Origin of the sequence: Gorillibacterium timonense (genome assembly GCF_001457415.1) — a bacterium.
Classification (GTDB): domain Bacteria; phylum Bacillota; class Bacilli; order Paenibacillales; family NBRC-103111; genus Gorillibacterium; species Gorillibacterium timonense.
The window spans coordinates 1,670,339-1,728,009 of record NZ_LN881724.1 but is presented as its reverse complement, the minus strand read 5'-3'; the positions used below and the strand labels follow the sequence as shown (position 1 = coordinate 1,728,009).

60 protein-coding genes and 1 pseudogene (1 of these 61 cut by a window edge) are annotated in these 57,671 nt (G+C 52.4%); 5 read left to right on the top strand and 56 right to left on the bottom strand.

Going from position 1 to position 57,671, the window contains the following annotated elements; translation table 11 throughout:
* The 47 genes from tsf to sucC all read right to left on the bottom strand — a co-directional run.
* Positions 1–502 carry the 5' portion of a translation elongation factor Ts gene (gene tsf, locus BN2684_RS20535; RefSeq protein WP_058303961.1) on the bottom strand. Its footprint begins 149 nt before the window's first position, so 502 of the gene's 651 nt are visible here — the first part of the coding sequence; its start codon is at positions 500–502; its stop codon lies off the left edge, out of view.
* Positions 503–610: 108 nt separating this feature from the next.
* Positions 611–1,309 carry a 30S ribosomal protein S2 gene (gene rpsB / locus BN2684_RS20530; RefSeq protein WP_058303960.1) on the bottom strand — a complete coding sequence of 233 codons (699 nt, stop codon included), beginning with the start codon at positions 1,307–1,309 and terminating at the stop codon, positions 611–613.
* Between the two features lie 228 nt (positions 1,310–1,537).
* Complete coding sequence (locus BN2684_RS24770) at positions 1,538–2,068, bottom strand: hypothetical protein (protein WP_058303959.1); 531 nt, start codon at positions 2,066–2,068, stop codon at positions 1,538–1,540.
* Positions 2,061–2,642, bottom strand: a complete 582-nt coding sequence (locus tag BN2684_RS20520) for a hypothetical protein (protein ID WP_058303958.1) — start codon at positions 2,640–2,642, stop codon at positions 2,061–2,063. The genes BN2684_RS24770 and BN2684_RS20520 overlap by 8 nt, the downstream gene beginning before the upstream one ends.
* A 34-nt stretch (positions 2,643–2,676) precedes the next feature.
* A complete protein-coding gene (locus BN2684_RS20515; RefSeq protein WP_058303957.1) occupies positions 2,677–3,000 on the bottom strand; it encodes a hypothetical protein in 324 nt (107 codons plus the stop codon).
* Between the two features lie 56 nt (positions 3,001–3,056).
* Positions 3,057–4,466 (bottom strand): DUF342 domain-containing protein, encoded by a 1,410-nt coding sequence (locus BN2684_RS20510; RefSeq protein ID WP_058303956.1) that lies wholly within the window; start codon positions 4,464–4,466, stop codon positions 3,057–3,059.
* Positions 4,467–4,506: 40 nt separating this feature from the next.
* Positions 4,507–5,292 carry a FliA/WhiG family RNA polymerase sigma factor gene (locus tag BN2684_RS20505; RefSeq protein ID WP_058303955.1) on the bottom strand — a complete coding sequence of 262 codons (786 nt, stop codon included), beginning with the start codon at positions 5,290–5,292 and terminating at the stop codon, positions 4,507–4,509.
* Positions 5,293–5,310: 18 nt separating this feature from the next.
* Complete coding sequence (locus BN2684_RS20500; protein WP_058303954.1) at positions 5,311–5,724, bottom strand: hypothetical protein; 414 nt, start codon at positions 5,722–5,724, stop codon at positions 5,311–5,313.
* A 3-nt stretch (positions 5,725–5,727) separates the two neighbouring features.
* On the bottom strand, positions 5,728–6,222 hold the full coding sequence (locus BN2684_RS20495) for a chemotaxis protein CheD (RefSeq protein ID WP_058303953.1): 495 nt from the start codon (positions 6,220–6,222) through the stop codon (positions 5,728–5,730).
* A complete protein-coding gene (locus BN2684_RS20490) occupies positions 6,219–6,836 on the bottom strand; it encodes a chemotaxis protein CheC (protein WP_058303952.1) in 618 nt (205 codons plus the stop codon). Before BN2684_RS20490 ends, BN2684_RS20495 begins: the two co-directional genes overlap by 4 nt.
* A gap of 4 nt (positions 6,837–6,840) precedes the next feature.
* Entirely contained in the window at positions 6,841–7,302 is a 462-nt protein-coding gene (locus BN2684_RS20485; RefSeq protein ID WP_058303951.1) for a chemotaxis protein CheW, read from the bottom strand.
* A 43-nt stretch (positions 7,303–7,345) separates the two neighbouring features.
* Complete coding sequence (locus BN2684_RS20480) at positions 7,346–9,382, bottom strand: chemotaxis protein CheA (protein ID WP_058303950.1); 2,037 nt, start codon at positions 9,380–9,382, stop codon at positions 7,346–7,348.
* Positions 9,383–9,405: 23 nt separating this feature from the next.
* Positions 9,406–10,047, bottom strand: a complete 642-nt coding sequence (locus BN2684_RS20475; RefSeq protein ID WP_058303949.1) for a CheB methylesterase domain-containing protein — start codon at positions 10,045–10,047, stop codon at positions 9,406–9,408.
* 66 nt (positions 10,048–10,113) lie between these two features.
* Positions 10,114–11,016 carry a MinD/ParA family protein gene (locus BN2684_RS20470; RefSeq protein WP_058303948.1) on the bottom strand — a complete coding sequence of 301 codons (903 nt, stop codon included), beginning with the start codon at positions 11,014–11,016 and terminating at the stop codon, positions 10,114–10,116.
* Positions 11,013–12,338 (bottom strand): flagellar biosynthesis protein FlhF, encoded by a 1,326-nt coding sequence (flhF, locus tag BN2684_RS20465; protein ID WP_058303947.1) that lies wholly within the window; start codon positions 12,336–12,338, stop codon positions 11,013–11,015. The genes BN2684_RS20470 and flhF overlap by 4 nt, the downstream gene beginning before the upstream one ends.
* Complete coding sequence (flhA, locus tag BN2684_RS20460; RefSeq protein WP_058303946.1) at positions 12,335–14,365, bottom strand: flagellar biosynthesis protein FlhA; 2,031 nt, start codon at positions 14,363–14,365, stop codon at positions 12,335–12,337. Before flhA ends, flhF begins: the two co-directional genes overlap by 4 nt.
* 30 nt (positions 14,366–14,395) lie before the next feature.
* Positions 14,396–15,490, bottom strand: a complete 1,095-nt coding sequence (gene flhB / locus BN2684_RS20455; protein WP_058304658.1) for a flagellar biosynthesis protein FlhB — start codon at positions 15,488–15,490, stop codon at positions 14,396–14,398.
* Positions 15,491–15,518: 28 nt separating this feature from the next.
* On the bottom strand, positions 15,519–16,307 hold the full coding sequence (gene fliR, locus BN2684_RS20450; RefSeq protein ID WP_058303945.1) for a flagellar biosynthetic protein FliR: 789 nt from the start codon (positions 16,305–16,307) through the stop codon (positions 15,519–15,521).
* A gap of 11 nt (positions 16,308–16,318) precedes the next feature.
* Positions 16,319–16,588 carry a flagellar biosynthesis protein FliQ gene (gene fliQ / locus BN2684_RS20445; RefSeq protein WP_058303944.1) on the bottom strand — a complete coding sequence of 90 codons (270 nt, stop codon included), beginning with the start codon at positions 16,586–16,588 and terminating at the stop codon, positions 16,319–16,321.
* Between the two features lie 67 nt (positions 16,589–16,655).
* Positions 16,656–17,438, bottom strand: a complete 783-nt coding sequence (fliP, locus tag BN2684_RS20440) for a flagellar type III secretion system pore protein FliP (protein ID WP_058303943.1) — start codon at positions 17,436–17,438, stop codon at positions 16,656–16,658.
* Positions 17,431–17,925 carry a flagellar biosynthetic protein FliO gene (locus BN2684_RS20435; protein ID WP_058303942.1) on the bottom strand — a complete coding sequence of 165 codons (495 nt, stop codon included), beginning with the start codon at positions 17,923–17,925 and terminating at the stop codon, positions 17,431–17,433. Before BN2684_RS20435 ends, fliP begins: the two co-directional genes overlap by 8 nt.
* A 5-nt stretch (positions 17,926–17,930) precedes the next feature.
* Complete coding sequence (locus BN2684_RS20430; protein WP_058303941.1) at positions 17,931–18,293, bottom strand: response regulator; 363 nt, start codon at positions 18,291–18,293, stop codon at positions 17,931–17,933.
* Between the two features lie 20 nt (positions 18,294–18,313).
* The gene (fliY, locus tag BN2684_RS20425) at positions 18,314–19,630 is read right to left on the bottom strand and encodes a flagellar motor switch phosphatase FliY (RefSeq protein ID WP_058303940.1); all 1,317 of its coding nucleotides are present in this window, start codon (positions 19,628–19,630) and stop codon (positions 18,314–18,316) included.
* Positions 19,620–20,618, bottom strand: coding sequence for a flagellar motor switch protein FliM (gene fliM / locus BN2684_RS20420; RefSeq protein WP_058303939.1), 999 nt, complete (start codon positions 20,616–20,618; stop codon positions 19,620–19,622). The genes fliY and fliM overlap by 11 nt, the downstream gene beginning before the upstream one ends.
* Positions 20,619–20,654: 36 nt before the next feature.
* Positions 20,655–21,134 carry a flagellar basal body-associated FliL family protein gene (locus BN2684_RS20415; RefSeq protein WP_058303938.1) on the bottom strand — a complete coding sequence of 160 codons (480 nt, stop codon included), beginning with the start codon at positions 21,132–21,134 and terminating at the stop codon, positions 20,655–20,657.
* Entirely contained in the window at positions 21,131–21,355 is a 225-nt protein-coding gene (locus BN2684_RS20410) for a flagellar FlbD family protein (protein ID WP_058303937.1), read from the bottom strand. Before BN2684_RS20410 ends, BN2684_RS20415 begins: the two co-directional genes overlap by 4 nt.
* Positions 21,356–21,447: 92 nt before the next feature.
* Positions 21,448–22,269, bottom strand: coding sequence for a flagellar basal body rod protein FlgG (gene flgG / locus BN2684_RS20405; protein WP_058303936.1), 822 nt, complete (start codon positions 22,267–22,269; stop codon positions 21,448–21,450).
* A 96-nt stretch (positions 22,270–22,365) separates the two neighbouring features.
* The gene (locus tag BN2684_RS20400) at positions 22,366–22,743 is read right to left on the bottom strand and encodes a TIGR02530 family flagellar biosynthesis protein (RefSeq protein ID WP_058303935.1); all 378 of its coding nucleotides are present in this window, start codon (positions 22,741–22,743) and stop codon (positions 22,366–22,368) included.
* Positions 22,744–22,746: 3 nt separating this feature from the next.
* The gene (locus tag BN2684_RS20395; RefSeq protein ID WP_058303934.1) at positions 22,747–23,184 is read right to left on the bottom strand and encodes a flagellar hook capping FlgD N-terminal domain-containing protein; all 438 of its coding nucleotides are present in this window, start codon (positions 23,182–23,184) and stop codon (positions 22,747–22,749) included.
* Between the two features lie 30 nt (positions 23,185–23,214).
* Entirely contained in the window at positions 23,215–24,762 is a 1,548-nt protein-coding gene (locus tag BN2684_RS20390; RefSeq protein WP_058303933.1) for a flagellar hook-length control protein FliK, read from the bottom strand.
* Positions 24,763–24,805: 43 nt separating this feature from the next.
* Positions 24,806–25,711: a magnesium transporter MgtE N-terminal domain-containing protein gene (locus tag BN2684_RS20385; RefSeq protein ID WP_058303932.1), complete on the bottom strand. Its 906-nt coding sequence runs from the start codon at positions 25,709–25,711 to the stop codon at positions 24,806–24,808.
* Between the two features lie 53 nt (positions 25,712–25,764).
* Positions 25,765–26,205: a flagellar export protein FliJ gene (gene fliJ / locus BN2684_RS20380; RefSeq protein WP_058303931.1), complete on the bottom strand. Its 441-nt coding sequence runs from the start codon at positions 26,203–26,205 to the stop codon at positions 25,765–25,767.
* Between the two features lie 5 nt (positions 26,206–26,210).
* The gene (gene fliI, locus BN2684_RS20375) at positions 26,211–27,533 is read right to left on the bottom strand and encodes a flagellar protein export ATPase FliI (protein ID WP_058303930.1); all 1,323 of its coding nucleotides are present in this window, start codon (positions 27,531–27,533) and stop codon (positions 26,211–26,213) included.
* Complete coding sequence (locus BN2684_RS20370; RefSeq protein ID WP_316245525.1) at positions 27,530–28,387, bottom strand: FliH/SctL family protein; 858 nt, start codon at positions 28,385–28,387, stop codon at positions 27,530–27,532. Before BN2684_RS20370 ends, fliI begins: the two co-directional genes overlap by 4 nt.
* Positions 28,374–29,396: a flagellar motor switch protein FliG gene (fliG, locus tag BN2684_RS20365; protein ID WP_058303928.1), complete on the bottom strand. Its 1,023-nt coding sequence runs from the start codon at positions 29,394–29,396 to the stop codon at positions 28,374–28,376. Before fliG ends, BN2684_RS20370 begins: the two co-directional genes overlap by 14 nt.
* 12 nt (positions 29,397–29,408) lie before the next feature.
* Positions 29,409–30,989 (bottom strand): flagellar basal-body MS-ring/collar protein FliF, encoded by a 1,581-nt coding sequence (gene fliF, locus BN2684_RS20360; RefSeq protein ID WP_058303927.1) that lies wholly within the window; start codon positions 30,987–30,989, stop codon positions 29,409–29,411.
* Positions 30,990–31,026: 37 nt separating this feature from the next.
* A complete protein-coding gene (gene fliE / locus BN2684_RS20355; RefSeq protein ID WP_058303926.1) occupies positions 31,027–31,326 on the bottom strand; it encodes a flagellar hook-basal body complex protein FliE in 300 nt (99 codons plus the stop codon).
* Between the two features lie 58 nt (positions 31,327–31,384).
* Positions 31,385–31,831: a flagellar basal body rod protein FlgC gene (flgC, locus tag BN2684_RS20350; protein WP_058303925.1), complete on the bottom strand. Its 447-nt coding sequence runs from the start codon at positions 31,829–31,831 to the stop codon at positions 31,385–31,387.
* Between the two features lie 3 nt (positions 31,832–31,834).
* A complete protein-coding gene (gene flgB, locus BN2684_RS20345) occupies positions 31,835–32,245 on the bottom strand; it encodes a flagellar basal body rod protein FlgB (RefSeq protein ID WP_058303924.1) in 411 nt (136 codons plus the stop codon).
* A gap of 263 nt (positions 32,246–32,508) precedes the next feature.
* The gene (codY, locus tag BN2684_RS20340) at positions 32,509–33,264 is read right to left on the bottom strand and encodes a GTP-sensing pleiotropic transcriptional regulator CodY (protein ID WP_058303923.1); all 756 of its coding nucleotides are present in this window, start codon (positions 33,262–33,264) and stop codon (positions 32,509–32,511) included.
* A 79-nt stretch (positions 33,265–33,343) separates the two neighbouring features.
* Entirely contained in the window at positions 33,344–34,741 is a 1,398-nt protein-coding gene (gene hslU / locus BN2684_RS20335) for an ATP-dependent protease ATPase subunit HslU (protein WP_058303922.1), read from the bottom strand.
* A 39-nt stretch (positions 34,742–34,780) separates the two neighbouring features.
* Positions 34,781–35,320 (bottom strand): ATP-dependent protease subunit HslV, encoded by a 540-nt coding sequence (hslV, locus tag BN2684_RS20330; RefSeq protein WP_058303921.1) that lies wholly within the window; start codon positions 35,318–35,320, stop codon positions 34,781–34,783.
* Positions 35,321–35,572: 252 nt separating this feature from the next.
* On the bottom strand, positions 35,573–36,895 hold the full coding sequence (trmFO, locus tag BN2684_RS20325; RefSeq protein ID WP_058303920.1) for an FADH(2)-oxidizing methylenetetrahydrofolate--tRNA-(uracil(54)-C(5))-methyltransferase TrmFO: 1,323 nt from the start codon (positions 36,893–36,895) through the stop codon (positions 35,573–35,575).
* A gap of 123 nt (positions 36,896–37,018) precedes the next feature.
* Positions 37,019–39,121, bottom strand: coding sequence for a type I DNA topoisomerase (gene topA / locus BN2684_RS20320; protein ID WP_058303919.1), 2,103 nt, complete (start codon positions 39,119–39,121; stop codon positions 37,019–37,021).
* 23 nt (positions 39,122–39,144) lie between these two features.
* Complete coding sequence (dprA, locus tag BN2684_RS20315; RefSeq protein ID WP_058303918.1) at positions 39,145–40,248, bottom strand: DNA-processing protein DprA; 1,104 nt, start codon at positions 40,246–40,248, stop codon at positions 39,145–39,147.
* Positions 40,249–40,487: 239 nt separating this feature from the next.
* Positions 40,488–41,453: a succinate--CoA ligase subunit alpha gene (gene sucD, locus BN2684_RS20310; RefSeq protein WP_058304657.1), complete on the bottom strand. Its 966-nt coding sequence runs from the start codon at positions 41,451–41,453 to the stop codon at positions 40,488–40,490.
* A 140-nt stretch (positions 41,454–41,593) separates the two neighbouring features.
* On the bottom strand, positions 41,594–42,763 hold the full coding sequence (gene sucC / locus BN2684_RS20305; protein ID WP_058303917.1) for an ADP-forming succinate--CoA ligase subunit beta: 1,170 nt from the start codon (positions 42,761–42,763) through the stop codon (positions 41,594–41,596).
* A 271-nt stretch (positions 42,764–43,034) separates the two neighbouring features.
* On the opposite strand from sucC, the gene BN2684_RS20300 reads away from it, so the two are divergent.
* On the top strand, positions 43,035–44,120 hold the full coding sequence (locus tag BN2684_RS20300) for a branched-chain amino acid aminotransferase (RefSeq protein ID WP_058303916.1): 1,086 nt from the start codon (positions 43,035–43,037) through the stop codon (positions 44,118–44,120).
* Between the two features lie 118 nt (positions 44,121–44,238).
* Here BN2684_RS20300 and BN2684_RS20295 read toward each other — a convergent pair whose 3' ends face one another.
* Positions 44,239–44,499: a hypothetical protein gene (locus BN2684_RS20295; protein WP_058303915.1), complete on the bottom strand. Its 261-nt coding sequence runs from the start codon at positions 44,497–44,499 to the stop codon at positions 44,239–44,241.
* A gap of 941 nt (positions 44,500–45,440) precedes the next feature.
* On the opposite strand from BN2684_RS20295, the gene BN2684_RS20290 reads away from it, so the two are divergent.
* From BN2684_RS20290 to BN2684_RS20280, 3 genes are all read left to right on the top strand, one after another.
* Entirely contained in the window at positions 45,441–45,848 is a 408-nt protein-coding gene (locus BN2684_RS20290) for a ribonuclease FAU-1 family protein (protein WP_234340288.1), read from the top strand.
* Positions 45,849–46,151: 303 nt separating this feature from the next.
* Positions 46,152–47,771 (top strand): YifB family Mg chelatase-like AAA ATPase, encoded by a 1,620-nt coding sequence (locus tag BN2684_RS20285; RefSeq protein ID WP_058303913.1) that lies wholly within the window; start codon positions 46,152–46,154, stop codon positions 47,769–47,771.
* 481 nt (positions 47,772–48,252) lie between these two features.
* Positions 48,253–48,720 carry a hypothetical protein gene (locus BN2684_RS20280; protein WP_058303912.1) on the top strand — a complete coding sequence of 156 codons (468 nt, stop codon included), beginning with the start codon at positions 48,253–48,255 and terminating at the stop codon, positions 48,718–48,720.
* 252 nt (positions 48,721–48,972) lie between these two features.
* Here BN2684_RS20280 and BN2684_RS20275 read toward each other — a convergent pair.
* Positions 48,973–50,962, bottom strand: a pseudogene (locus BN2684_RS20275) (glycoside hydrolase family 127 protein).
* A gap of 133 nt (positions 50,963–51,095) precedes the next feature.
* Between BN2684_RS20275 and BN2684_RS20270 the strand changes: the two are divergent.
* Positions 51,096–51,965, top strand: a complete 870-nt coding sequence (locus BN2684_RS20270; RefSeq protein WP_058303911.1) for a helix-turn-helix transcriptional regulator — start codon at positions 51,096–51,098, stop codon at positions 51,963–51,965.
* Positions 51,966–51,995: 30 nt separating this feature from the next.
* Here the strand turns inward: BN2684_RS20270 and BN2684_RS20265 are convergent, their stop codons facing one another.
* The 7 genes from BN2684_RS20265 to rplS all read right to left on the bottom strand — a co-directional run bounded on the left by BN2684_RS20265 (position 51,996) and on the right by rplS (position 57,587).
* Positions 51,996–52,400 (bottom strand): YraN family protein, encoded by a 405-nt coding sequence (locus BN2684_RS20265; RefSeq protein ID WP_234340287.1) that lies wholly within the window; start codon positions 52,398–52,400, stop codon positions 51,996–51,998.
* Entirely contained in the window at positions 52,397–52,687 is a 291-nt protein-coding gene (locus BN2684_RS20260; RefSeq protein WP_058303910.1) for an EscU/YscU/HrcU family type III secretion system export apparatus switch protein, read from the bottom strand. Before BN2684_RS20260 ends, BN2684_RS20265 begins: the two co-directional genes overlap by 4 nt.
* Positions 52,684–54,573 carry a hypothetical protein gene (locus BN2684_RS20255; protein ID WP_058303909.1) on the bottom strand — a complete coding sequence of 630 codons (1,890 nt, stop codon included), beginning with the start codon at positions 54,571–54,573 and terminating at the stop codon, positions 52,684–52,686. The genes BN2684_RS20260 and BN2684_RS20255 overlap by 4 nt, the downstream gene beginning before the upstream one ends.
* A 63-nt stretch (positions 54,574–54,636) precedes the next feature.
* A complete protein-coding gene (locus BN2684_RS20250) occupies positions 54,637–55,299 on the bottom strand; it encodes a ribonuclease HII (RefSeq protein WP_082652095.1) in 663 nt (220 codons plus the stop codon).
* A 283-nt stretch (positions 55,300–55,582) separates the two neighbouring features.
* Entirely contained in the window at positions 55,583–56,461 is an 879-nt protein-coding gene (gene ylqF / locus BN2684_RS20245) for a ribosome biogenesis GTPase YlqF (protein WP_058303908.1), read from the bottom strand.
* A gap of 53 nt (positions 56,462–56,514) precedes the next feature.
* The gene (lepB, locus tag BN2684_RS20240; protein ID WP_058303907.1) at positions 56,515–57,105 is read right to left on the bottom strand and encodes a signal peptidase I; all 591 of its coding nucleotides are present in this window, start codon (positions 57,103–57,105) and stop codon (positions 56,515–56,517) included.
* A 110-nt stretch (positions 57,106–57,215) separates the two neighbouring features.
* Positions 57,216–57,587, bottom strand: a complete 372-nt coding sequence (gene rplS, locus BN2684_RS20235; protein WP_187385785.1) for a 50S ribosomal protein L19 — start codon at positions 57,585–57,587, stop codon at positions 57,216–57,218.
* Positions 57,588–57,671 lie beyond the last annotated feature (84 nt).

Below are 57,671 nucleotides of genomic sequence, written 5' to 3'. Positions count from 1 at the left end.
TGTCCGGATCCTTGATGAAATCTTGTTCCAGCAAGCAGAACTCTTCGTAGAATTTGCTGAGACGGCCTTCTACCATCTTGTCGACGATTTTCTCCGGCTTGCCTTCGTTCAAGGCTTGGGTGCGGAGAATTTCGCGTTCCTTCTCGATGTCCTCAGCCGGAACTTCTTCCCGACGAACGTAACGCGGGTTGGTTGCGGAGATTTGCATGGCGATGTCCTTAACCAGCGCTTGGAAAGCATCCGTCTTGGCAACGAAGTCCGTTTCGCAGTTAACTTCGACGAGAACGCCGATCCGTCCGCCAGCGTGGATGTAGGAACCTACAGCGCCTTCGGTTGCAATGCGGCCCGCTTTGTTAGCGGCAGCTGCGAGACCTTTTTCGCGAAGGATTTCAGAAGCCTTCGTGATATCTCCGTTTGCTTCGTCCAATGCTTTTTTGCAATCGAGCATGCCTGCTCCGGTTTTTTCGCGCAATTCTTTGACTTGGGCTGCTGTTACGGCCATGAGTGTTACCTCCTGTATATGTGGGGGAATTGGTTTTGGGTTCACGGATATAAAGAAGGGGTGGGTGTCGGTTCTTAGACCTTCAACCCACCCCCGCTATTTCATGATTTAAGCTGTTGTTTGTTCGCCTTGATGCGCTTCGACAACGGCGTCTGCCACCTTGGAGGTGAGCAGCTTGACGGCGCGAATAGCGTCGTCGTTACCCGGAATGACATAGTCGATTTCGTCCGGATCGCAGTTCGTATCGACGATGCCGACGATCGGGATACCGAGTTTGCGGGCTTCCGCTACGGCGATGCGTTCTTTGCGGGGGTCGATGATGAAGAGTGCGCTCGGCAGATTCTTCATGCCTTTGATGCCGCCCAGGAACTTGTCAAGGCGTTCTTGTTCTTTCTTAAGAAGGATAACTTCCTTCTTCGGAAGAAGTTCGAACGTGCCGTCTTCGGCCCATTTCTCGAGCTCGTGCAGACGAGAAATCCGTTTTTGAATCGTTTGGAAGTTGGTCAGCGTGCCGCCGAGCCAACGTTGGTTGATGTAGTACATTCCGCAGCGCTCAGCTTCTTCCTTAACGGAATCCTGAGCTTGCTTCTTGGTTCCGACGAAGAGGAACGTGCCCCCATCAGCCGCAACACTCTTAACAAAGTTGTAAGCTTCTTCTACTTTCTTGACCGTCTTTTGCAGGTCAATGATGTAGATTCCGTTTCTTTCGGTGAAGATGTATTTGTCCATTTTCGGGTTCCAACGACGGGTTTGGTGACCGAAGTGTACCCCAGCTTCCAGAAGCTGTTTCATGGAAATAACTGCCATCTCCACACACCTCCTCAATATGGTTTATTTTGTCCTCCGCCTTTCTCATTTTCGTCCGGGACTGCCTGTGCGGCAGCACCTCCGTACGAATTAAAAGGCGTGTGTGTTCTTGACACCGCTAATTACTATACCACAGAAGCTTTCACCAATGCAACCATTCTTCGACAGCATTTCACTCTTTCGCTTCATCCCAAACTGACCCAAAAAAAGAAGGCAGCGCCTCGCTAATTACGTTCCCGTTAGCTCAGCCACTACCTTGTCGATATCGGAGTTCAATTCGAAGACATGCATGCCTGTAACCAATTTGTGCTTCTGACGGGTATCCCTGAGCCGTTCGCCAAAAGCAACCCGATCCTGAACGACGCCTGCTTGAGAGAGATACTCCGTAATCGTGTTGGAGCTCATCCCATTATAGATGTATACGTAGCGTTTCGTTGATTCGGCCGCTTGCTCCGGAGATGAAGTCGGAGTTGATGTCGGGGTCGAAGTTGGGGATAAAGTCGGCGTCGACGTTGGAGTTGCCGTCGGCTTCTGCAGCTGCTCATAGTCCTCTTTGGTAAGGATGACCTTACCCTGCTCTTCTGCGGCTTTCTCCAGCTGCTCTCCAGTCCACGCCGTTGAAGTCGGAGATGGAACAGGCGATACGTCCGGCAAAGAGGACGGTACAGCGGTTGAACCGATAAAGCTTAGCTGGACCAAGATCGCCCCGATCATAATACCCGTTCCCAGACCGAACAAGAATTTTCGGCTTCTAAACATAATCCTCTTCCTCCTGCTTCGCAAGCTGCAGGATCAAAGTCGTTTCTCCCTTGCTGAGGCCGATTTTTCGGGCTATCTGCTCAATGGATTTGCCTTCGGCATGGAGTTGGAAGAGGTCCGGATAACGGCCGCGAATGCTTGAATCCTTGGCCTCCGGTCGACGATTCTCCTCTGTGGGATATTCTTCCTTCGCAACGGCGTGCGCCGATTCTCTTTGCCGGAAGACCTCCGGCATATAGACTGCCTGTCCCGCTATTCCGTGTGAGAATGAATGTTGGCTTTCTCGTTCGGTGAGACGCACCACTTGTGATCTCAGCTCTTGGATCTGCGAATCAAGAATAACGGTTTTCGCTTCCCACGCGTCAGCCCGTAGAGCGTATTCCTGTTTCATGCTGCTCATGGCTTCCAAAAGCTTGCGATTTTCTTCTTCCAGGCTAGCCGTAACCAAGTCCATGGCATTCTCGATGTCAGCCGTCACCGGATTCGACGGTTCTGGTTCTTTCCGAGTCCAGGAGAACAGAACGCATAAGATCCCGATGATCACCACCACTACCCATGGCTCCAAACCGCCCATTTTACTAGCCTCCTATCTGTGAAACCGACCCTCGTTACAATGTGATATCCAACCGATGGCCCTTGTAGGGATGCTGGGCTTCCATACCCTCCTGCTCCTCCGGAGGAAGAGTGGAGGAGTGCGGTTTGGCTTGCCCTCCGCCCTTCCCTTTCTTGCGCTCTTCCGAGCTGCGGATGGAGCCGCCTTCCGCTTTCGTTGTCTGCGGGCTTCGCTTCCGTTGGACCTCATCTTGCTTCATCTGGCTTGCTGCGGCCGCGGATTGATCCCAGGTGGGTTTCTCGGAGAGCTGTCTTTGAACGAGACCTGCATCATGATGTTTATGTACAGCGATCTGCATATCGATGGACTTAAAACTCATGGCACCTTCGCCTCCTGGCATATCGAATACTCTTTGCTCCGCAGACATGCAAGCCGTCAGTTTCCGGTCAGCAGGCCGATATCCCCATCGATGATACGGAACTTCACCCTGGATACCGGATCCTTGATAAAGCGAGTATACCGGCCCATCACGATCTTCGCTCCACCGTATATGACGGAGCCGACTTCAATGATAGCCGTATTTGTCTGTTCTTGAAGGCTTTCCAGCTCCAAGAGGCGCTCTTTCATCAAGTTGATTTCATCCACGGCTTTGCGCTTGGTGTGGTTCAGCTTTATCCGCATCGCCATCTTCTCCATGGAAAGCTGCCCGCTCGCCGCCAAGGGATCCAGCAGCGCCAGAGCTTGCTCCGTCTTGCGGAGAGCTTCGGTGTTTTCCTTGAGCTGAGTCCGTAAGGAAATCAATTCGTTGCGTCGTTCCGGAAGAACGCCAACCTCAATGTTCGTTACCGTAGACAGAGAATTCCCGATCGTCCGTGCTTCCACCCGTTCACCCGCTTGAATGGTCCCGCCGACAATCAAACCCTTGGCTCCGGTGCACAGAACTCCTCGGCCCGCACGGATCACCGAATGCATGATGCTCTGGGTGATGATGACATCCTCTCCGGCTTCAACACGGCCTTCTTGGATAAAGGAACTCTTGATATTTTTGCCCGCTTTGACAATCCCTTTGTTCTGACCGAGAATACCGCCACTGATTTCAATGGAGCCATCCGCGTAAAGCTCGGCCGCTTCGACTCCGCCAGTGATGCGAATGTCCCCGGAAGCTTTGACCCGGAAGCCGCTCCTCACATTTCCTCGGATGACCACCGATCCGACGAAGTCGATATTTCCGATGTTGTAATCCACATCGCCGTTCACTTCATAGATGGGAAATACGTTGATCTTGTCTCCATCCGTCCGGGTGATTACGCCGTTGATAGAAGAGAATAAGGCCGTCTGCTCCGAATCCGTCATGACGTTTTTGCCGACCTTGAGGCGAGCGTCCTTCCCTCTTTTGAACGGAATGGGATCGCCTTTTACGGTCATGCCCGGAACGCCATCCTCTGGAAGGATGCGTTCCGCGATTTTGTCTCCTTGATTCACGTTGAGAATCTGGGTCATTTCCCGGTAATCCACCGTTCCATCTTCCAGCATTCTCGGTTTGCGGACGTGCCCGTCCAAGTCAAAGAGAAAGCGAATAAAACCATCCTTACCATCCTGAGGAGCCGTTCCCGTTGCCGCCGTGATGAGTGTATTCAGATAAGATCCAGGTGAAGCCGCCAGTTTATCGATCGTTTGCTGCTGAATTCCATAGACGATGCCATTCCCCCGCAGAAACTCAATGACTTCATTCGAGGTGCAGCTGAAGCTCTCGTCCATTTGCTCCAAGATGAGCCAAACCGTGAGCTTGTCGTCTGAAACCTTAAGTTTAATATAGTGGTCGATCGGATATCGTCTCGATCCCACACGATTTCCCCCCTTACATGCACTAGTGTTAAGTCCGGGATCAATCGCTCAGCAACTGGCCTTTCAACCGGTTTAAGGACCCTCTTAGCCGAAGAATCGCCTTGGAGTGAAGCTGGGAGATTCGGGATGGCGATAGGCTCATCACTTCGGCAATTTCGCTTAAGGATAGCTCCTCGTAATAAAACAAGGAAACGACTGTCCTTTCCTTTTCCGTCAATCGGTCTATCGCTTTCGCCAATGTTTCTTTTTGAAAAAACTCGTTCACCCGATAATCGGGATTCCTTGCCTTTTCGTCGACCAGATAGGCGAGCCGGGATTCGTATTCATCGTCCTTCACCGGTTCGTCAATGGAAGAGATCGTGGAGACCGCAACCTCCTGCAGCATCTGTCGGAAATCGCTCTCGTTTACTCCAAGAAACTCGCTCATTTCCAGATCTGACACGCTTCTCATGTATTGCTGCTCTAGCTTTTGGTAGGCATCTTCAATCTTCTTGGCCTTTTCCCGAACGGATCTCGGAACCCAATCGTTCTGCCGGAGCCCGTCGATCATCGCTCCGCGAATCCGCCATGAGGCATACGTTTCGAACTGCAATCCGCGTTCGTAATCAAACTTCTCTATAGCGTCGATCAAACCGAGAATTCCGGTACTGATGAGGTCTTCTTTGGCGACGGATTTGGGCAACCCGATGGCGAGCCGTCCCGCAGCGTAATCCACCAGGGAAAGATAGGATTCGATCAGTTCCTTTTTGGCGTTCTCGTCTCCCTCTTCCTTCCATCGCTTCCACAAGGATACCCCGGATTTGAGAGATTTGCCGCTTTCTTTCACGGTCTTTTCTTCACCACCTTACTCCTCGGACATCGTCCTGAGCGCATCTGCGAGATGTTGTGCACTTTGCTCCGTCTTGGTTGTCAGCTTAGGAGGCTTAAGCGGTTCAAAGGAAGGCTCAGCCGGTTCTTGATGCATGATGAGGCGATTCAATTCATCATCCTCTGCCGGAGTCGTCAGATCCAGAGAACGGCCTACGTCATTCTGATCATCGGGCATGTCCCGAAGCGCGTCCGAAAGGTTGGGTGCCGGAGGTGCGGACAAGACGCCCAAGATCCATTTCACGGCAAGTCCTAGCAGAAACAGCAGTGCAGCACTGAGCAGCCCTCGAATCAAGGAAGTGCTCAAGATATTACGGGACAGGGATAAAAAGAAGGTAAACACAAAGCCGGCTAAAGCCACGCCAAGCGGCAAACGGATGGATTCCTTCATGGGCTACAATTCCTTACTTCCCTGCTGGACGCTGGAGATGAGCAGCATACCCGTAGCGGAATCAAATTCAACGGTTCTGCCATAGCTGCCTCCTGTATCTTCGCCCTTTAAGGGGATTCTGTATTGGTTCAGCATCATTTTGCAAGACTCCACATTTCTCGGGCCGATTCTCATCGTATCTTTGGCCGTACTGAAGGCAAACATCTGAGCCCCCCCCGCCATTTTCGATTCCATTCGACTGATGACTGCACCGAGCGCCACCATCCGTTGGATGAGCATGGGAATGGCGGTATCCGCATACTTCGCATGATTAAGCTGTCCTTCTTTGGCGATATCCGAGGAAGGCAGCATGACATGCGCCATTCCGGCAATCTTAACATGCGGATCATACAGCGTTAATCCGACGCAAGACCCGAGTCCCGTGGTTTTCAATATACCTGGGGAAGCCGTAACATTAAGGTCAGCCATCCCGATCTTAATCAAGGTCCGTTCTATCATTCGGCAGCGACTCCCAATGCAGCAAAAATCCGATCAAAGGATTCCGGATCAGGAATCAGGAAGAAATGCCCTTCCACCTCGTCGCCATTTTGCAGGAATTTGGTATCAATGAAAAGGGCATGGTCTCCCATTTCACCGAATTGCAGCAATCCATAGCTGAGAATGGCCCCCGCCATATCCACAGCAAGAGATGGAACGGTTGGAACCATGTTCAGCCGGGTGAAATCAGCCAGCGAGGTCAGATAAGACCCTGCAAGAATATTACCGATTTCATTCAAAGCGGAGAGCTCCATCTCGTCAAACTCTTCTTTCCCGCCGCATTCCAGCCCGGCGAGCCGCTTGAGCAGGTGTCTGGCGGATTCCATGGAGAGAATGAAGAACATGTTGCCCGGAGTCTCGCCCTCCACTCGAAGGAAGATCGCGATGACCACCTTTTCGGAGCCTCCGACGCTTTCCGAGATTTCTTCAAACGGAACAAGCTTGACTTGGGGAACTAGCATGTCTACTGGCTTGTCAAGCAAGGTAGACAGCGCCGTAGCGGCGTGGCCGGCGCCTATGTTGCCAACTTCTTTGAGTACATCTAGATGGAAATCGGCAAGGGAATGAAATGCCACGAGCCTATTCCTCCAACTCTTCTAACTGGACGAGTTCTCCCTTGTTGAGAACTTCCTTCAGATTGAGAAGAATCAGGAGACGTTCCTCTCCAACACGCGCCACGCCGCGCAGGTATTTCGCTTTGACTCCCCCGACAATTTCGGGAGGATCGGAAATGGTTTCGCTGTCCACATCGATGACATCGTCAGCGGAGTCGACGATCATGCCCACCTTCAAATCTTTGATGGAGATGATGATAATCCGGCTGCTGTCGGTATAGGCCGTCTCCTCAAGTCCGAAACGTCCGCGCAGATCGAGCACCGGAACTACGACGCCCCGCAAATTCATAACTCCCTTGATGAAAGGAGGTGTCTTCGGAACGCGGGTCAGATGCTGAATGCGTTCGATGGTCTCCACCTTTTCCACTTCAATCCCGTATTCCTCCGCTCCGAGCTTGAAGACGATCACTTTGATTTCTTCACCCATTAACTAACTACCTCCTTAGACGGTTCCCTGCAGGTCTGTCTTGCTATTTGATCAAGGCATTCGGATTAATGATGAGCGCGACTTGGCCGTCACCGAGAATGGTGGCTCCGGATACGGCGAAAACCTTGCTCAGGTACTTGCCGAGGTTCTTAAGAACGATTTCCTGCTGCCCGATAAAATCGCTGACGATGAGAGCGGCCAGCTTTTCTCGCTTGCGGATAATGACGAGATTCAACTCGCCGCTGTCCGCCGGTTGATAGCCGGGAACATCCAGAACCGTTCCGAGATCGATCACGGGAATGACGCTCCCTCGGTAATCCAGGTGATCGTTTCCGTGAATCCTGCGGATCTTATTCATATCGACAGCAGCCGTTTCGACAATCGAATTGAGCGGGATGGCGTATTTTTCGCTGCCTATCTCAATCAGCATAGCTCCAATGATCGAGAGAGTAAGCGGAAGATTAACCGAGAAGGTTGTGCCCACGCCTTCCTTCGAGGTGATGTGGATCTGTCCGCCAAGCGACTCGATCTTGGTCTTCACTACATCGAGACCGACACCCCGGCCGGAGAGATCAGATATTTTCTCCGCCGTGCTGAAGCCGCTCGCAAAGAGAAGGCGATAGACTTCTTCATCCGACATCCGTTCGGCTGCTTCTTCGGTGACGACCCCTTTTTTGATGGCGGCGGCCAGCGTTTTGGCGCGATTGATGCCGGCCCCGTCGTCGGAAACCTCGATGATCACGTGATTCCCGCTGTGATAGGCGCGAAGTTGAATCGTGCCCGTCTCGTCTTTGCCGGCTTTCTTGCGGTTTTCGATGGTTTCGATGCCGTGATCGGCAGAGTTGCGCAGCAGGTGAACAAGCGGGTCTCCAATCTCGTCGACAACTGTACGGTCAAGCTCGGTTTCCGCACCGCTGATGACGAGCTCAAGCTTTTTGCCGAGTGTCTTGGCGACGTCACGAATCATTCTCGGGAACCGATTGAATACCGTATCGATCGGAACCATGCGCAGGTTGAGCACGATGTTCTGCAGGTCACTGCTGACGCGAGACATATGCTCTACGGTTTCGGTCAAATCGCTGCGGCGAATTTCGGAGGCCAACTGCTCAAGCCGAACACGGTCGATCAGAAGTTCACTGAAGAGATTCATCAAGTGATCGAGGCGGTCCAGATCGACCCGAATCGTGCGGTTCGCCACGGCGTGGCCGGATGAAGCCGGAGCCGTCTTTGCCGCAGCGGCCGTTTCCTCCCGCTTGACGGGGGCAGCAGCCGTTGCTGCGGTCTCCGCTGCCGTAAGAATCGGCTGGGTGATCAGCCGGAGGCTGTCATGATCGAGTGGCGTTACCGTCGCAGAACGAATTTCGGAAATGTCCTCGATCAGATGAACAATCGCTTCCTGCGGAAGCTTGGACACATAATAGAGGGAAAAGGCACGGTCGAATTTGTCTTGCTCAATGTCTTCAACCGAAGGGAACGATTTGATGATCTCCCCGTTGTCTTCCAACTGACGGAATACCATATAAGCGCGGGCGGCTCTGAGTACGCATTCCTCCGTCAGCTCCGTGCGGATAAAATACACCTGGAATTCGGAATCAAGCGATTGCTCCAGAACGGACAGCTGGAACTGATCGAGAGCGACGGCATCTTCACCAGAAGCTCCTTCGCTAGCGGCTGCCGCTGCTCCGACGGCTTCCTTGTACTCTCCACTGACAATAGACTTCAACACGGCGACAATGCCGCTCACGTCAGCCTTCCCGGTTCCGCCGGCAATGATATCGGACAGCATGGCTTCCAGCGCGTCCGTACTCTTGAACAAGCCGTCAAAGATAAACGAGTCGACGGTCAGCTTGCCTCCTCTGACCAGATCCAAGACATTTTCCATCTGGTGGGTCAGTGACGCCAGGTCCTCAAACCCCATCGTGGCTGCCATTCCTTTGAGCGTATGGGCCGAGCGGAAAATCACATTGACGATGTCCAGGTTATCCGGGCTTTGTTCCAATTCCAGAAGCTTTTCATTAATCGATTGCAGATGTTCGGTGGATTCATCGATAAACATGGACAAATACTGATTCAGTTCCAAAGGCGTTGCACCTCCGAGTCATTCTAACCCTGTATCATTACCGACAATTTGCCGGGAATTTCGTGAAGCGGAAGGATATGGGTGACACATTCAAGTTGAACCGCTGCGCGGGGCATTCCATAAACCACGCAGGTTTCTTCTGATTCCGCTATCGTTGCAACCGATCCGGCTAACGCCAAGGCTTGCATCCCTTTTGCCCCATCGCTTCCCATGCCGGTCATCAGTACCACATACTTCTTGAGTTCCTGGAACGGCAGGAGCGACTGGAACAAGACGTTTACGGAAGGACGATGACCGGATACGGGATCGTCCAAGGTCAACTTGATTCGATAGACGCCTGCTTCATCGCGAACCATCATCATGTGGTAGCCTCCGGGTGCGATATAAGCGGTTCCCTTCTCCACGATCATTCCGTCTGCGCCTTCGACTACCGTGATCGCACTGCTCGCATTCAACCGTTCTGCCAATGATTTGGTAAATTTCGGCGGCATATGCTGAACGACGAGAACAGGAGCCGGCAAATCAGCCGGCAATGCGGTGAGTACGGCATGCAGCGCTCGCGGACCTCCCGTGGAAGTGCCGATGGCGATCAAGTGCTGAAAAGGCGGAGCTGACCATGATCTTCCGGTTTTGACCGGTGTCGGTTCGTCTCTTTGTATAGGCACCGGGTTACCTCCTTTGCGTTCTTGGTTGTCATCATCTCATTCATCCAAAGCTGGGGATGACTAAGGTTACGAATTGTTCAGCAAACGGAGCATTTTGGACAAGAATCCTTTGATGCCAGAGGAGGATTCCCGTTTCAATCGATTCATTCCCGCATACCGCTCAGCAATGCTCATGATCTCGCGAGCTGCATCGCTGTTCGGATAAGCGGCGGTAAACGGAATTTGTCTACGCACCGCCCGAGAAACATGACTATCGTCGGTGACATAGCCGAGAGTGGGGATGTCGATGTCGAGAAAACGTTTCGCCACTAGCGAGATTTTCTCGGCCGTCGCCTTTCCCTCCTGTTCGTCGGTCACCCGATTGATAACGAGTCGGAATTGAACCGCCTCCTCCTGTTGATGAACCATTTTGATGATAGCGTACCCGTCTGTTAACGAAGTGGGCTCCGGTGTTGTCACCACGAACGTCTCGTGGGCGGCCAGGATGAATTTCATCGTCTCTTTCGACAGCCCTGCTCCGGTATCAAACAGGATGTAATCAAAGTGCCCGTTCAGCAGACTCACTTGTTCGGCGAACTCGTTCAGCTCGCTTTCGCTTAGACGGAGCAAATCGGTGAAGCCGGAACCGCCTGCAATAAAACGAACACCGCCATACCCAATCTGCACGATGTCGAAAATGGATTTTTCCTTTTTCAATAGATGATAGAGACTGTAATTCGGGCTTAGCCCCATCAACACATCGATATTAGCGAGCCCGATATCGGCATCAAAGATGAGAACGCGATAACCGAGCTGCTGCAGCGCGATGGAGAAATTCAAGGTGAAGTTGGATTTGCCGACTCCTCCCTTGCCGCTGGTCACGGTGATGACACGAGTTTCTCTTTCGTTATCCGGCCGGAGCGGCATATCCGGAGCGCCTTGCATGCGAGATTCAACAAGATGCCGCAGCCGTTCTGCTTGATCGCTCATCCGGTCTTATCTCCCATGATCCAATCAACCAGCAGCTCTTCCGAGAGCAGTTGAATGTCCTCCGGGACGTTTTGCCCGTTGGTCACATAGGTGAGGTGAAGCGGAAATTCATACAACAAATTGATGATCGCCCCGTAAGAGCCTGTCTCATCCCATTTCGTGAAGAGCACCTTCTCGACGCCGTAATTCAAGAAATGGTCTGCGATGACCTTCATGTCGGAGTATTTATTGGTAAGGCTGAGCACCAGAATAGTCTCGCTGCCTCCACGGGCTTGCAATAACGTGTTCAATTCCGATACATAGCGTTCATTGCGGTAGTTCCGGCCGGCGGTATCCATGAAGATAACCTCGCACGTATCCAACCGGTCGAACGCCTTCTGCAGATCTGCCGGAGAAAACACCACTTCCATTGGGACATTGAGGATCGTGGCATAGGTTTTCAACTGCTCCACAGCGGCTATCCGATAAGTATCCGCCGTGATGAACCCGGTTTTGCGGTGAGAACGAAGAACTTGATCCGCAGCCAGCTTGGCGATGGTCGTGGTCTTCCCGACCCCCGTCGGGCCAACGAAATTCACAACCTTCATATCGGGTGCGATCGGGGTCCCTCCCCTGCCGGATATGATCCCGAGCAGCACGGATCGAATCTGTTCCTTTACGCTCTCTTCATTCAGAAAATCAGGATCGCTCTCCGCTCTCATCTCAACCGAGCCAAGGATGTCGTTCATCACGCTGCTGGACAAGTCTTGAGCTTCGAGACGCTCCGCCCACATCTGAATGATCGGATGCCGCTCGGGTCCAGATGGACCACGAGCGGCAAGATTTCGCATCATTTCTTTCATCTGCCGAATTTCATCCATCAGCTCCGAATCCTGCCTGGAAGCGGCGGACCTGATCGGCTTCGCTTCATTCGGCTGACCTGCAGTCGGGCGAACGGGAGCTGGAGCGGGTGTGGAAACGGGTGCGGCCGCCGCTGCAACTTCACGCTCGACAAGAACATCGGGTACGTGAGGCATCACGAGCGGCTCGCTCTTCGGCGATGTGGCTGTGCCGCCATATGCTCTTGCGGCAGACTGCTTGGGAACGCTAATCATCGGCTGCAAGGTCGACTGAGCGGGCTTCTGCTTTGCCGGACCCGCTTGCGCGGTTTCCGGGGTATCCGTGGCAGCGACCACTTCAATCCGCTTCTTGCCGAATAAGCCGAGAAACCCACCCGTCCGGATATCTTTCGTACTGAGGATAACTGCGTCGTTGCCGAGCTCGCTGCGAATCCTCTGCAGGGCTTCGGGCATGGTATCGACCACATATCGTTTCACCCTCATATATTCACAACTCCCAGACTTTGAATTTCAACGCTCGGTTCGAGCTCACTGTAAGACAAAACCGGGACATCCTGGAGGGTACGTTCCAAGAGCTGCTTCAAATACATCCGGATCGTCGGTGAGGTCAAGATAACCGGTTGCTGTCCGGATTGGACGGCTTTGGTGATCTGCTCGGATAGGCGGTGATGAATCATCTGTGATGAAGAAGGATCAAGAGCCAGATAGGAGCCCTGCTCCGTCTGCTGCACAGATTCGGCGATTTTGCGCTCCAGGTTCGGGCCCACGGTGATTACCTTAAGGGAATCACCTTCCGTTGCGTACTGCTGGGTGATTTGGCGCGAAAGCGCTTGGCGCACATATTCCGTCAAGATATCGGGATCTTTGGTGTAGGTACCGTAATCCGCCAAGGTTTCGAGAATGGTCACCATATCGCGAACGGAGATTTTCTCGCGGAGCATTTTGGCAAGCACCTTCTGAATATCGCCGATGGTAAGAATGCTCGGAACCAACTCCTCCACAAGAGCCGGAAAGGTCTCCTTGACATTGTCCACAAGTGCCCGGGTTTCCTGGCGCCCGATAAGCTCGTGAGCATGCCGCTTGATCACTTCGGTGAGATGGGTCGCCACAACGGATGGAGGATCGACGACTGTGTATCCCGACAATTCAGCTCGCTCCTTCGTGGCATCGTCGATCCAAATGGCCGGAAGCCCGAAAGCCGGTTCAATCGTCTCGATCCCCGATACGGCATCGTCCTCGAACCCAGGACTCATCGCGAGATAGTGATTAAGTAGTAATTCACCATGCGCTACGGAATTTCCTTTAATTTTTATGACATATTCGTTCGGTTTTAGTTGAATATTGTCGCGAATGCGGATAACGGGAACGACAATTCCGAGTTCAAGCGCGCATTGCCGACGGATGAGAATGATCCGGTCGAGCAAATCTCCTCCTTGCTGGGCATCGGCCAACGGAATGAGGCCATACCCAAACTCGAATTCGATCGGATCGACATGCAGGAGACTGATAACGCTCTCCGGGCTTCGGACCTCTTCGATCTGCTGCTCTTCCTCCAGCTGTTCGTCAATCGCTTGCTTTTTCCGCATGTTGCCCTGCATCTTGATGCCCGCATAAATCAGAAGTGCTGCAAGCGGATAGGTGGAGACGATGCCGATCGGAGTAAAGGTTCCCAAGAGGACGAGAGTTCCCGCCGCGATGAACATCAGTTTCGGATAAGCGAAGATCTGCGAAGTGAGGTCGCTGGCGAGATTTCCTTCCGAGGTTGCACGGGTGACGATGAGGCCGGATGCCGTCGAAATGAGGAGCGCCGGAAGCTGGCTAACGAGGCCGTCACCGATGGAGAGAATCGTATAATGGCTGGCGGAGTCCGAGAATTCCATGCCGTTCATCATTCCGATGATGAATCCGCCGACGAGGTTGACGATCAAGATGATGATACTCGCTATTGCGTCACCTTTGACAAACTTGCTGGCGCCGTCCATGGCGCCGTAGAAGTCCGCTTCCTTCTCAATTTTCGTACGCCGTTCGCGGGCTTGCTGCTCATTGATAAGTCCAGCATTCAAGTCCGCATCGATGCTCATCTGCTTGCCGGGCATCGCATCCAAGGTGAACCGGGCGGCGACTTCCGCTACCCGTTCCGAGCCCTTCGTGATGACAATGAACTGCACGATGACGAGAATCAAGAAGACAACGAAGCCGACGATCAGGTTTCCTCCGGCGACGAATGAACCGAAGGTATGAACGACATCGCCTGCCTTGCCCTTCGCCAGTATATTCCGGGTCGTCGATACGTTCAGAGCGAGACGAAACAAGGTCGTGATCAACAGCAGGGATGGAAAAATAGAAAACTGCAGCGCCTCTTGCGTATTCATCGCCACGAGCAGAATGAGGATCGCGAGCGTGATATTGATGACGAGCAACACATCGAGAAGACCGATGGGAATGGGAACGATCATCATGAGCACGATGCCGATGATGCCGATTAAGACGGTAAACTCTTTGGCCTTCACGATACGTTCCTCCTCTCAATAGAATCGACACTAGGCTTTCGCTTTGCCTTTAAGCTTGTACACATAAGCGAGCACCTCCGCAACCGCCTGGAACAGCTCGGCGGGAATGGCTTGTCCGATTTCGACCTGGCTGTAGAGAGCCCGGGCAAGCGGTTTGTTCTCCATCAAGACAATGCCATGCTCCTTGCCCTTTTCCTTGATTTTGAGCGCGACGTAATCCGCTCCTTTGGCAATGACCCGAGGTGCCGCCATTTCATTCGAATCGTATTTCAGCGCTACGGCAAAATGGGTAGGGTTGGTGATGATGACATCCGCATTCGGAATTTCCTGCATCATCCGCTGCATGGCCATCCTCCGCTGCTTCTCGCGGATCTTCCCCTTGATCAAGGGATCGCCTTCCGTTTTCTTATATTCATCCTTAATGTCCTGCTTCGACATCCGGAGATTTTTTTCGTATTCAAATTTCTGATAGAAATAATCGAGTGCTCCGAGTACGACCAGGATAAACCCGATCTTAATTCCCAAGCCAACCGTCAGGTCTGCCACATAACCGACGATCTCTCGCAAGGGAACATGCCCGAGCACCAGCATCTGGCCCCGTTCCGACCAGAAGGTTTGATAGACCACAATCCCGATAATGGTCATCTTCAAGATGGACTTCAAGAATTCGACCAGTGCCTTCATGCCGAACATCCGTTTAAAGCCTTCAATCGGATTGATCTTGCTGAACTTCATTTTGAGTGGGTCTCCCGTAAAAAGAACCCCAACCTGCATAAAGTTTGCGAGAAGCGCCACCAATACGCCGACCATAAAAACCGGAGTCAGAAGAAGCAGGCCTTCCTTTGCCAGATTGCCGAACAGAGATACCACATTCGGGATGGTGATATCTGTCAGCAAATAATCTTGAAAGGTAGACTGGAAGAGCTTGATGTACCTCTCCTTCATGAAGCCGCCAAAGAGGGAAAAGGAAGCGAAGCAGGCCAGAAGGACAAGGGCTCCAGGCAGCTCCTGGCTTTTGGCAACCTGGCCTTTCTCTCTCGCTTCCCGTCGTTTCTTCGGCGTAGCCGGTTCTGTCTTCTCACCGGCAAACAATTGCAGGTTTATCGGGTAACGAAAGGTAGACAATTGAATTTCCCCTTCGATCGGCTGAACACTATGATGCGGGACTCCCGCCAAGCAGGCGGAGCAAATTCTCCATGGAGTCAAACAGGGTGGAGAACAGTTCCCGGAACATGTTGGGAAATGCCGATACGAGCAAAATGAGCAGCAGGAGTCCGACAATCAGCTTGACGGGAATCCCAACGACAAAAATATTGAATTGCGGGGCGACTCGCGCCAGAATTCCCAATCCGATGTCCACGAGAAAGAGTGCGACTACGATCGGCGCGGACATCTGCAAGGCCAATCCGAATGCTTGGGATACCGACTTGACAAGAAATTCACTCACACCGCCATCACTCAGTCTGGCAAACACGTTGTTATCAAGCGGGACCCAGTTGTAGCTCTTGATGATTCCCTTGATCAGGGCGTGATGACCGTCAAAAGCCAAGAACAGCATCGTGCCGATCATGAACTTGAAATTACCGAGGATGGGACTGGGGGTACCGCTCATCGGGTCGATGATGTTCGCAAGGCTGAAGCCGATTTGCATGTCCATGAAGGAACCGGCAATCTGGACGACCGTAAAGAAGAGATACGCAACGAACCCCAACATCAGGCCGATCAGGGTTTCTCTGGCGATGGAGAGAATGAACAACCCGTCAATGGTGACATTAACTCCAGTCACGGACCCATAGGCGATCAGCGTGATGAAAAAAGAAAGACCGATCTTGAAGCGAGCCGGGATGTTTCGTGAAGAAAAGACCGGAACAGTGACAAAAAAACCGGTAATCCGACAAAAAATAAGCAAAAAAGAAGGCAGTGCGTTCACAATGGCGTCCATGGCTTCCGTTCCTATCCGCCGTATTGGTACAAATTGCTGAGCAGATTGTAAGTGAAATCCACCAGCGTCGCCAGGATCCACGGTCCGAAGATCAAGAGGCTGAGCAGCACGGCAAGAATCTTGGGCACGAAAGCCAGCGTCTGCTCTTGAATTTGGGTCGTCGCTTGAAAGACGCTGATGATGAGTCCAATGACGAGAGCGATGATCAGCATGGGCGCGCTCGCCTTAAGCACAGTGTAAACAGCTTGACCGGCGAGTTTGATAATAAACTCCGTACTCACGTTATCCTCCCTCCTGCGAAAAGCAGCCGAATCTTCCTTCCGTCCCGATTGAACGAAATGTCCGTCGTCAGTAGCTTCTGAGGAGCGATTGGACGACCAGATACCACCCATCGACTAACACAAACAGCAAGATCTTAAAGGGAAGCGAAATCATGACCGGAGGCAGCATCATCATCCCCATCGCCATGAGCGTACTTGATATGACCATATCGATCACAAGGAATGGGATGAAGATCATGAAGCCCATCATGAATGCCCTCTTCAACTCGCTTATGGCAAAAGCGGGAACCAATGTCGTCAGAGGGATGTCTGTGATGGTTTTCGGCTTGGGCGATTTCGAATATTCCTGAAAGAGCTGAAGATCCTTCGGCTGCGTATGGCTGGCCATAAATTCCTTAATCGGCACAGCCGCTTTTTCGAATGCCTGCTGCTGGTTGATCTCATGCTTCAAATAAGGCTGCAGCGCTGTTTCATTAATCGTCCCAAAGGTAGGAGCCATCACGAACATCGTCAGGAACAAGGCTAATCCAATCAAGACCTGATTAGGCGGCATCTGCTGGGTACCGAGCGAGGTCCGGACGAATCCGAGCACGACCACGATTCGGGTGAAGCAGGTCATCATAATCAAGATTGCCGGAGCCAAGCTGAGCACGGTCAGCAGCAAAATGATCGAGATGGTATCGGAGCCGTTGGCTCCATCCGTCCCCATCTGAATATTGATGTCGGGCAAAGTCAATCCGGGTGAGGGAGACGGGCTTGGACTGACCTCAGGGGCAGCCATTGCCGTCGTGATCCAGAGAAAGCCCACGATCACAACCAGCGGAATTAAAACCGCAAGCTTCCTATTCATCGATTGTATCCTTCCGTTGTTGACGAGATGAATCCTGTTCCAGAAGCTCGCTTACGCTCTTCCTGCCATCTTTCATGGCCATCATCCTGTCTTGAAAAATCTGTCCAAATTCGGACCATTCCTCCGCAGGCTGATTTCCTTTCCTGCGGTTTGTCCACCATTCCTTCAATGTCAGAAATGATCGGGGAGCTTGCTGGGTCCCGTCTACCGTCATGCGAAGCGCTTCGATCTCCTCCGGATTCTCCACCTTGGCGATCAATCGAATGTCCTCGCCAACGCCGAGAATGTAGAAAGCCCCTCCGACTTCAACAACCTGCACGGATTTGCCTGACCCAATCGCAGACCCGCCAAGCGTACGGACGACTCTCCCCGGGAGCGACAGCTTGTTTCTTCTCGCAATCAGTTTGATGATCAATAGAAACATCCCGATGATGAGCGCGAGATAAAAGATAACCAGCAGGATATACTCCGTTGTGCTGCCCGACATTACGGTTAACCCAAAGTCTTGCGAATCGCTTCAATCACGCGGTCGGATTGGAACGGCTTCACGATGAAGTCTTTGGCGCCTGCTTGAATGGCATCGATAACCATCGCCTGCTGTCCCATAGCGGAGCACATGATGACTTTTGCGTTCGGATCGAGCTTCTTGATTTCCTTGAGAGCGTTAATCCCGTCCATTTCGGGCATCGTAATGTCCATCGTAATCAAGTCGGGGCGGAATTCTTTAAATTTTTCGATGGCTTGTGCACCGTCATTGGCTTCACCGCATACCTCATACCCGTTCTTGGTAAGAATATCCCGGATCATCATTCTCATAAAGGCAGCGTCGTCCACGATTAAAATACGATTCGACATTAGTAAACAGTCCTCCTAGGTTATTGTATCTTCTGAATTCGTTCCCACTGGTTGATGATATCCGTTACACGGACCCCAAAGTTTTCATCGATGACCACGACTTCACCTTTGGCAATCAGCTTGTTGTTGACCAAAATATCAACCGGTTCCCCTGCCAGCTTGTCCAGTTCGATAATCGAACCTTGAGATAGCTGCAGAATGTCTTTGATCAGCATCTTCGACCGACCGAGCTCAACCGTCACTTTCAGCGGAATATCCATCAAGAGACCCAGGTTGCTCTCCTCGGCAGGAGGTATGAGCCCCGGTGTAAACCCGCTGAATTGAGCCGGTTGGACATTTACGTTGCGGTTAACGGGTGCGCCGTAGTTCTGCGGACCAGGGGCCGGCATTCCCATCGGCTGACCCGCATACGGCGGATACCCGTATGGAGAAGGCTGCGGAGGGTAATACGGGTTTTGCTGCGGATACGCTTGGCCTCCGGCCGTCGTTGCGTCATAAGACTGCGGAATCTGCTGTGGCGGGTTCTGTGCGGCAGCAGGTGCAGGATAAGCAGGCGGCGCATCTTGCTGCGGCGTAGCCGCAGGGGCTGACGGCGAATTCGCAGGCGCTGTGTATCCCGGTTCAGACTCCATGGCATCCGATCCCCCCATCAACGTGTTCACCATCTCTTTGGAAAAATCGACAGGAAGCAACTGCATGATATTTGAGTCGATCAAATCTCCGATTTTCAGACGGAACGATATTTTGACAAACACTTCTTCGGCAGGAAGAGTGTTTTTTCCTCCTTCTGAAGTAAGATCCATAATATCGATTCCTGGAGGAGAGATGTTAACCATACGATTGAAGATGGTGGACATCGATGTCGCGGAGGACCCCATCATTTGGTTCATCGCTTCTTGAACCGCGCTGATATGCAGCTCATTCAGCTCGGTATTCTCAAGCCCTTCGCCGTTGCCGCCCATCATGAGATCCGCAATGACTTGAGCATCCTGAACTTTGATGACCAGCAGATTGATACCGTGAAAGCCATCGACATAGTTAACGTGTACCGTTACATGCGGTTTGGGAAACTCACTGGGCAATTGGGATCTCAGTAAAATCGAGACCTTTGGAGTGGTGATGTCCACTTTCTTACCGAGCAAGGTCGATAACGCCGTTGCCGCACTGCCAAACGTAATATTTCCGATCTCACCTAGAGCGTCCTGTTCAATGCTGGACAGATACTGGGACAGGTCGGGGGAGGATTCGGCCGGATTTGCGTCTTCATCGTCATCCGATGTCTGCCGCAGTAAAGCATCGATCTCTTCCTGTGACAGATAGTCTCGGTTATTCGTCATTTTCTTCCACTCCCTCGCTAACGATCTGCGTGATTTGAAGAGCAACCTTGCCTTTTACGGTACCCGGACTTCCGATGTACTTGGTCAGATCGCCTACCTTAACCAAAAGTCCGTCATCCACCGGTTTGTTTAAGGTAATGACATCTCCGGGGGACAGACTGAGGAATTCCTGGACGGAGAGCCGGGATTCTCCAAGCTCTGCCACAATGTTCAAGTGAGCCTTATTGACTCGATCATGCAAGGCCTCATATTCTTCCGGAGTTTTGCTCTTCTTCTGGGTAACAAACATATGATGGACGGACAACCGCGGCATCATCGGCTCGATGACCACATGCGGGATACAAAGGTTGATCATCCCGGACGTTTCCCCGATCTTCGTGCTGAGCGAGATCAGGGCAATCGTATCGTTAGCGGATGCGATCTGCATGAACTGTGGATTGGTCTCCAAGGAATCGAGTCTCGGGCTGATGTCCGCAACCGTCTTCCAGGCCTCCTGCAGACTCTCAAGTGCGCGACCAAACATTCGCTCCATAATCATCGTCTCGATTTCCGTCAGGACCGTAGCTTTGCCGGTTGAGGTCCCCATCCCTCCAAGCATCCGATCCACCATCGCAAATGCGACGTTCGGATTGACCTCCAGCACCATCCGTCCTTCGAGCGGCTCGGCTTCAAAGATATTCAGAATGGTCATCTTGGGTATGGAACGGATGAATTCGTCATAAGGCAGCTGTTCCACCTGAACGACATTGATCTGGACGAAGGTCCTCAGCTGAGTGGAAAAATAGGTCGTTAAAAACCTCGCAAAGTTCTCATGTATCCGCGTCAAGCTTCGGAGATGGTCCTTGGAAAATCTCGTAGCTCTCTTGAAATTGTATCCGCGTATTTTTTTCTGGGTCTCTTCTTTTTTTAGCTCCTCCGCGTCCATTTCTCCCGAGGAGAGGGCAGCGAGAAGCGCATCAATCTCATTTTGCGAGAGTACGTCTACCAAATCAGTCACCTCCCCGTAGCGATGTTTTCGAAGTCATTATTGGACGATCAGTTCGGTGATGTTTACCCGGCTAACTTTGCCTTCGCTCAGGAAGCTATTGATCTTGTTCATCAGGAGCGATGCCAGATAATCCTGCCCTTTGCTTCCCGCCAACTGTTCATTGGTGAGGTCCGCGAGAGTCATATTGATCACGCTCTTCACTCGGGCATCGTAGTTTTCAAATTCTTTCATCCCTTTTTGTCCGCTCAGTTCGAAAGCGAAGCTTGCCTTCACCGCTTTGTTCGGTTCGCTCAGGTTGGTCACCACATTTTCAATCGAGACGGTAAGCTTCTTCACTTCGGCGGCCGATACCTTTTTTCCTTCTACCGATTCGACAGAATTCACAGCTTTTTGACTCGGATCGGCAATGCTGTTCTTCTCGTTCAAGGTGTTGAATACCCATACGGCAGCCAAGGCGATCAGGAAAATCACACAGAGCAGTGCTAAAACGAGCGGTACCATCTTTTTCTTGATCATTCGGACTCCTCCACTTTCATTCTCTTTACGCTGGCCTGCAGCAGACCAATCTGCCCGAGATAAAGGGCAATCTTGTCATTTACCTCTACCATCGGCTCCAGAACCATGAGCTTTTTCCCTGTTGTCAGGGTGATCATGGTATCCGGCGTTTCCTCTACGCTTTCGATGAGAAGGGCATTGATCGTTATGATCTTGCCGTTAAGCCGCGTAACCGAAATCACATAAGTTCCCTCCTTGCTTATACCTCGATTCGAATCTGCCGCTTGCTAATGGAGACCGGAGCGAGCGATTTCGCTCCGGTCCGCAATCAGCATTAGCGTTTCAGATTGACGATCTCTTGCAGCACTTCATCGGAAGTCGTGATGATGCGGGAGTTCGCTTGGAATCCGCGCTGTGCAACGATCATTTCGCTGAACTCACTCGTCAGGTCGACATTAGACATTTCAAGCTGTCCGGCGATGATGAGGCCGTTGCCTTCGGCTCCGGCCGTTCCCACGGTTACTTCCGTGATGCCTTCACCCATTGCTGTTGTCGTCGGACGGTACAGGTTGCCTCCCAGCTTCTCAAGTCCGCCCGGATTCGGCACCTTCACGACGCCGATCTTCACATCGAGCGGCGTGGCATTGCCTTCGGCGTCGATGGAGATGAGCGATCCGTCTTGCCCGATCGTAAAGGCGGTTACGGTGTCATCCAACTGGATGACGTCTCCGTCTTCAGCCGAGAGAACAAACATACCGTCTCCGTTGACAAGTCTGCGGTTAGAATCAAGCGTAAAGTTGCCTGCACGGGTCAAGTAGATGGAATCCGTGTCCGCGCTCGTCTTTACGGCGAAGAATCCGTCACCGTCAATCCGCAGGTCGGTGGGAACGTTTGTCGTCATGGCGCTTCCGGGTGTATGAACGGTATCAATGGTGCCGATCGACACCCCGAGACCAACCTGCTTGGGGTTCACGCCGCCGGTATTATCCGTCGGAGGCGTCGAGCCTGCCACCGTCTGGCTCAGAATGTCCTTGAACATTACCCGTCCGGCCTTAAAGCCGACCGTGTTAACGTTCGCGATGTTGTTACCGATGACGTCCAGCTTGGTTTGGAAGCCGCGCATGCCCGAAATGCCCGAATATAAGGATCTTAGCATAGGTTGATTACCCTCCTGAATGAGTTAGATGGATATTGAGATGGGCCGCTTCAGTCGATCCACGGTCCCTGGGCTTCCGTTTCGGGCCAGCCCTTGTTAAATCACAATCGCACTGTCAATTTGGGTAAACACATTGTCTTTCATCGAGGAACCATCCATAGCTGTGACGATCGTTTTACTCTTCACATTGACGATAAAGGCCATGTCTCTCATCAGAACCAAGGATTCCTTGGCTCCTTTGGCTTCGGCTTTATCCACAGCCGTTCGAATTTGCTCCATTTGCTCGGGTTTCAGGTTGATTCCCCGCTCCTGCAGCCGGTTCTGGGCATGCTTGCTGATCCTAACCTCCTGCTGCAGCATGTCCTGGAAGCGGACAGCCGGTTTCGCCGTTTCCACAGCAGCATTCGACCGTTTGGTCACCCCAGGCGGGACAGGGCTTGGATACAACCTCCCGACGGATACGGGTTCGTTCATCTTTTAACCCTCCGCTTTCTCGACTCGGGTCAAAAGCTCCGCCTTGATATCTTGGCCGTCGACCTGAACATATTGCACACCTTTTTTCATAGATAGGCTGGTGACGATACCGGACTTGCTCACGATCGCACCGGTCGAATCGGTTTCTTCCCAGGTCACCTTTTTATCGATGAGCTCTGGACTGAGGCCAACGGATTGGCGAAGCAGCTTCATCTCGTTTGCCATATTGGACAGCTGTTCAACCGAACTGAATTGAGCCATCTGGGCGATAAACTCCTGATCCTTCATCGGATTCATCGGATCCTGGTTTTTGAGCTGAGCGATGAGAATTTTGAGAAATTCATCTTTGCCGAGCGAATTGTCTGTCTTGGAAGCCGTGCTCGTATTTCCGCTAGAATAATAGGGCCAGACGTTTTTTGTGCTGATTGCGTTGTCAGCCATAAGTCACCTCCTCCATACGCTTACTAAAAGCTAGGCCGTATAGTCCACGGTTGCCCCCGCGACTGCCCGGCGAATCTGTTCGGTGTTCATCAGGCTGGCATCAAATTCTTCCTCTTGCTGTCCGGCGGCTCCCGACCGACTCTCCTGGCCGTTCCCGTTGGATTGGCGGAATTGTCTGCCTTGATCGCCATGGAACATTCCGGATTGCAGAGAGGGGCTGTGCGTGACTTCCAGCCGTTCAACCTGATAGCCTTGGTTCTGAAGGTTTACGCGCAGTTGAGCCATCTGATTCTCGAGTACGTCCTTGGCCAGCGATTGTTGGGCTGCGAAATGGGCGACAAGCTGTCCGTTTTGAAGAGTAATGCGGACATCAACCGCTCCCAGATGCTCCGGCCTCAGAAGAAGCCTTGCTTCGGTCAGCGTCCCCAGGTTGCCTAACTTGCTGTTCTTAAAGAGCAGACTCGATACTTCTTCAGCAAAATTCTTCACATTCACCGGAAATTCTGGCTTAGCTGATTTCACCGGATCGGATAACGTCTTCGAGATCTCGGTCACAACAGGCTGACTGCCGATTGGGGCCACGTCTTCAGCAGATTCACCGATGGTCTTGGTTGCGGCTTGCTGCGGAGCTGCGGTGGTCGTTGAGGCAGCTTCTTCGGTATGCCCGGAGAGTGCCGATACGAGCACAGAAGAAGATTTGCTGTCCTCATCGCCTTCTCTCATCGCTGCAGCCAATGCTTGCGCTTGTTCTGCACTCAACCCTTTGCGGAAGGTTAAAGCTTCCAGAGAAGCTGCAGAGTGGGTCGCCTTACCAGACTTGGCGATGATTTGAATATCGCTGCGGTTGACATTGCCCGATGGAGTGAGGAGGCTCTCGCTTACGGATGTATCCGAGACTGGCTTGCTTACAGTAGAGCTTCCTTCTGTCTTACTGCCTTCCGAAGCCAGCAGCCGCGCAAAGCTCTCTGCCATTTGGGCCGGCAGTGCACTCTCCGGCTCCTGGGTCATTGCGGTAAGCAGCCCTTTGAGGATCTCTTCCGGGTTTACAGCCTGGTTCGGCGGCGCAATCGATTGATCTGCTGTCAACAAAGCATCGGTGCCGGAATCTGTCTGATTACTAGCCGCTGGCAGATAGCCCATCGCTTGAAGAAGTACCTGAGCTTGACCGAGCCAGGCTTGACCGTCCTCCGTCTGCATCAACGTTGATATCTCTTCCGGCTGGTTAAGAACGGCTTCGATCAGCTTCTTGAGATCCTCTTGCGAAGGCGGCGATTGTTGAGTGGACGGGGCCAGCAGCAAAGCCATTAGCAACGGATCCAATAAGGCCTGAAGGGTTGTTCCTGCTGAATCCGTTGATTCCTGCACTTTATCCGATCCAGCCTCCTGATCCGACGTCGTTCCAACCGTGTTCACTTGATTCAAGACATCCTTGAATGCGGTCTTCCCGGAGGATTGACTTGCTTTCGAACCGTCGGTTGAAGAAGCTGTGGAAGCAGTGGCTGTTCCTTTTCCCGAATTCGCGACCTGCGCTGTTCCCGCGTTTGCGGCTGGTACCGGTGTAGATGATACGATTTCCATTTGTTTTCACCTCCCTTCATGGAGTAATCAGCTGTAGATAAGATCAAGGGGCAAGCTTCGTTGAGATTTCAGCCGCTTTCTTGGCGTCCGTCGTCGTCATCGCTCCGAGAATGGAGGAACGTGCGGTGGAATCCGCCGCTTTCATCACTCCGATGACCTTTGCCGGACTTGTTTTGTACATCTCGAGCAGCAAGGCCGAGGCTTGCTTGGCGTCCATGCCGGATACCGTCTTGCCAAGATCGCTAATGGTGAACGATGCGCTCTCCGTCGAGGAGCTCAACTTCTTCACCCGCTCCTGAAGAGCAAGAAGCTCACGGTCCCGTGCGGGAACTTGATCCTTCAGCAAGACCGAAACATCAGCCGCTTTCGCGGGCGTCATCTTCTCAAGAATGCGGGTCTGTTCATCCACCTTCATTCCGCTCAAGATCAGCACTTGCTCCGCCGTCGTCATCGCTTCGAGGATGGGAGCCGCTTTTGAAGGGCTCATCGCGGCATATATCTTACTCGTTTCGGATACGGCTTGATCATAAGCCTCATTGCTCGCTTCAATCTTCTTCACATCTTCTTGAAGCTTGTCGTATTTCGCTTGCAAATCCTTGAGCTCCTGATCCTTCTTGAGGTAGGAGGATTGAAATTGGTTCGTATCGGCCGTCTGCTCCTTGAGTTTGGTTTTAAGATCGGCGATTTCCTTTTCCTTCTCCTTCAACTCCGAGGTTGGAGTCTTCTCTTCCGGATCACCCGTTGGGTTTGCTTCAGTCGGTTTCTTGTTGTCCGGAACCCATTTCTCGATAATCGGAATCCGGTTGCCCAGATTTCGCGCTTCCTGCTTCATATCGACTCCGAAGAGAGTCATGAGCACCATGATGAGCACGATACCGAATACCACCGGGACCAAAAACCAGATCAAAAACCGTTCAAGAGCGTTCATTTCCGCTTTTTCCGTATCCATGTAACCGATTCACCTTCTCTCGCAGTAGCCTTGAAGTCTGTTCAAGCAGCGGACTAGGAAGGGCGCTTGTAGCGAGTTAACGCCAGCTCGTCCAACGTTTCCTGCTCCTTCTTGAGCGATTCTGCCATGAAGACGTCGCGCGCCTTGTCTCGTGCTCGAAACCAAACCTTCTCCTCCACCGCTTTCTCCGAAAGATTGCTGCGAGTCTCGGAGACCTGCTGTTCAGCGGTTCGAACATCGCACAGCTTCTCGTCAATGCGGCGATCCATATGAGTCAAATAATTTTGAAAGAGAAGGAGATCCGACACCGTCGTACTGCTCGCGGATGCATCCATCAACATGTTCTCGATACCCTGTCGTTCGATGCGAAGCTCGGTTAGGGATGATTCCTCTACTCGAAGCTGAGTTACCGCGGAGGAGAGCAGCCACTCCGCCTGAGTTTTTTCATTCGATTTCAAGTCGACGATCTTTTGAAAGGCGTAACGGAATTTCACTGCGATCAACCTCCTGAAAATTCGGCAATCAGCCGTTCCTGAGCTTCCTCGAAGGTAACCTTTTCGTGCGTTTTCTGCCGGGTGAATTGATTGATAGCCCCGATATATTGGAGAGACAAATCAATTTCAGGATTTGATCCTTGCTGGTAAGCCCCGATATTGATCAAGTCTTCCGAATCTTTATAAGTAGAGAGCAATTTCTTAAGGGATTCCGCGGCGTCTTGATGCTCTTCGGGAACAATCTCCTTCATGACGCGGCTGATGCTAGCGAGGACATCGATGGCCGGATAATGCCCTTTGTTGGCGATTCCCCGGTTTAGCACGATATGACCGTCCAAGATCCCCCGGACCGCATCCGCGATCGGCTCATTCATGTCATCCCCGTCGACCAGCACCGTGTAAAAGGCGGTGATCGATCCTTTGGGCCCTGTCCCGGAGCGTTCGAGCAGCTTGGGCAGCATCGCAAAGACGGACGGCGTATAGCCGCGGGTGGCAGGAGGCTCGCCAACGGCCAATCCCACTTCCCGCTGCGCCATGGCGAACCGGGTAACCGAGTCCATCATGAACATGACGTTCAAGCCCCGGTCGCGGAAATATTCGGCGATGCTGGTGGCGATAAGCGCGCCTTTGATACGGATGAGCGCCGGTTGATCCGAAGTGGCCACAATGACGACGGAACGTGCCAATCCTTCGGGGCCGAGATCACGCTCGATAAAGTCGAGCACCTCGCGGCCGCGTTCTCCAATCAACGCGATGACGTTGACGTCCGCTGAGGTGTTCCGAGCCACCATGCCAAGCAGGGTGCTCTTGCCGACGCCGGACCCGGCGAAAATCCCAACGCGCTGACCTTTGCCGATAGTGAGCAACCCGTCGATGCAGCGAATGCCTACACTGATCGGAGTTAGCACCCGCGGGCGCTTCAGCGGGTTGCCCGGCTGATTGTTCGTAGAATAATGGGCCATTCGAGATGGGAGCTTCGAACCATCAAGCGGTTGTCCGAGCCCATCCAGAACTTTACCCAGAAGCTCGTGCCCCACTTGAACCGTCAAAGGCTTGCCGGTGCTGACCACCTCGCAGCCCGGTCCGATCGAGCTCAACTCACCGAGTGGCATGAGAATGACCTTGTTGTCCCGGAATCCGACAACTTCCGCCTGCAGCGGTTTGCCTGATTTATACGGATAGATCAAGCACACATCGCCTACGCTGGCATCGGGACCTTCCGACTCGACCGTCAGGCCTATGACTTGGGTTACCCGGCCCCCGACGATGACCGGATCGATTTGCTTCAAGTGGTCGAGGTAACGGGAAGAATCCAAGCGGCTGCTCATTCGGCATCCCCCGCTTCCGACTCATCTCCCATGGCCGCGAGTGAAGCCAACGCCTGCTTAATTTCCTTCAACTGGGTATCGATTCGGGCATCGACGCTGCCGAAGTCGGTGCGCACGACACAGCCGTTATCAGACACCGTTGCATCCGGCAAGATCACAAGCTCAGCCTGGGAATCAACCGCGAGCAGCAGCTCTTCTCTAGCATCGTGAAAATACGAGAAATGCTGCGGAGCAACACACAAGGTGATGACTCCCGTTTCCCGTTTACGGGAAAGAACGGATTTCGCCATCTCCCGAATCCATTCGGGCTCAAGGGTCAATTGGCGTCCGATGATTTTCTCCGCGATGGCTGTGGACAAGTCGATGAGAAAAGGCTCCGCTTCCTGGATGATTTGATTCTTCAGCCGATAAGATTGCTCCAGTACATCGGAAGCTTCTTGGGTCATCTGAGAATATTCCTGACGAACCTCTTCATCGGCCTTCAGAATCCCTTCCCGGTAGCCCATCTGGTAGCCTTGCTCCCGTGCGACCTCTTCCGCTTCGACGTCATGGGTGCGCCGTTCTTCCCACCAAGCCGCGATCTCCGCTTCGGCATCAGCACGGAGCTGAGACACTTCTTCTTGCGCCTGTTGGATTTGTTCTTCCGCGATCTTCTCTGCGTCTCGGATGATTTCGTCTTTCCTGGCTTGGAGCTCGGCAAGCTCCTGTTCCGACTGGAGGCTCTCCTCATCGGCCAGACTCTGTTTCATGCTCTCGGCGCGACGCTCCAATAACCAGTTCTCCAAATGATGCACGAGCTTCGCTTGCTCCAGGGCAATATAGCCGTCCGGCTTGATGAGATTAGACAATGACATCGTCCCCCCCGCCACGGGCGATAATAATTTCTCCGGCCTCTTCCAGGCGGCGGATTGTCGATACGATCCGGGTTTGAGCTTCTTCTACATCGCGCAGCCGCACCGGACCCATGTATTCCATTTCCTCGCGGAACGTTTCGACCATCCGCTTGGACATATTCCGGAAAATAACTTCCCGAACTTCTTCGCTCGCCACCTTAAGGGCAAGCTGCAAATCGGCATTCTCGATATCGCGAATAATTCGCTGAATCGAGCGGTTGTCGATATTGACGATATCCTCGAAGACGAACATCCGCTTCTTGATTTCTTCGGCAAGCTCGGGATCTTGAATTTCAAGCGAATCCAGAATCGTCCGCTCTGTCCCGCGGTCTACTCCATTCAAGATCTGTACGATCGACTCAATACCGCCAGCCGAGGTGTAATCTTGAGTGACCGTTGCGGACAGCTTCTGTTCGAGAACCCGCTCGACTTGGCTGATGATCTCGGGAGAGGTGCTGTCCATCAGAGCGATCCGCTTCGCGACATCCGCTTGCTTCTCTTGTGGAAGCGAGGAAAGAATCATCGAGGCTTGATCGGCTTGCAGATAGGATAAAACCAGGGCGATGGTCTGCGAATTTTCGTTCTGAATAAAGTTCAAAATCTGAGTCGGATCAGCCTTTCGGGCAAAATCAAACGGACGCACCTGCAGGGTGGCGGTAAGGCGATTGATAATATCGATCGCTTTCTGCGCGCCGAGAGCCTTCTCCAGGATCTCCTTGGCATACGAGATCCCGCCCTGCGAGATAAATTCCTGGGCCATGCAGATTTGGTGAAATTCCGCCAAGATCATTTCCTTCTCCGAAGAGTCAACCTTGCGGACGTTTGCGATTTCAAGCGTCAGCTGCTCGATCTCCTCATCGCGCAAATGCTTGAAGATTTGAGCGGATACTTCCGGGCCGAGACTGATAAGAAGGATGGCCGCCTTCTGTCTGCCCGACAGTCCTTGTTGTTGAGCGAAACCTTTAGCCAAGAATCGACACCCCTATTCGTCTACCAGCCAAGTCCGGAGCAGGTTGACAAATTCGTCCGGCTTTTTCTTGGCCAGCATTTCCAGCTGCTTGCGCATTTGAGCTTCTCCGGTCTCTGTATCCAGATCGATCGTCGGATACTCCACCCGGGTGGGCGCCGGTTCCATTTCTTCGGCAGCGGCCTCCGCTTTTTTCTTGCGACGCGATAGCGCGTAGCCGCCAAACCCGGCGAGAGCGAGTGCTGCGGCACCGATTCCTCCAACCAAGTACCAGTTGATGCCGTTTCCGGCGGGAGCGTTGGATGCGGCAATCGAATTATTCTCAAAAACCGTAACCTTTGCGGTCAGTTCATCGTCTGTTAGAGCAGTAGCGTTCTCGCGGTTGGCAAGAGATGCGCTGACGATGCTCTTGAGCAGCTTCTGAATGTTCGTCTTGAGATCATCGGACAATTGTTGACCGCCAGGTGTTTCAATGCCTACGGAAATGGATAAATCATTAATATAATACGGGCTCTTCTCAATGACGTTATGAATGCGGTTCACTTCGTTGTTGATCGTCTTCTGAACCTTCTCGGAAGTGGTCTTGCCGCTGTTCGTTCCGGACGGATACGTGGGAACATCGGTTTCGCCCGTCCCCGCAACCCCGCCGGCAGTCGAACCGTCGCTGGAATAGTTCTCTTGAATCTCTTGAACGCTGATCGCAATTCCTTCATTGTCCACGACAGGCGTAACGAGATTCTCTTCGCTGGTCTTCTTATCAAAATTGAGACTGGCGACGACGATCGGAACGACCTTACCTTCCGCACCAATCACTTCGCTTAAAATCTTCGTAACATTGGCTTGAATATCCCGTTCGAATTGCTTCTTGATCTGAAATTGCAAGGAAGCAGCCGTGGTGACAGAGGCATTGGCTTCATCCGACTTGGAAAAAGGGAGCAAATCCCCATTGGCCTCGGAGATGGTTACATTGCTTACGGGCAAATTCTTTACGCTGTGAGAAACCAGCTGATACATCGTGTCGACCTTTTGCTGATCGAGGATATAACCGGGCTTGAGGGTAAGAATAACGGCCGCCGTCGAGGCTTCTTTCTCAGCATCGGTGAGAAAGACCGATTCCTTCGGAACATTGATCATGACGTTCGAGTGGGATACCGCGTCGAACGTATTGAGCATTTTCTCCACTTCGCCTTGCAGCATGGACAGCTGCTTGACATCGAACTCGCGATCGGTCGTTCCGAAGGCGCTGTCCTTCAAGGATTCGTAGCCGATGGCTCCGTTCTGGTTCAGTCCTTGCTGTACGACATCGATCTTCACTTCGGCGACTTTGCTGCGCGGTACCGAAATATTCTTGCCGTCATCGCTCAGTTGATAAGGAATCGAGCTCGATTCCAGGTAGTTCTTGATTGCTGCCGCATCATTCGGTTGCAGTTCGGTAAAAGCCAAGGAGTACTCAGTCCGGGAAAAATACATAATCAGCATCGGGACCGAAATCGCAGTTACCAGCAAAATGGCGACAAAGGCTATTTTTTGATTTTTTCCGAAACGGGCCCAGCGGTCTTTGGCCCCGCCCCAGTATCGTTGAATCGTTTCGTTCACCGTGTCACCCCATCTAAACAGGCAATAAATGATTTAATTACATTTGCATCCTCATGATCTCTTGGTAAGCCTCTATCATTTTATTGCGTGCCTGGACGGTGAGCTCAAGTCCGAGTGACACCTTCTCTTGTGCGATCATCAAAGAGTGAATATCTGTCGTCTCTCCTTGAATAAACGAAGTTGTCAAGTTCGCCGAGTCCTGTTCGGCCTGATTCAGCTTCGTGAGCGCTCCATTGAGAAAATCGCTGAATTGCCCTGCCAGCTCAGTACCAGTTACGGACCCTGCCGTATTAGCTTTCGCTGCTTGAAGCGATTGAATCGATATCGGGTTGATCATGTACGGATTCCTCCATCTGTCCGGCTAGGTATGCTTTTAACGTCCTTATCTGCCGACTTTATCTGCCGATTTCTAGTGCTTTCGTTACCATGGCTTTCGACGCATTGAGCGCTGTTACATTGGCTTCATAAGAACGCGTCGCCGCGATCATGTCCACCATTTCTTTCAGGATGTCGACATTTGGCATGAGCACATTCCCGTTCTCGTCCGCATCCGGATGGGTGGGGTTATAAACGATTTTATAAGGAGCTTTGTCCTCCGTGATCTGGGTTGCCTTCACGCCGTCGCCAGCCCCTTTATTCATCTCCGTTTGGAGATAGGAGTTGAACGATCTTGAATTGGGCTCCATCACGACCATCTTGCGGGTATAGGGAACCCATTTCCCATCTACCAGTTTGCCGCGAGTCGTATTCGCGTTCGAAATATTTGAAGATACCACATCCATCCGGAGTCTTTCAGCGGTGAGTGCCGATGCGCTAATGTCAAAACCGGTGCTGAGTCTCATCTGTTACCCTCTCCCTCCGATGGCTGTCCGCAAATGCTTGATATCATAGTTGGCTTGCATGATTAACGTGTAGTAGCTGAGCTGGTTCTCCGCCACCTTAGACATCTCCGAGTCGACGTCAACATTGTTCTTGTTGTTGTTCATAACGGAAGTCTCGTCGGTGACAATTCTCGGATCGTTCTCAGCACCTAAACTGCTGAAAGAAATGTGGCGGACATCTGTGCGCTTCGCTTCGATGGAGAACGTTTGATCCAATTCCTTCTTCAAGACTTGATCGAAGTCCACATCCGAGCGTTTAAAGTTCGGAGTTTCCATATTCGCCAAATTGTTCGCCAGAACGCGCTGTCTCAGCGAGGAGGCGTCCAGTGTGTTTTCAAGCAGTCGAAAAGTCGAATTTGTTAGCAAGGTCGTCATTAACCCCCTTTTGATTTTTCTTCCAGACTACTTTGTAGTCTGTCTTCCGTCACTGCTTAGGAGTGTAATTCGTCGGATTGGTCACTATTCCCTTCTTGTTTCGACAATGATTTTTAAAATTGCAACTTTTGTCGCATAACTACGAATACTGCATGTTCTGATTATTCCTTTTTTCACCATTTCATTCAATATGAAAAAAGCACTATCTTCGAATGAGATAGTGCTTAATTTAGGTCCGTAGATATTAATTTAATTGTTAAAAATTATTGAACTTTCGCTTTGTCGAGTCCGGTCAGCAGTTGATCGTTGAGAATCCGGATGTACGTCCCCTTCATCCCAAGCGAACGGGTCTCGATCACTCCCGCACTTTCCAGCTTGCGCAAAGCATTGACGATAACCGAGCGGGTGATCCCGACGCGATCTGCAACCTTGCTGGCGACGAGCAAGCCTTCCTTCCCGTTCAATTCCTCGAAAATATGTTCCACCGCTTCGAGCTCGCTGTAGGACAAGGAATTAACGGCAACCTGCACCACTGTGCGACTGCGGATTTCTTGGCCGTATTCCTCCGCTTTTTCACGCAAAATCTCCATCCCGACAATGGTTGAGCCATATTCAGCCAAGATCAAATCATCGTCCGTAAAGGGATCATCCGGACGCGAGAGGACGAGCGTACCTACACGTTCACCTGCGCCGATAATCGGCACGACCGTCAGAATGCCCGGAGCAAATAAGGAATGCAGCGGGTCCACCGTATTGGATAACGTCTCATCGATCTTCAGCAAATGGTGATTGTAATCGGAGGGAATTCGTCTCTCTTGGCTGATTTGCCGCTCCGCTTCCTCAGTCCCAAATGGACCGGAAACCGCGAACCCAAGAATTTTTCCGCGCCGACTGATCACATATACGCTTGCGCCGAGAATATCCCGGAGAACCTCCGCCATTTCCCTAAAATTAACTGCTTTCCCAGCGGCTTTCTGCAAAAGCCGGTTAAGCGTCCGTGTCTTTCCAAGTAAGCTCATCTCTCTACCCCCATAAAATCCCATCCACGATATGCGTTTCCGATATAGGTCTAAAGACCCATTAACAAAATCTGCTCTTTTACAAGATGTATTGACTCAGATCCCGATTCTTTGCAATTTCGATGAGTTTATCCCGAACATATTCAGGAGTGATGATGAAGCTCTCCAGTTGAAGATCGGGTGCTTCGAAGGAAAGATCCTCCAGCAGCTTCTCCAGAATCGTGTGCAGACGTCTTGCACCAATATTTTCCGTATTGCGGTTGACCTCGGCCGCAATTTTGGCGATTTCCCGGATGGCTTCCTCCGAGAATTCAATTTGAATCCCTTCTGTCTCAAGCAAAGCGGTATATTGCTTGGTTAGAGCATTTCTTGGCTCCGTCAAAATACGGATAAAATCGCTCTCACTTAAATTAGACAGTTCGACTCGGATCGGGAAGCGTCCCTGAAGCTCCGGAATCAGGTCCGAGGGCTTAGAGGTATGGAAAGCTCCTGCCGCGATAAACAGCACGTAATCGGTATGAATCGCACCGTATTTCGTCGAGATGGTTGAACCCTCCACAATGGGCAGGATGTCGCGTTGAACCCCTTCTCGGGACACATCCGGGCCATTGCCGCGACCGCTGCTTGCCACCTTGTCGATTTCATCGATGAAGATGATCCCCGATTGTTCGGCTCTCCTGAGCGCTTTCTGAATGACCTCATCCATATCCATCAGCTTCTGAGCTTCTTCCTGGATGAGCACCTGCCTGGCTTCCGAAACCCGCAGACGGCGCTTCTTGCGGCGTTTCGGCATCATCGATCCGAGCATTTCCTGAATATTCATGCCAAATTGCTCATTTCCCTGTCCGGCGAGCATATCTAGCATATTCGGGGAATTGTCATCCACTTCGATTTCCACTGATTCGTTCTCAAGCTCCCTAGCTCGGAGTCGTTTCAAGATTTCTTGGCGTTTCGAGTCGATTGCCGGATCAGCCGCCGGCTGCTCGGGTGCTGATGAATTCTGCCCCCCGAAGAGCATCTCAAAGGGATTTTTCGAGGATTTGACTGCTTCCGGATGAGGAACGAGAATGGCGGCAAGCCGCTCTTCCGCCAATTCTTCAGCTCGGTCCTTCAGTTCTTCCGCCTTCTCCGCCTTGACCATGCGGATTGCGGTTTCGACGAGATCGCGAACCATCGACTCGACGTCGCGTCCGACATATCCGACCTCGGTAAACTTGGTCGCTTCCACCTTCACAAAAGGGGCTCCAACCAGCTTGGCGAGCCTGCGTGCAATTTCCGTTTTTCCGACGCCGGTCGGGCCGATCATGAGAATGTTTTTGGGCACTACTTCATCGCGCAACGCTTCATCCAGCTTGCTGCGCCGGTAACGATTACGCAGCGCTACCGCTACGGACCGCTTGGCCTTGGCTTGGCCGACTATGTATTTATCCAGCTCCGTCACGATTTCGCGCGGGGTTAGAGCCGTCTCCTTTTTCATAAGACCGCCTCCTTCTGGTTGATGCGCGGAACGCGCAGGTCAGATTTCCTCCACAATGATGTTGTGGTTGGTGTAAACACAAATCTCAGCAGCCATTTCAAGGGCGGCCTTGGCGATATCCTTGGCTTCCATCTCGGGCGAATACCGATGAAGCGCGCGGCCAGCGGCGAGCGCGAAATTGCCCCCCGATCCGATGGCGAGTATACCGTCGTCCGGTTCGATGATTTCACCGTTGCCAGAGATGAGCAGAAGCGATTCCTTATCCATGACGATCAGCATCGCTTCAAGCCTTCGCAGGACGCGATCAGACCGCCATTCCTTCGCAAGCTCAACCGCAGAGCGCTGAAGATTTCCGTGATGCTCCTCCAGCTTGCCCTCAAACTTCTCAAACAGCGTAATCGCGTCGGCTACCGAACCGGCAAAACCCGCCACGACATTGCCCCGGAATAACCGCCGCACTTTTTTGGCCGTACCCTTCATAATCACGCTGTTGCCGAAGGTCACTTGACCATCTCCCGCGATTGCCCCTTTGCCATTATGACGGATGGCAAATATGGTCGTGGCATGAAAGTCACCCATGCATGCTCCTCCCTTCGTTCTCAGATGTATTGACTGAATATTCAGAACGGCAAGAACAAGCACCGTTCGGGTAACGTCGGCTTGTGACAAACAAATCTATCGTATCACAACGATGCCTGGCCATACAAGCTGAATCCTCACAGCGCAAAAGCCTGATCGACGATCGATTTCAGGACGGCAAACTGACATTGCCGTCCCTTCTAAACCGTATGTTTCATGCGTATGGGATCGTGCAATCTTTTGATGCAATCCTTATTGCAGATTGGGCAAAAATGCCCGGACGGCGTCAAGGGCCCGTTCCGCCAGCTTTTCATTTTTTTGCTGCTTATTGCGTATCTTCTCCGGGAGCGGCGGGAACAATCCAAAGTTGGCGTTCATCGGCTGGAAGGCCGTCGGATCGGCGTTCGTGACGTAATGAGCCATTCCTCCCAGCGTGGATTCAAGCGGGAGAACGAGCGGGTCTAACCCTCGGGCTAACCGGCCTGCATTGATGCCTGCAAGGAGACCGGAGGCGGCGGATTCCACATAGCCTTCCACGCCTGTCATCTGCCCGGCGAAGAACAGATCGTCACGAGAGTGGTATTGATACGTCGATTTAAGCAGCTTCGGTGAGTTTAGGAAGGTATTCCGATGCATGACGCCATATCGGACAAACTCGGCCTTCTCAAGGCCAGGAATGAGCGAGAAGACCCGCTTCTGCTCTCCCCACTTGAGATGGGTCTGAAACCCGACAAGATTATATAGCGTCCCTGCCGCATTATCCTGCCTGAGCTGAAGCACGGCATGAGGCAGTTTGCCGGTACGGGGATCCGGGAGGCCGACCGGTTTCATCGGTCCAAACAGCAGGGTCTGCCTTCCGCGCCCCGCCATGATCTCCACGGGCATGCAGCCCTCGAAATAGATCTCCTTCTCGAATTCCTTCACGGGGACCGTCTCCGCCGTCGTGAGAGCGTCATAGAAGGCATTAAATTCATCTTCCGACATCGGACAGTTGATGTACGCCGCTTCTCCCTTATCATAGCGGGAGGCGATGAACACCTTGTCCAAATCGATGGAATCCTTCTCCACAATGGGGGCGGCTGCGTCATAGAAATAGAGATACTCTTCGCCGATCAAGCCGCGAAGCTTCTCGGATAGCGCAGGCGATGTCAGCGGACCAGAAGCGACCACCGTAATCCCTTCGGGCAGCTCGGTCAGCTCCTCATTGACAACTTCCACGAGCGGATGATTCCGCAGAGCTTCAGTTACCTCGCCCGAGAAGCCGTCGCGGTCCACGGCAAGCGCTCCACCTGCGGGTACGGCATGCTTGTCCGCACTCTTCATGATCAGCGAATCCAGCATTCGCATTTCTTCCTTGAGAACGCCTACTGCATTGGTCAAGCCGTTCGCGCGCAGCGAATTGCTGCAGACGAGCTCGGCGAATTTATCCGAGATATGAGCGGGAGTTTTCCGCGCGGGACGCATTTCATAGAGCGTCACGGGGACTCCTTGCCGAACGATTTGCCAAGCCGCTTCACTGCCGGCTAGCCCGGCTCCGATGACGGTTACCCGGTTCGTATTTGCTGATGAACTCACGATCTGTATGCTCCTCTCCTGCTTTCGAAAACTGGGTTGAAAAGACAAGAAGAAACGGTCTCGCCGCCTCTAGTTGCTTAGATGGCGGCGCCCGTTTCCCGTAACCTCACCGACGAATCGGGATTATTCCAAGTCGTCGCCGCCGTCTTCCTCTTGCGGCTCCTCCTTATAATCGCATTTCGTGCATTGAATGATCGGTCCGTTCTTCGTGTTCTTCACGATCATAAGCCCGCCACATTCCGGGCAGGGCTTGCCGGCCGGACGATCCCACGATACGAAATCACAATCCGGATACCGGTCGCAGCCGAAGAAGATTCTTCCTTTTTTGCTGCGGCGTTCGATGACCTTACCTTGGAGACACTGAGGGCAGGTAACGCCTGTATCCTTGACGATCGGCTTCGTGTTGCGGCAATCCGGGAATCCCGAGCAAGCGAGGAATTTGCCGAAGCGTCCCATCTTGTAGACCATCGGTTTCCCGCACTTCTCGCAGAGGACATCGGAGACTTCATCCTGAATCTCAATCTCCTTCATTTCCTCTTCCGCGTATTCCAGCCGCTTCGCAAAGGTGACATAGAAGGAGTCAAGCACCTTCACCCAGTCTTCCTTCCCCTCTTCCACATGGTCAAGGTTCTCTTCCATATGGGCGGTGAAATCGATGTCGAGGATTTCCGGGAAGAACTCCTCCATCTGGGCCGTGATGAGCTCTCCAAGCTCGGTGGGCATGAATTTCTTCTCCTCCAGCGCCACGTACCCGCGCTTTTGGATTGTCTCCAGAGTAGGAGCGTAGGTACTCGGCCGACCGATTCCCATCTCTTCGAGCGCCCGGACAAGCCTTGCTTCCGTATATCGCGGAGGCGGCTGGGTGAAATGCTGCTTAGGCTCGATTCCTTGGACCTCGGGTCGGTCGTCGGCAACGAGCGGCGGCAGAAGCCCTTCCTCCTCGGTGACCCCATCGTCGCTTCCTTCAATATAAACCTTCATAAAACCTGGGAATTTCACCTGCGACCCGGCAGCGCGGAATTGATGGCGGCCAGCTGCAAGCTCGGCCGTAACCGTATCCATGACCGCCGATGCCATCTGACTCGATACAAAGCGCTCCCAGATGAGCTTATAGAGGCGGTATTGGTCGCGGCTCAGAAATTCCTTGATAAGCTCCGGTTCACGGAGAACCGAGCTCGGTCGAATGGCTTCATGAGCATCCTGGGTCGTCGCATTCTTCTTCGTGTATACGCGGGGCGTCTCTGGAACGTACGCTTCCCCGTATTTGCCTGCGATGAATTCCTTCGCCTCTTCCTGGGCGACTGGAGAGATCCGCGTCGAATCCGTACGCATGTACGTGATGAGACCGACGGTTCCTTCCTTGCCCAGGTCGATGCCTTCGTACAATTGCTGAGCGACGGACATCGTTTTGGCAGCCCGGAAATTCAACTTGCGCGCCGCTTCCTGCTGAACCGTACTCGTGATGAACGGAGCGGACGGATTCCGCAGCCTTTCCTTCTCCCGTACTTCGATGACGACGAAGTCGGCATTCTTCAGGTCAGCGAGGATCTCCTGCACATCGGCTTCGGAAGCCAGCTCCCGTTTCTCGCCGTCCGATCCGTAATATTTCGCGTCGAACGCAGCTTGCTTTTGATGCAGCTTTGCGGTAATCGACCAGTACTCCTCCGGGATAAAATCACGGATTTCGTTTTCCCGGTCGATGATCATCTTGACGGACACGGATTGAACACGTCCCGCGGACAATCCTTTTTTGACCTTCTTCCACAAGAGCGGACTGATCTTGTAACCGACAAGACGATCCAGAATCCGTCTCGCCTGTTGGGCATTGACGAGATCCATATTGATCGGCCGCGGTGTCTTGAAGGCATCCTTGACGGCTTGCTTGGTAATTTCATTGAAGACGACCCGACACGTCTTGCTTTCATCAACATCCAAGTAATGAGCCAAGTGCCATGCGATCGCTTCCCCTTCGCGGTCAGGGTCAGCTGCGAGATAGATGTTTTTAACTTTGCGGCTTGCGTCCTTCAGTTCCTTCAGAACGGAGCCTTTCCCGCGGATCGTAATATACTTCGGCTCAAACCCGTTTTCCACTTCAACGCCGATTTGGCTCTTGGGCAGATCGCGGATGTGCCCCATCGAGGCTTTGACGATATATTTACTTCCCAAATATTTGCCGATCGTCTTCGCTTTGGCGGGTGATTCTACGATCACCAGAGAGTCTGCCATGCGTCCGACCTCCCTTACTGTGTTCAATCTTCTATTTTGGCATAGGCCGCACCTGGCAGCGCTTTGATCCTTTTGGTCAAAACTAAATTTAGCAGAAGTTCATGCAAATGTCCAAAATTTGTTTGAGTGCCCTCGAGCAGGGTATCGATCGTGACGGGGCCATCGGGAAAACGAGCGAGGAGCTCCGCCTCCTCCTTCGTCAGCTCCGGCAGCTTCACGCGGGAGCTGGACGCGGCCAAAGCTAATTCCGACGACGCAAAAGAGGACGCATATTCACGAATGATGTCGGCGGGCTCCGTAACGATCCGCGCGCCTTGTCGAATCAGCTCGTTCGTACCGCGGCTCTTCGGTGAGCTGATCGGACCGGGAACAGCGAAGACATCGCGCGATTCATCAAGCGCTTGATCTGCTGTGATCAGCGAACCGCTGCGCAATGCCGCCTCCACGACCACCGTCGCGAGCGATAAGCCAGCGATGATTCGATTGCGAAGCGGAAACAGCCCTGGAGCGATCCGCGTTCCGGGAGGGAACTCGGAGAGGATGAGACCGCGCTTGGCCAATTCCGCATACAGCTGCTTGTGCTCGGGTGGGTAGATGACATCAGGTCCGCCTCCGACTACGGCAAGGGTTGATCCGTTTCCCTCCAACGCGCCTCGGTGAACGGCTCCGTCAATCCCTCGCGCAAGTCCACTGACAGCGACGGCTCCCGCCTGGTCCAGGATGCGTCCGAGTTCCTCGGCCGTACGAACCCCGTAAGCCGTCGGTGTGCGGGTACCGACCACCGCGATGCATGGATGTTGAAGAAGCTCGATACGCCCGATAGTATATAAGACCCATGGAGGCTGCGAGGTCTCCTTTAACAGTGCGGGATATTCCTCATCATAGAGGGTGACCGCCCTGATGCTCTTATCCGCATATCTCTCCTCCAATCTTGTCCAATCCGTTCCATTCAAGGCGGTCAAGAGTCCGGTTGCTTTCGATTCCGGAATCCCGAGACTCATCAACTCCCCCGTATTCATGTCAAATAGACGGTTGAGGTCCTCCAGCTCCGACACGAACCGGAGAATCGTTTTCCAGCCGACTCCCTTGATCTCCTGCAAAGCAAGGAGAACCGTGCGCTGCTCCAATCCTATTCACTCCTTTACGATAGAAGGGCTCCGCCGGTTTCACCGGCTAGGCAAACATATTTCTCCGGCGTCCATTCGAATCAGCGGCTGTCCGAACGGATCACGGACAATAAAAAAACCTTTCCCGCCCGCGAAGGGTCTAGGGAAAGGTTGCTTACCGTTCCGATTGCTTATGGCAATAAGGCAGCCGCAAGGACTGCCCCTTTAGAATAGTACGTTCTGACGCAAAAACGCAAGCCTTATTTGGCCGCTGCGGTTGACGAGCTTACTGATGTCTTACCCGTCACACATTCGTCCAAAATACCTACTTCCTTCAGCAGGCTGACGAGCGTCTCTCCCATTTGCGATGGAGTCGGCGCAACTCGGATGCCGGCCGCCTCCAAAGCGGCGACCTTCTCGGCAGCAGTACCTTTGCCTCCGGAAATAATCGCGCCTGCATGCCCCATGCGCTTGCCGGGAGGGGCGGTTTGCCCGCCGATGAAGCCGGCAACCGGTTTCTTCATGTTGGCGCGGATCCATTCCGCCGCTTCTTCCTCCGCGCTGCCTCCAATCTCGCCGATCAGGATGACCGCATACGTCCGAGAATCTTCATTAAACAAGCGCAGAATGTCGATGAACTCCGAGCCCTTGACAGGATCTCCGCCGATGCCCACCGCCGTTGATTGTCCGATGCCGCGCACGCTCAACTGATGCACCGCTTCATAGGTGAGCGTGCCGCTGCGGGATACGACCCCAACATGACCGGGAGTATGGATATAACCGGGCATGATGCCGATTTTGCATTCGCCCGGGGTAATCACACCGGGGCAGTTCGGTCCGATCAGAACCGTTCGTTTTCCCTCCATGTATCGTTTCACTTTGACCATGTCCTGCACGGGAATACCCTCCGTGATGCAGATGACAACATCCAGATCCGCATCGACCGCTTCCAGGATGGAATCGGCGGCAAACGAGGGTGGGACATAGATGACCGACGCTGTAGCTCCCGTCGCTTTCTTGGCTTCCGCAACCGTATGAAAGATCGGCAGCCGCACCGTTTGCCCGCTGTCCAAGGTAATATCGAGCTCCGTTCCCCCTTTGCCAGGAGTTACTCCCCCCACCATCTTGGTGCCATATTCGAGAGCGCCCTTCGTATGAAAAAGTCCTGTCGAGCCCGTGATCCCTTGGGTAATCACCAAGGTATCCTTGTTTACCAAGATGCTCATGTCCCGATTCACACCCTTCCCCTGATCTCCCGTTTTTATCGACCGATTTGCAACCCATTTTTCCGGATTTGTTCTCCCGTCTCCGAGAGTCCTCCATTTGCCTCTCGATTGCGTCTCTTGTGACGCGCTCCTTACCTCTCCTATGACGCGCGCTTGACCTCTCCGACGATCTTCTGAGCGCCGTCCGCCATCGAATCCGCCGTGATGATGGGCAGACCCGAATCGTGAAGCAGCTTCTTGCCGAGCTCCACATTGGTGCCTTCCAAACGGACGACAAGCGGCCGGTCCAGCCCCACATCTCTCGCCGCCTGCACGATCCCGTCCGCAATGACATCACAGCGCATAATTCCGCCGAAAATGTTAACAAAAATCCCTTTCACCTGATCATCGGACAAAATGATCTTGAAAGCCTCGGTCACCTTCTCCGCTGTTGCTCCGCCGCCAACGTCAAGGAAATTGGCAGGCTCTCCGCCATAATAATGGATGATATCCATCGTCGCCATCGCGAGCCCGGCGCCGTTCACCATGCAGCCGATGTTTCCGTCCAGAGCGATGTAGGACAATTCGTATTTGGACGCTTGAATCTCCTTCTCGTCCTCTTCATCTAAATCGCGCAGCAGTTGAATGTCCTTATGACGAAAGAGAGCATTGTCGTCGAAATTGAGCTTGGCATCAAGCGCCATCACCTCTCCGTCTCCGGTGACGACAAGCGGATTGATCTCGGCGATGGAGCAATCCTTGGAAATGAAAGCGTTGTACAAACCAGTCATAAAGCGAACCGCCTTATTCACCAGCTCGGGCGGAATTCCGATGGCATAGGCCAAGCGGCGAGCCTGAAACACTTGAAGACCGAGAGCGGGATCGATGATTTCCTTGATAATCTTCTCAGGAGTACGTGCAGCCACCTCTTCAATCTCTGTACCGCCCTCCTCGGAACCCATGAGGACGACCCGTCCTGTCGTCCGGTCGACAACGAGTCCGATGTAATATTCCTTGCGGATATCGCAGCCTTCCTCGATCAAAAGCCTCTTCACTTCTTTACCCACCGGACCCGTTTGATGCGTAATCAGCACCTTACCCAGAAGCTCTTGGGCATAAACGCGAACATCCTCGAGGGATCTGGCAATCTTCACCCCGCCTGCCTTGCCGCGTCCGCCTGCGTGAATTTGCGCTTTAACCACTGTGATCGGCGTCCCCAGCTCTTCTGCCACTTGCACCGCCTCTTCCACCGAATATGCAACCTTTCCCCGGGGAACGACCACACCAAATTGCCTCAGTACTTCCTTACCTTGGTATTCATGGATGTTCATCAACCGTTCCTCCTATCAGATTAATGCGAAAATCGTAACAAATTTGCAATATATCTGGATGAAAAGCAGCTGTATCTATACTCTATTTTATTGACAAAATGGAAAATAGCAAATAAATCATGCCAAATGATGGATCAAAATCGAGTAAAATTTTCATCCCTTTTGATTTGACGATTAACCGATTTGCTCGCAGGATTGTACATTGCCCTGATTTTCTTTTATAGTTAGAAGAAAGAAAACAAAGGCATTCATTCGGAAAGGAAGATGAACCATGGCCTCACCTGCACAATCCACCGCTATTCGGATCGTACGCTCGGAATCCTTGAAGCCGAAACCGGATCCGACTCAACTTGGCTTTGGCCGTATTTTTACGGATCACATGCTGCTTGTCGACTACACCGAAGGGAAAGGCTGGCATGATGCGCGCATCGTTCCGTACGGCCCCTTCTCCCTCGATCCTTCCGCCATGGTGTTTCATTACGGGCAGACCGTATTCGAAGGAATGAAAGCTTTCAAAGCTGAAGACGGCCGCATCCTCCTGTTCCGTCCAGACCGCAACGCCGCCCGCTTTAACGTTTCCTGCGAGCGGTTGAACATCCCGGCATTTGACGAAGCCTTCTTCGTGGAGTCCATCCGCACGTTGATTGAGGTGGAACAAGACTGGGTCCCGAATGCCGAAGGCTCTTCTCTCTACATTCGTCCTTTTGTCATTGCGACAGAAGCCGGCCTCGGAGTTCGCCCGTCCAACCGTTATTTGTTCTCGGTCATCTTGTCTCCGAGCGGCGCTTATTATAGCAAAGGCCTTTCGCCCGTCCACATCCGCGTAGAAGACGAATATGTCCGCTCCGTACGCGGTGGCACCGGCTTCGCCAAAACTGCAGGCAACTATGCTGCCAGCCTCAAGGCTCAAGTCATCGCCAAGGAGAAGGATCACTGTGATCAGGTCCTCTGGCTCGACGGTATCGAGCAGCGTTATATTGAGGAAGTCGGCAGCATGAACGTGTTCTTTAAGGTTGGCGGCGAAGTGATCACCCCTGCCCTGAACGGAAGCATCCTCGACGGAATCACCCGACAATCCGTCATTGGCCTCCTGAAAGAATGGGGCATCCCGGTGACCGAACGCAAGATTTCCATCGAGGAATTGGCCGAGGCCTATAAGAAAGGTGAACTCGAGGAAGCCTTTGGAACCGGAACGGCGGCGGTTATCTCTCCGGTCGGACGCCTCAGCTGGAAAAAGGAAGACATGCGCATCGGCGACGGAACCATCGGTGAATTGTCCCATAGATTGTATGACGCGATCACCGGTATTCAGACCGGTAAAATGGAAGACACGTTCGGCTGGAACGTACAAGTGTAACTGTTAATCGCGAATGTGAAAAGCCCGCTTACCGGTGAAGGTGCACTTCACGGTCTGAGCGGGCTTTTCTTCTCTGATTACTTTTCCCTGCACGAGTTGCTTTTCTTATACGAGCTCCTTACGTGTACATAGTTGGAACCGTCGTCTGGGTGCGCGGTTCCCGTTCTGCTTGCTTGATAAAGCGCATCTCGTTGCCGGTAAACTGGCATACCTGGCATTGAATGATATCCTCGACATCCGGGACAATGACCGGCTCATCCTTTTCAAGAAGCACGCCTGTAATCGCATCTTTTCGAAAAGGCGTGGAGAACGTCGTGATGCGGCTAAACTTGTAGCGGTTAGAGCGGCAGTTCGGACAGAAATAGGGTTTGTCTTCCATACCATCACCTCGCGTACAGGGTACCCAATGGCGCAGTTTGATATTCGCATCTAGGAAAAGTGACGATTAATAATTCCCCCAGCCTATCCTTTTGACCCTCATAATAAGACGCACTTCAACAGCGCAGCCGGTTGAACATCCGAATGCCCTCGCGTGGATTAGTATGTCACGAACCCCTATTCGATCACGAATGATCAAGTCATAATCTAAACGATTCGCGATTTCAAACCAAGTAAATACTGCATACTTTAGTATAATATGCCATAATGAACGAAGACTCTCACCTGGGCTCGATTCACCTTTGCCAAGCATCCCCAGTATCCAATGGTTAGGAGGTGGTCTCTATAAAGAAGCTCCTCTCCTTTGTCTTCATTATTTTCATCATCGGTTGTTCCAGAAGTGTTGCAGGACTATCGAATGAAGATCAGACGTATATGGAGAACTATGGCTGGCACGCTAAGCAATTCCTAAGCGATGTCGTTTATGAGAACGGCGTTCCGAAAGAAGTCATCGAAGAAACAATGACTCGAGGAAGCATTGATTTGAGTCCCTATTCCACTTCTTAAGTAATTGTTTCAACATTTCTGGTTAAGGAACAGATAGGTGGATTCAACCACATTGAAATCACGTTGTTCAAAAAGGATAATCAGTTCATTGGCTCCTACCTGGGGTTCCATACCGAGCGATTGACCCCCAGTCAACAATATGAATGGATTCAAGGCGAATACTCTCTGATGAAAAGCTACGAGGATTCGATCAAATCGCTAACTCGTTCCGGAAGCCAAGAATGGAGATGAAGAATCCTGAAAAGAAAATATGGAGACCGTTCGGGTTGGAAGCGGGTACTCGACAAACGATACGCTCAGACTTATCTCGACACAGAAACCTTCACGGGGTACGTATCCCTTCTTGAAATCGGCGACGTCTCGGAGCCGTTGCATATGACTTATACCGACCAAAGATTCTGCATTGCGGATCAAGGCTATTATTGGCTTCAGCACTTCCCAACAAACCTACATCATTCCATGACAACGATGTTCGATGATGAAGGGCAAATCGTACAGCACTATATCGATATCTGTTACAGGAATGGGGTAAGCACAGAGAACATACCTTGGATGGATGATTTATACTTGGATATTATCGTTCTGCCCTCAGGAACCGTAATTCAGAAGGACGCAGAAGAACTAGAGCAGGCTTTACTGGACGGTTCGATCGACAAAGGATTGTACCATCTTGCAAAAGACGAAGCCGAAAAGCTATTTATCCAAATCGAACAAGGGAACTTTCCCTTATTGAAGCTTGCGGAAGAGCATAAAGATTTACTAATGCAAGATCTGAAAAGGTAAATGCTGTTGGTGAATGGCTCTGAAGGACAGCTGGCTCAAGCATCTTCTGGCAGCGGTGGATTGCCTCGCTTCTCTGCGTAGATCTGAGCTCATCGGGTTGCTTCTACCGAAATGGAGAGACTACAAGGTTTTGAGTCCTTAAGGAGCTTGTTTCCATGAAAAAATCAAACCCTTAAGCAGGAATTGGCTTGGTGATGGAGAAATAGGAATCATTGACAACGCGCAGCGAATTAGGAAGCACCTATTCCGATTGCCGCAATGAACCCGTAAAGGTTTGTTGCCTATGGAGGAGGGGCTTTTTTGATGTTTGCAAAAGTAACGACCGCTTGTGTCGTCGGGATGGACGGCCAGTTGATCGAAGTAGAAGTGGATCTCTCAAATGGCTTACCCCAAGTGAACTTGGTCGGTCTTCCCGATTCCGCTGTTCGGGAATCCGTTGAACGGGTCCGCTCCGCGATCCGCAATTGCGGATTTGTCTTCCCACAAGAGCGGGTGACGGTAAACCTCGCACCTGCCGACGTCCGAAAAGAAGGCACGTCCTATGATCTCGCCATCGCACTCGGAATGCTCCTAGCGAGCGGCCAACTGCCATCCCATAGTTTGTCGGATACTCTTCTTATTGGGGAACTCGCCTTAAATGGAGATCTCCGTCCTGTTCCAGGCGTTCTCGCAATGGTCCATCATGCAAGGATTCAGGGACTGAAGCGTGTCATTCTTCCAGCCGCCAACCTGAATGAGGCTCTTTTGACAGATGATTTGCTTGCGCTCCCGCTTGCGAATCTCAAGGACATCCGCAATCTTGAACAAAACGAAACGAACTGGTATCGCTCCGGTGATAAACCCCTTGCCTGTGAAAGGCTCCAAGAGATTATCGAACACGATGGGGATGTATTGGCGGATCGCCCGCCTGAACTGGAAAATAGGCACAAGGAATCATCGGATCCCCTGTCTCCGACCGGACTGGACTATGCCGATATTTGCGGGCAGCTCCACGCAAAGCGGGCGCTGATGATTGCGGCAGCGGGCTTTCACAACCTGCTCCTGATCGGACCGCCGGGAACCGGCAAAACCATGCTCGCCCGCCGCCTGCCTACCATCCTCCCCGAGATGGACGACGCGGAAGCGATGGAAACGACCAAGATTTACAGCATCGCTGGCAAGCTGTCGAGACGTTCGGAGCTCATGCGGACCCGCCCTTTTCGTTCTCCTCACCATACCGTTTCATCAGCCGGGCTCATCGGCGGAGGAGCCATTCCCCGCCCAGGTGAGGTCAGCCTCGCTCACCACGGAGTGCTGTTTCTCGATGAACTCCCTGAGTTCTCCCGCATGACGCTCGAGGTATTGCGTCAACCCTTGGAGGACCGGACGGTGACCATTGGTCGTGCTAAGGCTGTTTTTACCTACCCCGCAGGCTTCATGCTCGTTTGTTCGATGAATCCATGTCCGTGCGGATATCACGGAGCGGATTCGTTGAGCAATCCTTGCACCTGCTCGCCTGCGAAATTGCTCCAATACCGTTCCCGGATCTCCGGTCCCTTGCTTGATCGGATCGATCTACATGTGGAGGTGCCACGAGTCGATTTCAACGAGTTGACCCGTTCAGCCCCTAATTTGTCTTCGAAGGACATGAAAGAGCAAGTGCTAGCTGCACGCGAGATTCAACATAATCGCTTCAAAGGAGTTGGCATAGGCAGTAACAGCGAGCTGTCCGGGAGGCTTCTTCGCATGCATTGCCGTCTTCAGCCGGAAGCTGAAGAACGCCTCCGGCGCACCTTTGAAATGTTAGGCCTCAGTATACGAGCCCATGATCGTATTCTGAAGATTGCGCGCACCATAGCCGATCTGGAGCATGAACCACAAATCGCCGTCCGCCATCTCGCCGAAGCCGTTCAATATCGCAATTTGGACAAGAAGACCGTATGAACATCTTGAAAGACCAGCCTGCTATTTTGCAAATGAGATCGCCACACAGAAGATAGCATTACAAGGTCTATAGTAGTAAAGTACTTAAAAACGCTTTTGATTACCAAAGTTAGAGGTGATTACTATGGAGGTGGTCATATCCCCCCATATTGCGGATTGTTGAGGAATCAATCCCACACTAACACATCAATTTCGAGAGATTTTGAGAAAGCGAAGCATAGAAAAAAAGGTATTTGAGGAAATAATTAGACTCACCCGAGGGCAAATCCCCATCATTTTGTATACATGATAATCATCAGTATGATTCTATCTTTATGCATGATTTGGTTAAATACAATTGAGGCGTTAAGAAAACTAATAGTTGGATTATTAATGGTGTAAAAAATGAGTATTTATTCTTGATACTTTATATTTATGTGTGGTGATACAATTGATATTGTGTGCATTCCAGTGAGATGACATATGAACTAGGAGAGTTAATATGAATTTATTCCTTTTGGAGCCTGAGGTTAGTGGAGGGCATGGAGAATTTACTATCTATAGAACAGATTATGGAGTAAAGCAAGTGGACAAAGTTCAATTTCTCGATTATGAGTTTGATGGCTGGTTAGGGGATCATTTAATTACATCAACTCCGTGTTTTATCATCACAAAAGAATTAGATGAGATCTTTAAGCAATTGAACATAGGGGATTATTCAGTTGAGGAATGTTTGGTATCGGAATCAAGCATATTCGAGGAACTATACGAAGACAAATTGTTGCCAGAATTCTTAAGAATGCTGCCTAATGGGAAAATTTCAATTAAGGATAATACGTATGGTAATTGGTCAGGGCATCATTTTTGTTTAACTGAAAAAGCTTATTTAGTCGTTACCGCTGAGGTTGTTACTGTGTTAGAAAAGTATGCGAGACACTGCAGAATTACAACTCTTGATGCAAATTCATAACCTAAGCTCAGGTCAAACTGAATGATATCAAAACACCGTACAAGTCTAAACCAGTCGTCGGAAATCAACTGTCTCGAACGTTCAGATTTTAGTAGGGAAGGGTCCTTTTTCTTTACGGCCGCCTGATTCCATTTTCTCAACCAATTAAGAGGCTCTCCTCTTCCACTTCGCGGAGAGAGAGCCTCTTATGTTGAATACGAACTTCCTTAATTCTTCGCATAATTAAGCTAGCCTTATCGCTTAACTAAACCTTCACACCTGTTCCTTCACCCAGACCGTCATTTCACCTTTGCCGCGATTGGCCCATGCGTAATAGGGGATAAATATAGCCTTCATGGGTTCGTACGACGGTGTGTAATCGGACCGATACAGCTCTTCTCCCCATGATTCCTCGGTTAAGCGAAGCGCTTCCGTCTCCAGAAGTTTCATGCCGCCGAGCAGGTTCTCCTTCCAGGTGACCTTTACCGGTTCCGAAGAACCATGCGCACCTCGGGGAAGCAGCAATCCGCTGAGATTGGCTCCGTTGTCTGCCTCTTCCAAGCAGTAGACCAAGGGCCCGCGCTGAAGGGCAACCTTGCCGGAGTCCGCTCTTACGAGCGGATGACTGTGCATATGCAGAACGGGCATCTCTAACGTCAGCTCGATTGTGTCGCCGTCAGTCCATTCCTTCTCGATGCGCATATAGCCGTCTTTAACCTTGCCAGCTATCGACCGTTCTTTGCCATTCACCTTAAGCTTGGCGTTCGGGCTCCAGCTCGGCAGCCGCATAGCAAGGGTGAAGGTCGTCGATTCTTGAAGCTGGACTTGAACGCGAACCTCTCCTTCCCAAGGAAGAGCGGATTGCTGAGAAAGCGTGACAGTGTGATCTCCGATGGTAAAGTCCGTTTGTCCGCCTACATACAAATGCGTGAAGATAGTCGAATCGTTCACCGTATAAACATAATCCCCCAGTGAAGCGATCAGACGAGCAACATTAGGCGGGCAGCAAGCGCAGCCAAACCACTCTTGGCGAACGGGCTTAACATGATCGAAGACATGGTTGCCTCCATTGCAAACATGAGGATGAACTTCTAGAGGATTGACATAGAAGAAGCTGCGTCCGTCCTTCGCCATACCCGCCAATACCGAATTGTAGAGAGCCCGTTCCATCACGTCTGCGTATTTGGAATGAGGATTCAACTGCAGCATCCTCTGGGCAAAGAAGATCAGGCCGATCGAGGCGCAGGTCTCGGAATAAGCTGAGTCGTTTGGCAGATCGTAATTCACGGAGAACGCTTCTCCGATCGCCATTGAGCCAATACCTCCCGTTACGTACATCTGCCGGTTCGTAATCGCCGCCCATAATCGTTCGCACGCATCATACAACCTGCGATCTCCGCTCTCACGCGCCACATCCGCCATCCCCGCGCACATATAGACCATACGCACGGCGTGACCGACTGCCGTATCCATTTCCCAAACCGGCTTATGCGCTTGAAAATAAGCGGGGTCGATTTCGATTTTGCCGGAATGCCAGTAGCTCGTCCATCCCCGTTTCTCCGATTCTGCTATCAGAAAGTTAGGCTCTTGCCCACGCTTCTCCACAAAATAGCGGCTGAGATCTAAATAACGCTTTTCTCCCGTTGTCCTGTACAGCTTGACAAGCGCGAGCTCGATCTCTTGATGGCCGTCATAGCCCGCGATTTGCCCCGGCTCATCCCCGAATACCTCTGCGATATGATCCGCCATCCGGCATTACGATATCCAGGATGGGCCGCTTTCCCGTAGCTTCGTAATAAGCGACTGCCGCTTCGATCATATGACCGGCCACATAAAGCTCATGGCATTCGGTTAAGTTTGTCCACCGCTTACCAGGTTCTTTGAGAGTATAATACGTATTCAGATACCCGTCTGCCTGCTGAGCTTTCCCGATGGTCGCGATGAGATCATCTGCGATCGCTTCAAGCTCCGGGTCTCTTTTTGATCGCAGGAGATACCCGACCGCTTCGAGCCATTTCGCCACATCGCTGTCTTGAAACACCATTCCCCCGAATTGGCCTTCTCCCTCGCCAGCAGCGATCTTGAAATTGTTCACGGCATAGCTTTTCTCCGCGCCTTCCACCCGATCGTTAAGGGCCTCCCATTGATACGGAACGACAACTTCTCGCACAAGGTTCACATATTCATCCCAGAATGAGTCTTGAATATGCGTACGAACCTTCGAATTCCGTTCCAAAGCTAGCCTGTTCAATGCGCGTTCCATTGCAGTTGCCTCCTCTTGCTTCTGTTATTTCCTCCTGCTACTATTGATTGTAGTCTATACGAATTCATCTTTATATGATGAATCCAAACCGATTTCTTATAGAATTTCACACAATGGTTTCGGGAGGAGTACCATGGAGACATCTTCGATTCTCAACTTGACTGCCCCACCATTGCCCTATTGTCTGGATAGCGGAAAAACCGTCTATGAGCCGGGAGACCAGCATCCGAATCGCCAATCGATCGGGGTGTTTGACCTGATTGTTGTGGAGCAAGGGACGCTTCATCTTGGGGAAGAAAGTCAAGCCTGGAGCTTGACCGCAGGGCATAGCGTGATCCTGCTGCCGGATCGATATCACTACTCGGTCAAACCGACGGAAGAGACAACCGTGTTTCAATGGGTCCATTTCCACACGATCGGACAATGGGATTGCTCCTTTCAGGAGCAACCCGTCCCGGATCACGACGACTATTCCCGTCAGTATCTCACCGATCCGTATTTCATTCAGATTAAGCAGGCCTGGAGGCTTCCGTATCCGGAGCAGGTATACCAACTGCTCGGCAAGCTGAACCAGTCGGGGAAGGAGCGGCATTCCAGCGCATTCTGGACAAGACAACAGACGTTCGAGGAGCTACTCCGACTCATGGACCTGCGGCAAAATGAAGGACATGCCGGTCCCGTCGTTGAACTCGCAGAGAAGGCCGAAGCTTATTTGAAAGCCCATTATCAATCATCGATCACGAGCTGGATGATGGTCGAAGCGCTCAATTTCCATTACAACTACATCACTCGCTGCATGAAACAGGTATTTGGGTTAGCTCCGATGGAATACCTCATGAAATACCGGCTGGAACAAGCCAAGCTTCTTCTGCTCAAGACCGAATGGCCGATCGGCGAGATCGCCCTCCATGTCGGCTTCGAGAATATCCCCTATTTTACGGGCTGCTTTACGAAGAGAATCGGAATGTCCCCATCCAAATACAGAAGCCGCTACATCAAGTAGCGGCTTCTCGCAATTAGGAGAGCACTATCATTAGAAAGCATGCCGGAGATGCTCAAGCGCTTGCATCGATCCGTCCGCATTCAAGCGAATCGAGATGAGATCGAAGCGGATACGGCATTCGGTAAGGCGGTGCTGATAAAGATAAACCTCCGCTGTTCTCCTGACCTGCAGCTGCTTGCGCGCATCGACCGATTCCTGCGGCGTCCCGAACCGGACGGACGGCTTGCGGGTGCGCACCTCCACGATGACCAGGCATCCCTCTTCTTCCGCAACGATATCCAGCTCCCCGGAGCGGCAGCGCCAGTTTCGCTCGCGGATGAGGTGGCCTTGCTCCAGCAAGTACTGCGCTGCGGCTTCCTCTCCCGCCTTGCCAGTGAGTCTTCTACCGTCGATTCGCAGCGTCTGCGGCTTCTCGCTTGACCTATCTTGCTTCAAGGCTTTATGCCCCCTCTGGCCCGACCGTCCGTCCGATATACAAAGCTGAGAATTTCCGCCACCAGCTGGTATAGCTCTGCCGGAATCTCTTGATTGAGCTCGAGCTGCCCGAGAACCTCGACTAAGGAAGCATCCTCCTGGATGGGAACGCCATGCTCCTTAGCCTTTTGCAGAATCTCATCGGCGACCATGCCCTTTCCCTTCGCCACGACAGAAGGAGCCTGCATGTCCATCGGACTGTATTTTAGAGCAACGGCTTGTTTCGTTGTCGGTTTTCCCTTTTTCATACGCGCACATCCATGCTTTTGTAGGGTTTCCGATGAAAATCCAGTTGATCACGAATTGCGGAATCGGTTTGTGATTCCCCGACCTCCGTGCTTGCTTGGCTCACATTTGGATAATCAGAGGAATGAAGATAAGACAAGCGATAGCCCGACTCTTCCATCGTCGATACAAGCTCTTCTCTGCCTGCATCTAGAAGCCCCTTGAGCTGGCCATGATCATTGAGGATTCGAATCCCTACCGCGCGGTCAGCAACCTGAACATCAATCAGAAGCGGACCAAGCGTCCGCATCGACAAATCGAACAACAGGCGGCAATTGTCTGCATCAAGCTCGCCCCGATTGTTACGCCTGGACTCCACATGAACGGCAGCCGTCTGGCGGCCCTGTTCGTTGTAAAAGGGGATCATCACCGTCAGATGCGCAAGCTGCTGCGTCCGGTCTCCTGAGAGCAGCAGCTGTTGACCGGTGACCTGCTGCAGCGCCTGCGCCGCCGCCTCCTTCAGCGGAAGCGGCAAATCGTCCTGCTTCCCGACTTGAAGAAGCAGCTCCTTCAAGGTTTGCCGAGAAGCGTCTCCGCTGTGCTCCATCGAACCTCGTCCAATATCGGTTCCTACCGGAAGATTGGCAAGCTTCTGCTCATGCTCGACTCCAAGATCAGAGAGCATCCGACTGAGCCAGCTTCCTCTCTCCGCTCGTTCACTCGTCCGACTTGACTGAGCGGACGAGTCCGCATTCGACCCTTCGGAGGGATTCACGCCTTTTGAAGTCATCTCTGCCTTATCCGTTGGGTCCATCGACGCATCCTTCGCCAACCCAAGTCCCGCCTGATTCGACTCCGTCGAGTTCATATTCAGGTTGCTTGCATTTCCGACGCTTCCCGAATTTCCATTATTTCCCGGGGCTATGGAATTTGCAGAATGGTTGGAATTTCCGGCATTGGCGAGATTGCCGATTCCCCCCGATGGGCCTGCGCCGCCTGCACTTCCCGCATTTTTGAAAGCCCCAGTTTCGCCTTCTGCCGCGCCACCGCTGCCATTTGTACCTGCTGGTTGACCCGTTACCCCCGGCTTGCCGTTCTCGCGACCTGTTTGACTAGCTCCCGGCAGGCTGCCCGCATCGCCTGAAGCTTCCCGGCCTATCGGCACTCCTAACGAATCCGCTCTTCCGTTCGCATTCCCGACAGCCGCCTGTGCTTTCCCCTGCACGCCTTCTTCCACCGTTGCAGCGAGCTGCTCAAGAAGCTGCCCGAGCTGCCGAAGCAGTCCGCTATTCTTTCCTGCACCCGCTTCTCCATCGAGAGCCGCTCGAATCTGGTCCGCCAATGCCGCGAACGTTCGGTCGAGTCCCGGCCCCGCTGTCACGCTGTGCAAGGATTCCAAGGCTCCTTGTGATAGGGGCAAGGCCCTGCCGAGAGCCAGCTTGATCGTATCCAGCCAGCCTTCCTTGCCGATCCCTGCCGGAATGTTCTTCAGCGCAGCGGCTGTCTCCTGAATCCCCGCCTTCGTCAAGGGCAAACCCGCCTCCTGCAGCAGTTGCGCCGCCTGACGGTTTCCTTTTGACGCCACCAACCCCAAGCTTGACAGCGGGTCATCCGACTGTGATGAAGCTGCAAAGTCTGGCAGCTGCGCCGCATTCTGGGCTAGCTTCAGCCTGATGGCACCGTCTGCTCCTGGGGGCTGAACCTGAAGCAGAGCCGCTTCTCCCGGCTTTAACCCCGCCTCCAGGTAAGCTTGCACCGACACCCCGTTGATCGTGACCGTCGCCTGCTGCTCCGTGGTCATGCGGCTCACGACACCGCGTACAATCTGCCCCGGCCTCAGCTCTAATGTTCTGGCTTCTCCCGTTCGCAGCTCTCCCATTAGGCTACGCAGCGTCTGTCCGATGTTCATCGCGTTCGCCCCCTTTCCCGCATCATGTCCGATAGATAAGTTATCGGCAGAAGCTGTCCCTTTTCAGAGGTCCAATTGAAATTCCTGCTGCTCGGCTTCCATCTCCGCAAACAAGTTCTTCAAGAAGCTGACCCGATGAAGCGGGGTCGGTCCGAACGCCTTCAACTGCTCCCGATGCAGTTTCGTTGCGTAGCCTTTATGTACGGCGATTCCGTATTCCGGATACTGCTTATCCCATTCGAGGCACATGCGGTCGCGTGTGACTTTGGCTAGAATCGACGCGGCTGCTATCGATTGGCTGCAGGCATCCCCGTGAATGATGGCAAGCTGCGGCAAGGGAGAATCCACCTTTTCCGCATCGACGAGAAGATAATCCGGCTGCGGTGCCAACTGCTCCAGAGCTTGCTTCATGGCAAGCCGAGCTGCCTGCTTGATGTTGATCCGGTCGACGATCTCGCTCGAGACCGCCGCGATCCCATAGGCAATCGCTTGCTCCCTTATCAAATCAAACAGTTCGTCGCGCTTCTTCGCGGTCAGCTTCTTTGAATCATTGACTCCTTCGAGCACGAGACCTTTCGGCAACACCACTGCCGCCGCCACGACATCCCCGAACAAGCAACCTCTTCCCACCTCGTCAATTCCAGCAATGTGGTGAACGTCGTCGCGCTTCCACAAATCCTTTTCGTATGCCAAGAGATCGATCGTCGTCTCTTCCGTTCGTTTCATTCGCTCGTTCTCTCCTGTCGGGATTCGCAAGGGTTCCCTAATCTTCGATTCTCGTATTATACTAGAAAAACAGTCTGGACGATATCAAAGACACGGTCAATACGCTCTATCTTCAGCAGCTATCTATTGAGACATTATGAATAACAGGAAAACAACGAAGCTCTTCTTCGCGATTTTGAAGCGATCTAAGAAGCCGACCAACATAATGAAAAGCCCGTTCCTCCTGGATGCCCGCCTGATCGGCGGCCCTTGAGAAACGGGCCATTCTTATTAAGAACTCAGCTTATCCAAGCTCCCCCGGATGCTCCAGACTGATTCGGCCGAGCTTGCCGTCGCGCAGATCCCGCAGGAACAGCTGTGAAGCCTTCTCCAGGTCGACACGGCCTCCGCTGATCAGACAGCCCCTCTTGCGGCCGATGCCTTCCATCAGGGCGACCACATCGTCCGGATTGTCCAGATCAAGCTTATCTGGCTCGATCCCGAGCTGATAGCGCTCATTCAACTCTCCCGCATAATGCGGAGCCAAATATTTCAGCGTATAGAACACAACGTCCTGAGCATGCAGCACCTCATCGCGGATCGCACCGGTCGCCGCCAGTCTCACGCCTACCGCTTGATCCTCGAACTTGGGCCACAGGATTCCCGGCGTATCCAGCAGATCCAGGCCGTCCTGGGTCTTGATCCACTGCTGCCCCTTGGTTACACCGGGTTTGTCTCCGGTGATCGCGACCTTCCTTCCAGCTAGCCGGTTGATCAAGGTGGACTTCCCCACGTTGGGGATGCCTACGATGAGCGCGCGCACCGAACGGGGATTAACCCCTCTGGCCCGTTGGGCTTCGATCTTCTCGGCAAGCAGCGCGCGGCTCTTGGGAACGAGCTCCCTCACTCCCGTGCCGCTGCTGGCGTCGATGGGCAATGCTTCAAGCCCTTGCTCCTTGAAGTATTCGACCCAGTCGGAGGTCGTCTTCGGATCGGCCAAGTCCTGCTTGTTCAAGAGCACGAGCCGGGGCTTGCCCTTCAAGATCTGGTCGATCATGGGATTGCGGCTCGACAAAGGAACACGGGCATCGAGGAGCTCAATCGCCAGATCGATCAGCTTCAATTTTTCTTCAATTTGACGGCGCGCACGCGTCATATGACCGGGAAACCATTGAATGGTCAAGCGGTTCACCTCTCCCTGACTGCCGGAAAAGGCGTATGTGCAAGCCTGTCCGGTTAATTCTTATGGTTGACTATCGTTATTTTGTTCAAAGGCCAGAAGACGATATCCGCCCGACCGATAATTTTCTTGTAGCTGACAGGACCGATAATCCGGCTGTCCGTACTGTCGACGCGGTTATCTCCCAAGACAAAGACCGAACCTTCCGGAACGGTTTCCTCTGGAAAATCCGCATTATAATTGCCATTCGTCTCTTCTTTGTACCGTTTGACCGCATCGGCTATGTAAGGCTCCTCCAACGGCTCTCCGTTAACAAGCACCTTGCCTCCGGAGATCGCAACGGTTTCACCGGGCAAGGCGACCACACGTTTGATATAATCCTTATCCTCGGTAGCATGGAAGACGACCACTTCTCCACGATGGGGTTTACGCAGATGATAGATCCATTCGCTGACAATCAGCCGTTCGCCGGTAAAAAAGTTCGGCTGCATCGAAGGTCCATCAACGATAAACGGCTTGAATATGAAAACCCGAATGACGATGACCAGTACCACGGCGATCAGAATGGCCTTGGTCCACTCCCAGACTTCACTCTTTGCAGCAGGCTTGACCGGTTGGGTATTCTCGTCCTTCTCGTCCAACTCCATGGCGGGGCCTCTCTTTCTCCTCATCGAATGCAGTCATCGTTTACGACTAACCAGTGCGGATTTCTACCAACGAAAAGGGGCTTGTTACAATAACAAGCCCCTTGGTCGTTTTAGCGGATTTCTTGAATTCTAGCTGCTTTACCGCGCAGGCCGCGCAAGTAGTACAGTTTCGCACGGCGGACTTTACCGCGGCGAGCCACTTCAATTTTCTCAATCTTCGGGGAGTGCAGCGGAAGCGTACGCTCAACGCCTACTCCGTAGGAGATTTTGCGAACGGTAAACGTTTCGCTGATTCCGCCGCCGCGGCGTTTAATTACAACGCCTTCGAAAAGCTGAACCCGCTCGCGAGAACCCTCGATAACCTTCACGTAGACCTTCAGCGTATCGCCAGGGCGAAAGCTCGGAATGTCTTTGCGAAGCTGTTCCTTCGTAATCTCTTGAATCAAATTCACAGGATTCCCTCCTTCCCCACAGGTGTTCATGGCGCTCTCCAAGATGTCAATATCCAAATGTGTTGGCGCAGAGGACCACCGGATTAAAAAACCACAACACGAATCATGATAGCA

Coding starts and splice junctions, on each gene's coding strand:
- rpsB (WP_058303960.1), bottom strand. CDS start 1,309: ATGGCAGTTATTTCCATGAAACAGCTTCTGGAAGCTGGGGTACACTTC.
- BN2684_RS24770 (WP_058303959.1), bottom strand. CDS start 2,068: ATGTTTAGAAGCCGAAAATTCTTGTTCGGTCTGGGAACGGGTATTATG.
- BN2684_RS20520 (WP_058303958.1), bottom strand. CDS start 2,642: ATGGGCGGTTTGGAGCCATGGGTAGTGGTGGTGATCATCGGGATCTTA.
- BN2684_RS20515 (WP_058303957.1), bottom strand. CDS start 3,000: ATGAGTTTTAAGTCCATCGATATGCAGATCGCTGTACATAAACATCAT.
- BN2684_RS20500 (WP_058303954.1), bottom strand. CDS start 5,724: ATGAAGGAATCCATCCGTTTGCCGCTTGGCGTGGCTTTAGCCGGCTTT.
- BN2684_RS20495 (WP_058303953.1), bottom strand. CDS start 6,222: ATGATAGAACGGACCTTGATTAAGATCGGGATGGCTGACCTTAATGTT.
- BN2684_RS20485 (WP_058303951.1), bottom strand. CDS start 7,302: ATGGGTGAAGAAATCAAAGTGATCGTCTTCAAGCTCGGAGCGGAGGAA.
- BN2684_RS20470 (WP_058303948.1), bottom strand. CDS start 11,016: ATGAGCGATCAAGCAGAACGGCTGCGGCATCTTGTTGAATCTCGCATG.
- flhF (WP_058303947.1), bottom strand. CDS start 12,338: ATGAGGGTGAAACGATATGTGGTCGATACCATGCCCGAAGCCCTGCAG.
- fliR (WP_058303945.1), bottom strand. CDS start 16,307: ATGGACGCCATTGTGAACGCACTGCCTTCTTTTTTGCTTATTTTTTGT.
- fliP (WP_058303943.1), bottom strand. CDS start 17,438: ATGAATAGGAAGCTTGCGGTTTTAATTCCGCTGGTTGTGATCGTGGGC.
- BN2684_RS20435 (WP_058303942.1), bottom strand. CDS start 17,925: ATGTCGGGCAGCACAACGGAGTATATCCTGCTGGTTATCTTTTATCTC.
- BN2684_RS20430 (WP_058303941.1), bottom strand. CDS start 18,293: ATGTCGAATCGTATTTTAATCGTGGACGACGCTGCCTTTATGAGAATG.
- fliY (WP_058303940.1), bottom strand. CDS start 19,630: ATGACGAATAACCGAGACTATCTGTCACAGGAAGAGATCGATGCTTTA.
- BN2684_RS20415 (WP_058303938.1), bottom strand. CDS start 21,134: ATGATCAAGAAAAAGATGGTACCGCTCGTTTTAGCACTGCTCTGTGTG.
- flgG (WP_058303936.1), bottom strand. CDS start 22,269: ATGCTAAGATCCTTATATTCGGGCATTTCGGGCATGCGCGGCTTCCAA.
- BN2684_RS20400 (WP_058303935.1), bottom strand. CDS start 22,743: ATGAACGAACCCGTATCCGTCGGGAGGTTGTATCCAAGCCCTGTCCCG.
- BN2684_RS20395 (WP_058303934.1), bottom strand. CDS start 23,184: ATGGCTGACAACGCAATCAGCACAAAAAACGTCTGGCCCTATTATTCT.
- BN2684_RS20390 (WP_058303933.1), bottom strand. CDS start 24,762: ATGGAAATCGTATCATCTACACCGGTACCAGCCGCAAACGCGGGAACA.
- BN2684_RS20385 (WP_058303932.1), bottom strand. CDS start 25,711: ATGGATACGGAAAAAGCGGAAATGAACGCTCTTGAACGGTTTTTGATC.
- fliI (WP_058303930.1), bottom strand. CDS start 27,533: ATGAGCAGCCGCTTGGATTCTTCCCGTTACCTCGACCACTTGAAGCAA.
- BN2684_RS20370 (WP_316245525.1), bottom strand. CDS start 28,387: ATGTCATTGTCTAATCTCATCAAGCCGGACGGCTATATTGCCCTGGAG.
- fliE (WP_058303926.1), bottom strand. CDS start 31,326: ATGATCAACCCGATATCGATTCAATCGCTTCAAGCAGCGAAAGCTAAT.
- flgC (WP_058303925.1), bottom strand. CDS start 31,831: ATGAGACTCAGCACCGGTTTTGACATTAGCGCATCGGCACTCACCGCT.
- flgB (WP_058303924.1), bottom strand. CDS start 32,245: ATGACGACCTTGCTAACAAATTCGACTTTTCGACTGCTTGAAAACACA.
- codY (WP_058303923.1), bottom strand. CDS start 33,264: ATGAGCTTACTTGGAAAGACACGGACGCTTAACCGGCTTTTGCAGAAA.
- hslU (WP_058303922.1), bottom strand. CDS start 34,741: ATGAAAAAGGAGACGGCTCTAACCCCGCGCGAAATCGTGACGGAGCTG.
- hslV (WP_058303921.1), bottom strand. CDS start 35,320: ATGGGTGACTTTCATGCCACGACCATATTTGCCATCCGTCATAATGGC.
- topA (WP_058303919.1), bottom strand. CDS start 39,121: ATGGCAGACTCTCTGGTGATCGTAGAATCACCCGCCAAAGCGAAGACG.
- sucD (WP_058304657.1), bottom strand. CDS start 41,453: ATGAGCATCTTGGTAAACAAGGATACCTTGGTGATTACCCAAGGGATC.
- sucC (WP_058303917.1), bottom strand. CDS start 42,763: ATGAACATCCATGAATACCAAGGTAAGGAAGTACTGAGGCAATTTGGT.
- BN2684_RS20300 (WP_058303916.1), top strand. CDS start 43,035: ATGGCCTCACCTGCACAATCCACCGCTATTCGGATCGTACGCTCGGAA.
- BN2684_RS20295 (WP_058303915.1), bottom strand. CDS start 44,499: ATGGAAGACAAACCCTATTTCTGTCCGAACTGCCGCTCTAACCGCTAC.
- BN2684_RS20290 (WP_234340288.1), top strand. CDS start 45,441: ATGACTTATACCGACCAAAGATTCTGCATTGCGGATCAAGGCTATTAT.
- BN2684_RS20285 (WP_058303913.1), top strand. CDS start 46,152: ATGTTTGCAAAAGTAACGACCGCTTGTGTCGTCGGGATGGACGGCCAG.
- BN2684_RS20280 (WP_058303912.1), top strand. CDS start 48,253: ATGAATTTATTCCTTTTGGAGCCTGAGGTTAGTGGAGGGCATGGAGAA.
- BN2684_RS20270 (WP_058303911.1), top strand. CDS start 51,096: ATGGAGACATCTTCGATTCTCAACTTGACTGCCCCACCATTGCCCTAT.
- BN2684_RS20260 (WP_058303910.1), bottom strand. CDS start 52,687: ATGAAAAAGGGAAAACCGACAACGAAACAAGCCGTTGCTCTAAAATAC.
- BN2684_RS20255 (WP_058303909.1), bottom strand. CDS start 54,573: ATGAACATCGGACAGACGCTGCGTAGCCTAATGGGAGAGCTGCGAACG.
- BN2684_RS20250 (WP_082652095.1), bottom strand. CDS start 55,299: ATGAAACGAACGGAAGAGACGACGATCGATCTCTTGGCATACGAAAAG.
- lepB (WP_058303907.1), bottom strand. CDS start 57,105: ATGGAGTTGGACGAGAAGGACGAGAATACCCAACCGGTCAAGCCTGCT.
- rplS (WP_187385785.1), bottom strand. CDS start 57,587: ATGAACACCTGTGGGGAAGGAGGGAATCCTGTGAATTTGATTCAAGAG.